The organism is Oricola nitratireducens (assembly GCF_014904745.1).
GTDB lineage: Bacteria > Pseudomonadota > Alphaproteobacteria > Rhizobiales > Rhizobiaceae > Oricola > Oricola nitratireducens.
Map to the genome: position 1 here is coordinate 1 of NZ_JACZCS010000050.1, position 54,760 is coordinate 54,760.

General features: G+C 61.4%; 67 protein-coding genes (1 of these 67 cut by a window edge). 56 read left to right on the plus strand and 11 right to left on the minus strand.

What is annotated here, in order from left to right; genetic code table 11:
- The first annotated feature begins 71 nt into the window (after positions 1-71).
- The 33 genes from rpsJ (at position 72) to IG169_RS20680 (ending at position 19,785) form a co-directional block, all read left to right on the plus strand.
- The gene (gene rpsJ, locus IG169_RS20520; RefSeq protein WP_072606015.1) at positions 72-380 is read left to right on the plus strand and encodes a 30S ribosomal protein S10; all 309 of its coding nucleotides are present in this window, start codon (positions 72-74) and stop codon (positions 378-380) included.
- 28 nt (positions 381-408) lie between these two features.
- Positions 409-1,119: a 50S ribosomal protein L3 gene (gene rplC / locus IG169_RS20525; protein WP_193178137.1), complete on the plus strand. Its 711-nt coding sequence runs from the start codon at positions 409-411 to the stop codon at positions 1,117-1,119.
- Entirely contained in the window at positions 1,119-1,739 is a 621-nt protein-coding gene (gene rplD, locus IG169_RS20530) for a 50S ribosomal protein L4 (RefSeq protein WP_193178473.1), read from the plus strand. Before rplC ends, rplD begins: the two co-directional genes overlap by 1 nt.
- Positions 1,736-2,029: a 50S ribosomal protein L23 gene (locus IG169_RS20535; protein ID WP_193178138.1), complete on the plus strand. Its 294-nt coding sequence runs from the start codon at positions 1,736-1,738 to the stop codon at positions 2,027-2,029. Before rplD ends, IG169_RS20535 begins: the two co-directional genes overlap by 4 nt.
- Positions 2,030-2,054: 25 nt before the next feature.
- Complete coding sequence (gene rplB / locus IG169_RS20540; protein ID WP_193178139.1) at positions 2,055-2,888, plus strand: 50S ribosomal protein L2; 834 nt, start codon at positions 2,055-2,057, stop codon at positions 2,886-2,888.
- Positions 2,889-2,906: 18 nt separating this feature from the next.
- A complete protein-coding gene (gene rpsS / locus IG169_RS20545) occupies positions 2,907-3,185 on the plus strand; it encodes a 30S ribosomal protein S19 (protein ID WP_131569940.1) in 279 nt (92 codons plus the stop codon).
- A gap of 2 nt (positions 3,186-3,187) precedes the next feature.
- Entirely contained in the window at positions 3,188-3,577 is a 390-nt protein-coding gene (gene rplV, locus IG169_RS20550; protein ID WP_193178140.1) for a 50S ribosomal protein L22, read from the plus strand.
- The gene (rpsC, locus tag IG169_RS20555; RefSeq protein ID WP_193178141.1) at positions 3,577-4,281 is read left to right on the plus strand and encodes a 30S ribosomal protein S3; all 705 of its coding nucleotides are present in this window, start codon (positions 3,577-3,579) and stop codon (positions 4,279-4,281) included. The genes rplV and rpsC overlap by 1 nt, the downstream gene beginning before the upstream one ends.
- Positions 4,282-4,306: 25 nt before the next feature.
- Positions 4,307-4,720 carry a 50S ribosomal protein L16 gene (gene rplP, locus IG169_RS20560; RefSeq protein ID WP_193178142.1) on the plus strand — a complete coding sequence of 138 codons (414 nt, stop codon included), beginning with the start codon at positions 4,307-4,309 and terminating at the stop codon, positions 4,718-4,720.
- A gap of 11 nt (positions 4,721-4,731) precedes the next feature.
- Positions 4,732-4,929 (plus strand): 50S ribosomal protein L29, encoded by a 198-nt coding sequence (gene rpmC / locus IG169_RS20565; RefSeq protein ID WP_193178143.1) that lies wholly within the window; start codon positions 4,732-4,734, stop codon positions 4,927-4,929.
- A 2-nt stretch (positions 4,930-4,931) separates the two neighbouring features.
- Positions 4,932-5,174, plus strand: coding sequence for a 30S ribosomal protein S17 (gene rpsQ, locus IG169_RS20570; protein WP_193178144.1), 243 nt, complete (start codon positions 4,932-4,934; stop codon positions 5,172-5,174).
- A gap of 66 nt (positions 5,175-5,240) precedes the next feature.
- Positions 5,241-5,609: a 50S ribosomal protein L14 gene (gene rplN, locus IG169_RS20575; RefSeq protein WP_193178145.1), complete on the plus strand. Its 369-nt coding sequence runs from the start codon at positions 5,241-5,243 to the stop codon at positions 5,607-5,609.
- 11 nt (positions 5,610-5,620) lie between these two features.
- Positions 5,621-5,932: a 50S ribosomal protein L24 gene (rplX, locus tag IG169_RS20580; protein ID WP_193178146.1), complete on the plus strand. Its 312-nt coding sequence runs from the start codon at positions 5,621-5,623 to the stop codon at positions 5,930-5,932.
- A complete protein-coding gene (gene rplE / locus IG169_RS20585) occupies positions 5,925-6,482 on the plus strand; it encodes a 50S ribosomal protein L5 (protein ID WP_193178147.1) in 558 nt (185 codons plus the stop codon). Before rplX ends, rplE begins: the two co-directional genes overlap by 8 nt.
- Before the next feature lie 28 nt (positions 6,483-6,510).
- Positions 6,511-6,816: a 30S ribosomal protein S14 gene (gene rpsN, locus IG169_RS20590; protein WP_193178148.1), complete on the plus strand. Its 306-nt coding sequence runs from the start codon at positions 6,511-6,513 to the stop codon at positions 6,814-6,816.
- 12 nt (positions 6,817-6,828) lie between these two features.
- A complete protein-coding gene (rpsH, locus tag IG169_RS20595) occupies positions 6,829-7,227 on the plus strand; it encodes a 30S ribosomal protein S8 (RefSeq protein ID WP_193178149.1) in 399 nt (132 codons plus the stop codon).
- Positions 7,228-7,270: 43 nt separating this feature from the next.
- On the plus strand, positions 7,271-7,804 hold the full coding sequence (gene rplF / locus IG169_RS20600) for a 50S ribosomal protein L6 (RefSeq protein ID WP_193178150.1): 534 nt from the start codon (positions 7,271-7,273) through the stop codon (positions 7,802-7,804).
- 12 nt (positions 7,805-7,816) lie between these two features.
- Positions 7,817-8,179, plus strand: coding sequence for a 50S ribosomal protein L18 (gene rplR / locus IG169_RS20605; RefSeq protein WP_193178151.1), 363 nt, complete (start codon positions 7,817-7,819; stop codon positions 8,177-8,179).
- Between the two features lie 42 nt (positions 8,180-8,221).
- Positions 8,222-8,791 (plus strand): 30S ribosomal protein S5, encoded by a 570-nt coding sequence (gene rpsE, locus IG169_RS20610; protein WP_193178152.1) that lies wholly within the window; start codon positions 8,222-8,224, stop codon positions 8,789-8,791.
- A gap of 63 nt (positions 8,792-8,854) precedes the next feature.
- Complete coding sequence (rpmD, locus tag IG169_RS20615) at positions 8,855-9,055, plus strand: 50S ribosomal protein L30 (RefSeq protein ID WP_193178153.1); 201 nt, start codon at positions 8,855-8,857, stop codon at positions 9,053-9,055.
- 17 nt (positions 9,056-9,072) lie between these two features.
- On the plus strand, positions 9,073-9,549 hold the full coding sequence (gene rplO / locus IG169_RS20620) for a 50S ribosomal protein L15 (protein ID WP_193178154.1): 477 nt from the start codon (positions 9,073-9,075) through the stop codon (positions 9,547-9,549).
- Between the two features lie 159 nt (positions 9,550-9,708).
- The gene (secY, locus tag IG169_RS20625) at positions 9,709-11,049 is read left to right on the plus strand and encodes a preprotein translocase subunit SecY (RefSeq protein ID WP_193178155.1); all 1,341 of its coding nucleotides are present in this window, start codon (positions 9,709-9,711) and stop codon (positions 11,047-11,049) included.
- The gene (locus tag IG169_RS20630; RefSeq protein WP_193178156.1) at positions 11,046-11,696 is read left to right on the plus strand and encodes an adenylate kinase; all 651 of its coding nucleotides are present in this window, start codon (positions 11,046-11,048) and stop codon (positions 11,694-11,696) included. Before secY ends, IG169_RS20630 begins: the two co-directional genes overlap by 4 nt.
- 223 nt (positions 11,697-11,919) lie before the next feature.
- Positions 11,920-12,288: a 30S ribosomal protein S13 gene (rpsM, locus tag IG169_RS20635; protein WP_193178474.1), complete on the plus strand. Its 369-nt coding sequence runs from the start codon at positions 11,920-11,922 to the stop codon at positions 12,286-12,288.
- A 94-nt stretch (positions 12,289-12,382) separates the two neighbouring features.
- Positions 12,383-12,772, plus strand: a complete 390-nt coding sequence (rpsK, locus tag IG169_RS20640; protein WP_193178157.1) for a 30S ribosomal protein S11 — start codon at positions 12,383-12,385, stop codon at positions 12,770-12,772.
- Positions 12,773-12,863: 91 nt separating this feature from the next.
- Entirely contained in the window at positions 12,864-13,874 is a 1,011-nt protein-coding gene (locus IG169_RS20645; RefSeq protein WP_193178158.1) for a DNA-directed RNA polymerase subunit alpha, read from the plus strand.
- A 37-nt stretch (positions 13,875-13,911) separates the two neighbouring features.
- Complete coding sequence (gene rplQ, locus IG169_RS20650) at positions 13,912-14,340, plus strand: 50S ribosomal protein L17 (protein ID WP_193178159.1); 429 nt, start codon at positions 13,912-13,914, stop codon at positions 14,338-14,340.
- 97 nt (positions 14,341-14,437) lie between these two features.
- Entirely contained in the window at positions 14,438-15,955 is a 1,518-nt protein-coding gene (locus IG169_RS20655; protein ID WP_193178160.1) for a DegQ family serine endoprotease, read from the plus strand.
- Between the two features lie 7 nt (positions 15,956-15,962).
- A complete protein-coding gene (locus IG169_RS20660; protein ID WP_193178161.1) occupies positions 15,963-17,285 on the plus strand; it encodes a replication-associated recombination protein A in 1,323 nt (440 codons plus the stop codon).
- Between the two features lie 118 nt (positions 17,286-17,403).
- Positions 17,404-17,958, plus strand: coding sequence for a flavodoxin domain-containing protein (locus IG169_RS20665; RefSeq protein ID WP_193178162.1), 555 nt, complete (start codon positions 17,404-17,406; stop codon positions 17,956-17,958).
- 53 nt (positions 17,959-18,011) lie between these two features.
- Positions 18,012-18,389, plus strand: a complete 378-nt coding sequence (crcB, locus tag IG169_RS20670; protein WP_193178163.1) for a fluoride efflux transporter CrcB — start codon at positions 18,012-18,014, stop codon at positions 18,387-18,389.
- Positions 18,390-18,410: 21 nt separating this feature from the next.
- Entirely contained in the window at positions 18,411-19,400 is a 990-nt protein-coding gene (locus IG169_RS20675; protein WP_193178164.1) for an RluA family pseudouridine synthase, read from the plus strand.
- Between the two features lie 4 nt (positions 19,401-19,404).
- Positions 19,405-19,785: a GFA family protein gene (locus tag IG169_RS20680; protein ID WP_193178165.1), complete on the plus strand. Its 381-nt coding sequence runs from the start codon at positions 19,405-19,407 to the stop codon at positions 19,783-19,785.
- Here IG169_RS20680 and IG169_RS20685 read toward each other — a convergent pair.
- The 4 genes from IG169_RS20685 to IG169_RS20700 all read right to left on the minus strand — a co-directional run bounded on the left by IG169_RS20685 (position 19,780) and on the right by IG169_RS20700 (position 23,994).
- A complete protein-coding gene (locus IG169_RS20685) occupies positions 19,780-21,354 on the minus strand; it encodes an MBL fold metallo-hydrolase RNA specificity domain-containing protein (RefSeq protein ID WP_193178166.1) in 1,575 nt (524 codons plus the stop codon). The two genes, IG169_RS20680 and IG169_RS20685, sit on opposite strands and share 6 nt — an antisense overlap.
- 95 nt (positions 21,355-21,449) lie before the next feature.
- Positions 21,450-21,878, minus strand: coding sequence for an FKBP-type peptidyl-prolyl cis-trans isomerase (locus tag IG169_RS20690; RefSeq protein WP_193178167.1), 429 nt, complete (start codon positions 21,876-21,878; stop codon positions 21,450-21,452).
- A 319-nt stretch (positions 21,879-22,197) separates the two neighbouring features.
- A complete protein-coding gene (gene glnA / locus IG169_RS20695; protein ID WP_193178168.1) occupies positions 22,198-23,604 on the minus strand; it encodes a type I glutamate--ammonia ligase in 1,407 nt (468 codons plus the stop codon).
- 51 nt (positions 23,605-23,655) lie between these two features.
- Positions 23,656-23,994, minus strand: coding sequence for a P-II family nitrogen regulator (locus tag IG169_RS20700; protein ID WP_175276099.1), 339 nt, complete (start codon positions 23,992-23,994; stop codon positions 23,656-23,658).
- 269 nt (positions 23,995-24,263) lie between these two features.
- Here IG169_RS20700 and IG169_RS20705 point away from each other — a divergent pair, with 269 nt between their 5' ends.
- Complete coding sequence (locus IG169_RS20705) at positions 24,264-25,736, plus strand: NAD(P)H-hydrate dehydratase (RefSeq protein ID WP_246717487.1); 1,473 nt, start codon at positions 24,264-24,266, stop codon at positions 25,734-25,736.
- Here IG169_RS20705 and IG169_RS20710 read toward each other — a convergent pair whose 3' ends face one another.
- Positions 25,737-26,567 (minus strand): helix-turn-helix domain-containing protein, encoded by an 831-nt coding sequence (locus IG169_RS20710; RefSeq protein ID WP_193178170.1) that lies wholly within the window; start codon positions 26,565-26,567, stop codon positions 25,737-25,739. It abuts the gene before it with no gap.
- Positions 26,568-26,674: 107 nt separating this feature from the next.
- On the opposite strand from IG169_RS20710, the gene IG169_RS20715 reads away from it, so the two are divergent.
- Positions 26,675-27,901 carry an MFS transporter gene (locus tag IG169_RS20715; protein ID WP_343225687.1) on the plus strand — a complete coding sequence of 409 codons (1,227 nt, stop codon included), beginning with the start codon at positions 26,675-26,677 and terminating at the stop codon, positions 27,899-27,901.
- Positions 27,902-27,908: 7 nt separating this feature from the next.
- Here the strand turns inward: IG169_RS20715 and IG169_RS20720 are convergent, their stop codons facing one another.
- From IG169_RS20720 to uvrA, 3 genes are all read right to left on the minus strand, one after another.
- Complete coding sequence (locus tag IG169_RS20720; protein ID WP_193178172.1) at positions 27,909-28,712, minus strand: DUF72 domain-containing protein; 804 nt, start codon at positions 28,710-28,712, stop codon at positions 27,909-27,911.
- 86 nt (positions 28,713-28,798) lie between these two features.
- Positions 28,799-29,287: an Hsp20/alpha crystallin family protein gene (locus IG169_RS20725; RefSeq protein ID WP_193178173.1), complete on the minus strand. Its 489-nt coding sequence runs from the start codon at positions 29,285-29,287 to the stop codon at positions 28,799-28,801.
- 115 nt (positions 29,288-29,402) lie between these two features.
- Positions 29,403-32,321 (minus strand): excinuclease ABC subunit UvrA, encoded by a 2,919-nt coding sequence (gene uvrA, locus IG169_RS20730; RefSeq protein WP_193178174.1) that lies wholly within the window; start codon positions 32,319-32,321, stop codon positions 29,403-29,405.
- Between the two features lie 260 nt (positions 32,322-32,581).
- On the opposite strand from uvrA, the gene ssb reads away from it, so the two are divergent.
- Together ssb and IG169_RS20740 are read left to right on the plus strand one after the other, a co-directional pair.
- A complete protein-coding gene (ssb, locus tag IG169_RS20735) occupies positions 32,582-33,088 on the plus strand; it encodes a single-stranded DNA-binding protein (RefSeq protein WP_193178175.1) in 507 nt (168 codons plus the stop codon).
- A 14-nt stretch (positions 33,089-33,102) separates the two neighbouring features.
- Positions 33,103-33,519 (plus strand): hypothetical protein, encoded by a 417-nt coding sequence (locus tag IG169_RS20740; RefSeq protein ID WP_193178176.1) that lies wholly within the window; start codon positions 33,103-33,105, stop codon positions 33,517-33,519.
- Positions 33,520-33,556: 37 nt separating this feature from the next.
- Here the strand turns inward: IG169_RS20740 and IG169_RS20745 are convergent, their stop codons facing one another.
- Entirely contained in the window at positions 33,557-34,708 is a 1,152-nt protein-coding gene (locus tag IG169_RS20745; protein WP_193178177.1) for an acyltransferase family protein, read from the minus strand.
- Between the two features lie 247 nt (positions 34,709-34,955).
- Positions 34,956-35,582, minus strand: coding sequence for a MarC family protein (locus IG169_RS20750; RefSeq protein WP_193178178.1), 627 nt, complete (start codon positions 35,580-35,582; stop codon positions 34,956-34,958).
- 165 nt (positions 35,583-35,747) lie between these two features.
- On the opposite strand from IG169_RS20750, the gene gyrA reads away from it, so the two are divergent.
- The 8 genes from gyrA to tgt all read left to right on the plus strand — a co-directional run bounded on the left by gyrA (position 35,748) and on the right by tgt (position 43,807).
- Positions 35,748-38,528, plus strand: coding sequence for a DNA gyrase subunit A (gyrA, locus tag IG169_RS20755; protein ID WP_193178179.1), 2,781 nt, complete (start codon positions 35,748-35,750; stop codon positions 38,526-38,528).
- Positions 38,529-38,590: 62 nt separating this feature from the next.
- Positions 38,591-39,220, plus strand: coding sequence for a LysE family translocator (locus IG169_RS20760; protein ID WP_210326129.1), 630 nt, complete (start codon positions 38,591-38,593; stop codon positions 39,218-39,220).
- A 218-nt stretch (positions 39,221-39,438) separates the two neighbouring features.
- A complete protein-coding gene (locus tag IG169_RS20765) occupies positions 39,439-39,858 on the plus strand; it encodes a hypothetical protein (protein WP_193178180.1) in 420 nt (139 codons plus the stop codon).
- A gap of 57 nt (positions 39,859-39,915) precedes the next feature.
- Positions 39,916-40,410, plus strand: coding sequence for a pantetheine-phosphate adenylyltransferase (gene coaD, locus IG169_RS20770; protein ID WP_193178181.1), 495 nt, complete (start codon positions 39,916-39,918; stop codon positions 40,408-40,410).
- 26 nt (positions 40,411-40,436) lie between these two features.
- Positions 40,437-41,036: a peptidylprolyl isomerase gene (locus IG169_RS20775; RefSeq protein ID WP_193178182.1), complete on the plus strand. Its 600-nt coding sequence runs from the start codon at positions 40,437-40,439 to the stop codon at positions 41,034-41,036.
- Positions 41,037-41,072: 36 nt separating this feature from the next.
- Entirely contained in the window at positions 41,073-41,579 is a 507-nt protein-coding gene (locus IG169_RS20780; RefSeq protein WP_193178183.1) for a peptidylprolyl isomerase, read from the plus strand.
- Positions 41,580-41,606: 27 nt separating this feature from the next.
- Positions 41,607-42,680, plus strand: a complete 1,074-nt coding sequence (gene queA, locus IG169_RS20785) for a tRNA preQ1(34) S-adenosylmethionine ribosyltransferase-isomerase QueA (protein ID WP_193178184.1) — start codon at positions 41,607-41,609, stop codon at positions 42,678-42,680.
- Positions 42,677-43,807, plus strand: a complete 1,131-nt coding sequence (gene tgt / locus IG169_RS20790; protein WP_193178185.1) for a tRNA guanosine(34) transglycosylase Tgt — start codon at positions 42,677-42,679, stop codon at positions 43,805-43,807. The genes queA and tgt overlap by 4 nt, the downstream gene beginning before the upstream one ends.
- A gap of 7 nt (positions 43,808-43,814) precedes the next feature.
- Here the strand turns inward: tgt and IG169_RS20795 are convergent, their stop codons facing one another.
- A complete protein-coding gene (locus tag IG169_RS20795) occupies positions 43,815-44,240 on the minus strand; it encodes a DUF4864 domain-containing protein (protein WP_193178186.1) in 426 nt (141 codons plus the stop codon).
- A gap of 96 nt (positions 44,241-44,336) precedes the next feature.
- Here IG169_RS20795 and IG169_RS20800 point away from each other — a divergent pair, with 96 nt between their 5' ends.
- The 11 genes from IG169_RS20800 to IG169_RS20850 all read left to right on the plus strand — a co-directional run.
- Positions 44,337-45,248 carry a VOC family protein gene (locus tag IG169_RS20800; RefSeq protein WP_193178187.1) on the plus strand — a complete coding sequence of 304 codons (912 nt, stop codon included), beginning with the start codon at positions 44,337-44,339 and terminating at the stop codon, positions 45,246-45,248.
- Positions 45,245-46,075 carry a 3-deoxy-8-phosphooctulonate synthase gene (kdsA, locus tag IG169_RS20805; RefSeq protein ID WP_193178188.1) on the plus strand — a complete coding sequence of 277 codons (831 nt, stop codon included), beginning with the start codon at positions 45,245-45,247 and terminating at the stop codon, positions 46,073-46,075. Before IG169_RS20800 ends, kdsA begins: the two co-directional genes overlap by 4 nt.
- Before the next feature lie 290 nt (positions 46,076-46,365).
- Positions 46,366-47,640, plus strand: coding sequence for a phosphopyruvate hydratase (eno, locus tag IG169_RS20810; RefSeq protein ID WP_193178189.1), 1,275 nt, complete (start codon positions 46,366-46,368; stop codon positions 47,638-47,640).
- Between the two features lie 109 nt (positions 47,641-47,749).
- Positions 47,750-48,058, plus strand: a complete 309-nt coding sequence (locus IG169_RS20815) for an FtsB family cell division protein (RefSeq protein ID WP_193178190.1) — start codon at positions 47,750-47,752, stop codon at positions 48,056-48,058.
- Between the two features lie 148 nt (positions 48,059-48,206).
- A complete protein-coding gene (gene pdhA, locus IG169_RS20820; protein ID WP_193178191.1) occupies positions 48,207-49,247 on the plus strand; it encodes a pyruvate dehydrogenase (acetyl-transferring) E1 component subunit alpha in 1,041 nt (346 codons plus the stop codon).
- A gap of 12 nt (positions 49,248-49,259) precedes the next feature.
- On the plus strand, positions 49,260-50,639 hold the full coding sequence (locus tag IG169_RS20825; protein ID WP_193178192.1) for a pyruvate dehydrogenase complex E1 component subunit beta: 1,380 nt from the start codon (positions 49,260-49,262) through the stop codon (positions 50,637-50,639).
- Between the two features lie 12 nt (positions 50,640-50,651).
- Positions 50,652-52,019 carry a pyruvate dehydrogenase complex dihydrolipoamide acetyltransferase gene (locus tag IG169_RS20830; protein ID WP_193178193.1) on the plus strand — a complete coding sequence of 456 codons (1,368 nt, stop codon included), beginning with the start codon at positions 50,652-50,654 and terminating at the stop codon, positions 52,017-52,019.
- Between the two features lie 13 nt (positions 52,020-52,032).
- Entirely contained in the window at positions 52,033-52,674 is a 642-nt protein-coding gene (locus IG169_RS20835; RefSeq protein WP_193178194.1) for an SGNH/GDSL hydrolase family protein, read from the plus strand.
- A 77-nt stretch (positions 52,675-52,751) separates the two neighbouring features.
- The gene (locus tag IG169_RS20840) at positions 52,752-53,015 is read left to right on the plus strand and encodes an HP1242/YdcH family protein (RefSeq protein ID WP_193178195.1); all 264 of its coding nucleotides are present in this window, start codon (positions 52,752-52,754) and stop codon (positions 53,013-53,015) included.
- A 90-nt stretch (positions 53,016-53,105) separates the two neighbouring features.
- Entirely contained in the window at positions 53,106-54,551 is a 1,446-nt protein-coding gene (gene lpdA, locus IG169_RS20845; protein WP_193178196.1) for a dihydrolipoyl dehydrogenase, read from the plus strand.
- Between the two features lie 10 nt (positions 54,552-54,561).
- Positions 54,562-54,760, plus strand: partial view of a hypothetical protein gene (locus tag IG169_RS20850; RefSeq protein WP_193178505.1) — the 5' portion only. 65 nt of this gene lie beyond the right edge of the window; 199 of the gene's 264 nt are visible here — the first part of the coding sequence; its start codon is at positions 54,562-54,564; its stop codon lies beyond the right edge, outside the window.

Consider the following 54,760-nt stretch of genomic DNA (forward strand, 5'->3'; position numbering starts at 1 on the left):
GGCGAAGAAAAGAGTTTGAGGGAGCGCGGCAGAAGCTGCCGCGCTTTGCCTCTTGAATAAGGAAAAGTCGTATGAACGGCCAGAACATCCGCATTCGCCTGAAGGCGTTCGACCACCGGGTCCTCGATGCATCGACGCGCGAAATCGTGTCGACGGCAAAGCGGACCGGGGCGAGCGTACGCGGGCCGGTGCCGCTGCCGACACGGATCGAGAAATTCACCGTGAACCGGTCGCCGCACATCGATAAGAAAAGCCGCGAGCAGTTCGAGATGCGCACACACAAGCGTCTCTTGGATATCGTCGATCCGACTCCGCAGACCGTGGACGCGCTGATGAAGCTCGATCTCGCGGCCGGCGTTGATGTCGAGATCAAGCTCTGAGCAGGCCGGATTGGGGAAGGATGAACCAATGCGTTCAGGAGTAATCGCACAGAAGCTGGGCATGACCCGCGTCTACAACGACAACGGCGAGCAGTTGCCGGTGACCGTTCTTCGCATGGAGAACTGCCAGGTCGTGGCCCAGCGCACTGAAGACAAGAACGGCTACACGGCAGTGCAGCTCGGTTCCGGCTTTGCGAAGGTGAAGAACACCTCCAAGGCTATGCGTGGCCATTTCGCCAAGGCATCGGTCGAGCCGAAGCGCAAGCTGGCCGAGTTCCGCGTGTCGCCCGACAACATGATCGACGTTGGCGCCGAGCTGACTGCCGAGCATTTCGTGGCGGGCCAGAAGGTCGACGTGACCGGCACCACGCAGGGCAAGGGCTTCCAGGGTGTCATCAAGCGCCACAATTTCGGTGGTGGCCGCGCGACCCACGGTAACTCCGTCTCACACCGTTCGCACGGTTCGACGGGCATGTGCCAGGACCCGGGCAAGGTCTTCAAGGGCAAGAAAATGGCCGGCCATATGGGCGCGACCCGCGTCACGGCGCAGAACCTTGAAGTCGTATCGACCGATGCGGAACGTGGCCTGATCCTCGTGAAAGGCGCCGTTCCTGGTTCGAAGGGCGCATGGATCCTAGTGCGCGACGCGGTCAAGGTCAGCCTGCCGAAGGACGCGCCGAAGCCGGCCGCACTGCGGGCAGCTGCTGAAGCAGCACCCAGCGCTGAAGGGGCAGAATGATGGATATCAAAGTGACCACGCTTGCCGGCAAGTCGGCCGGTTCGCTCTCGCTCTCTGATACGGTGTTCGGCCTTGAGCCGCGTGCGGATCTCATCCAGCGCGTCGTGCTTTGGCAGCTCGCCAAGAAGCAGCAGGGTACGCATCAGTCGAAGGGGCGCGCTGATATCGCACGCACCGGCGCCAAGATGTACAAGCAGAAGGGTACGGGCCGCGCACGCCATTCATCGGCTCGCGCGCCGCAGTTTCGCGGCGGCGGCAAGGCCCACGGCCCGGTTGCACGCAGCCATGAGACAGCCATTCCCAAGAAGGTCCGCGCACTTGGTCTGCGTCATGCACTTTCGGCCAAGGCGAAGTCGTCCGACCTTATCATCGTCGACGATCTGAAGGCGACGGACGCCAAGACGAAGACGCTTCTCAGCCAGTTCTCGGGTCTCGGCCTGGAGAATGCACTGGTGATCGGCGGCGCGGAAATCGACGGCAACTTCAAGAACGCTGCCGCCAATATCCCGCATGTCGACGTGCTGCCGGTTCAGGGTATCAACGTCTACGACATTCTGCGCCGCAACAAGCTGGTCCTTTCCAAGGCAGCGGTCGAAGCCCTCGAGGAGCGGTTCAAATGACGGACATTCGCCACTACGACGTGATCGTCTCTCCGGTGATCACCGAGAAATCGACCTTCGTGTCGGAAAACAACCAGGTCATCTTCAACGTGGCCCGCGACGCTTCCAAGCCGGAAATCAAGGCTGCGGTCGAAGCGCTGTTCGGCGTCAAGGTGAAGGCGGTCAACACAATGCTCCGCAAGGGCAAGGTGAAGCGGTTCCGCGGCATCGTTGGCAAGCAGAGCGACGTGAAAAAGGCGGTCGTGACCCTTGTTGATGGCCAGTCCATCGACATCGCGACCGGGCTCTAACCGGTCGGCCGAGAGGTAATTTGTTATGGCATTGAAAACATTTAAACCAACGTCTCCCGGCCAGCGCCAGCTGGTGACGGTTGATCGTTCAGGCCTGCACAAGGGCGGTCCGGTCAAAGCGTTGACGGAAGGTCTGTCGAAGTCGGGCGGACGCAACAACCATGGCCGCCAGACGTCGCGCAACGTTGGCGGCGGGCACAAGCGTACCTACCGCATCATCGACTTCAAGCGTTCCAAGCGGGACGTCGAAGCCACGGTGGAGCGTATCGAGTACGATCCGAACCGCACCGCTTTCATCGCGCTGCTGAAGTATGATGACGGCGAACTGTCGTACATTCTGGCACCGCAGCGCCTGCAGGCGGGCGATCGCGTGGTGTCGAGCGAGTATGCCGACGTCAAGCCGGGCAACGCGATGGAACTCGGCCGCATGCCGGTCGGCACCATCGTGCACAATGTCGAGATGAAGCCGGGCAAGGGCGGCCAGATCGCCCGTTCGGCAGGCACCTACGCACAGCTCGTCGGCCGTGACCAGGGGATGGCGATCCTTCGCCTGAACTCGGGTGAACAACGGCTCGTTTCCGGCAAGTGCATCGCCACGGTCGGCGCCGTTTCCAACCCGGATCACGGCAACATCAACCTTGGCAAGGCCGGCCGGTCGCGCTGGCTCGGACGTCGTCCGCATGTTCGCGGTGTCGTCATGAACCCGGTCGACCACCCGCATGGCGGCGGCGAAGGCCGGACGTCTGGCGGCCGGCACCCGGTGACGCCTTGGGGCAAGCCGACCAAGGGCAAGAAAACGCGTTCGAACAAGTCTACCGACAAGTTCATCATGCGCTCGCGCCATCAGCGCAAGAAATAATCGAGAGAGGAAAAGCCTATGGCTCGTTCAGTTTGGAAAGGCCCGTTCATCGACGGCTATCTTCTCAAGAAGGCTGACAAGGCCCGTGAGAGCGGTCGTCATGACGTTATCAAGATCTGGAGCCGGCGCTCCACTATCATGCCGCAGTTCGTCGGACTTACCTTCGGCGTCTACAACGGCACCAAGCATATCCCCGTTTCCGTCAACGAGGACATGGTTGGCCACAAGTTTGGTGAATTCGCTCCGACGCGGACCTATTACGGTCACGGCGCGGACAAGAAGGCAAAGAGGAAGTAACCATGGGCAAGCCCAAGGCTCCACGCCGGCTGGCGGACAATGAGGCGCGTGCTGTAACGCGCACGATCCGCGTCAGCCCGCAGAAGCTCAACCTGGTTGCGGCCATGATCCGCGGCAAGAAGGTCGACTCGGCGCTCGCTGACCTGACCTTCTCGCGCAAGCGTATCGCGTCGACCGTGAAGAAGACGCTGGAATCGGCGATCGCCAATGCCGAAAACAACCATGATCTCGATGTGGATGCACTGGTTGTTGCCGAGGCCTATGTCGGCAAGTCGATCGTCATGAAGCGCTTCCACGCCCGCGGTCGCGGCCGTGCAAGCCGTATCGAGAAACCGTTCGCTCATCTCACCATTGTCGTGCGTGAGAAAGAGGAAGCAGGGGAGGCCGCATAATGGGTCAGAAGATTAATCCGATCGGCCTTCGCCTCGGCATCAACCGCACCTGGGATTCACGCTGGTATGCCAATACCGGTGAGTATGGCCAGCTGCTGCACGAGGATCTGAAGATCCGCGAATACCTTATGAACGAGCTGAAGCAGGCTGCCGTTTCGAAGATCGTTATCGAGCGTCCGCACAAGAAGTGCCGTGTGACGATCCATTCGGCGCGTCCGGGCATCATCATCGGCAAGAAGGGCGCGGATATCGAAAAGTTGCGCCGCAAGTTGTCGGAATTCACCTCGGCCGAAACGCATCTCAACATCGTTGAAGTGCGCAAGCCGGAAATTGATGCCAACCTGGTCGCCCAGTCGATCGCCCAGCAGCTGGAGCGCCGCGTGGCGTTCCGCCGCGCCATGAAGCGCGCCGTCCAGTCGGCGATGCGTCTCGGCGCCGAAGGCATCCGCATCAACTGTGCCGGCCGTCTTGGCGGTGCCGAAATCGCGCGTACCGAATGGTATCGCGAAGGACGCGTTCCGCTGCACACGCTGCGCGCCGATGTCGACTACGGCACAGCCGAAGCCGAAACGGCTTACGGCATCTGCGGAATCAAGGTCTGGATCTTCAAGGGAGAAATCCTTGAGCACGATCCGATGGCTTCCGAGCGCCGGGCAACCGAAAATGACAGCCAGGGCACTGGCCGCCGCCGCGATCACGCGTAAGCGGACAGGATTGGAGTAGAAACCGATGTTGCAACCTAAACGGACAAAGTACCGCAAACAGTTCAAGGGCAAAATCCATGGCATTGCCAAGGGTGGCACGGCTCTGAACTTCGGTGAATATGGCCTGAAGGCGCTGGAACCGAACCGAGTGAATGCGCGCGAGATTGAAGCGGCACGCCGCGCGATCACCCGTCACATGAAGCGCGCCGGCCGCGTGTGGATCCGCATCTTCCCGGATGTGCCGGTCACCTCGAAACCGACCGAAGTGCGCATGGGTAAGGGCAAGGGCTCCGTCGACTATTGGGCGGCCAAGGTGAAGCCCGGCCGCGTGATGTTCGAAATCGACGGCGTGTCCGAGGACATCGCACGCGAAGCGTTGCGCCTCGGCGCAGCCAAGCTCTCGGTGCGGACGCGCTTTATCCAGCGTATCGCCGAGTAGGAGTGAAGCTTATGAAAGCCGAAGACGTAAAGGCCATGAGCGCCGACCAGCTCGCCGATGAACTGGCCAAGCTCAAAAAAGAACAGTTCAACCTGCGCTTCCAGAAGGCGACGGGTCAGCTGGAAAAAACCTCGCGTGTACGTGAAGTGCGCCGCGACATCGCCCGTATCAAGACGATCGCCGCTCAAAGCGCGGCCAAAGGAAAGTAACGATGCCAAAACGCGTTCTACAGGGCACCGTCGTGAGCGACAAGAATGACAAGACCGTGGTGGTCAAGGTCGAGCGCCGTTTCACGCACCCGCTGTTCAAAAAGACCGTGCGCCGTTCCAAGAAGTACAAGGCGCATGACGAAAGCAACCAGTTCAAGATCGGTGATACCGTTTTCATCCAGGAAAGCGCGCCGATTTCAAAGGACAAGTGCTGGGTGGTCGTAACCGACCAGCCTGCGTCCTGAACCTAAACCGCAATACATGCGGCTTCCGCGGAAGCCAGCTGGACACAATATAAAAGGCAGCCAGTCATGATTCAGATGCAAACAAACCTCGATGTCGCCGACAATTCCGGCGCCCGTCGTGTTCAGTGCATCAAGGTGCTGGGCGGCTCGAAGCGCAAGTATGCTTCCGTAGGTGACGTGATCGTTGTCTCGGTGAAGGAAGCTATCCCGCGCGGCCGCGTCAAAAAGGGCGACGTCATGAAAGCCGTCGTCGTGCGCACCGCAGCCGATATCCGCCGCGCCGATGGCAGTGTCATCCGTTTCGACAAGAACGCGGCAGTGATCGTCGACAACAAGAAAGAGCCGGTCGGCACCCGTATCTTCGGGCCTGTGCCGCGTGAACTCCGCGCCAAGGCACACATGAAGATCATCTCGCTGGCGCCGGAAGTGCTTTAAGGAGAGACACGATGCAAAAGATCCGCAAAGGCGACGAAGTCGTCGTGCTCACCGGCAAGGACAAGGGCCGCAAGGGTACCGTCGTGCAGGTGATGCCGAAGGACAACCGTGCTGTTGTCGCCGGCATCAATGTCGTGAAGCGCCACCAGCGCCAGACGGCCAACCAGGAAGGCGGCATCATCTCGAAAGAGGCGCCGATCGACCTTTCGAACGTGGCGTTGCTGGACCCGAAAGACTCGAAGCCGACCCGTGTCGGTTTCCGCATGGAAGGCGAACGCAAGGTCCGCTTTGCCAAACGTTCCGGAGAAGTGATCGATGGCTGACGCAAAATACGAGCCGCGGCTCAAGAAGCACTATAACGACACCGTTCGTAAAGAGATGCTCGAGCAGTTCGGCTACAAAAACGAGATGGAAATTCCCCGCGTCACGAAGATTGTCGTGAACATGGGGATTGGCGAAGCGACGGCAGATTCCAAGAAGCCGGCGTCTGCTGCCGAGGACCTCGCGCTCATTACCGGGCAGAAGGCCATTATTACGCATGCCCGCAATTCGATTGCCGGCTTCAAGGTGCGTGAAGGCATGCCAATCGGCACCAAGGTAACGCTGCGCGCCGACCGCATGTACGAGTTCATGGATCGCCTGGTCAACATCGCGCTGCCGCGCGTTCGCGACTTCCGCGGCCTGAACCCGAAAAGCTTCGATGGCCGTGGCAACTTCGCCATGGGCCTGAAGGAGCACATCGTGTTCCCCGAGATCAACTACGACAAGGTCGACCAGATCTGGGGAATGGACGTCATCGTTTGCACGACGGCGAAATCGGACGACGAAGCCCGGGCTCTGCTCAAGGCTTTCAACTTCCCGTTCCGCCAGTAACGGCAAGCGTTAAAAGGAAGAATTACGCATGGCTAAAGTCAGCGCAGTCGAAAAGAACAACCGCCGTCGCAAGCTGGCGGATCAGTACGCCGCAAAGCGCGCCGCACTTAAGGCGATCGTCATGGATCGGTCCAATCCGATTGAAGAGCGCTTCAAGGCGACGCTCAAGCTTGCGGAACTGCCGCGCAACTCCGCGAAGGTGCGCGTGCGCAACCGTTGCGAAGTGTCGGGCCGCCCGCGCGCCTACTATCGCAAACTCAAGATGTCGCGCATCGCGCTTCGCGAACTTGGTTCGCTCGGCCGCGTTCCCGGCATCGTGAAGTCCAGCTGGTAAGGGGAAACAAAGATGTCCATGTCAGATCCTCTTGGCGATATGCTGACGCGTATCCGCAACGGCATGCACCGTTCGAAGGACCGTATTTCGACGCCGGCTTCCAAGCTGCGCGGTCGCGTTCTGGATGTGCTGAAAAACGAAGGCTATATCCGCGGCTACTCGCAGGTCGAGTATTCCTCGGGCAAGTCCGAGTACGAGATCGAGCTGAAGTATTTCGACGGCACGCCGGTCATCCGTAGCATCGAGCGCGTCTCGAAGCCGGGCCGCCGCGTCTATGTCGGCGTGAAGTCGATCCCGCATGTCGCAAACGGCCTCGGCATTTCGATCCTCTCGACGCCGCAGGGTGTGATGGCGGATCACGAGGCACGTGAAAAGAACGTTGGTGGAGAGCTTCTTTGCCGCATCTTCTGATGCGGCAGGCGAGCATGAACCCAGTAAACGGACAGGTTGAAAAATGTCGCGTATTGGTAAAAAGCCGGTAGCTATCCCGGACGGTGTCACGGCCACCGTCGACGGTCAGACCGTGACCGCGAAAGGCCCGAAGGGCGAACTGAAATACGTCGTCAATGACGAGGTTCTGGTTGCAATGGAAGACGGCGCCGTCAGCGTCGAGCCGCGCGACCAGTCCAAGGACGCGCGCTCCAAGTGGGGCATGTCGCGGTCGATGATCCAGAACATCGTCGACGGTGTGAAAGAAGGCTTCGAGCGCAAGCTCGAAATCAACGGCGTCGGCTATCGTGCGGCGATGCAGGGCAAGAACATCCAGCTCTCGCTTGGGTTCAGTCACGAAGTCGTCTACCAGGTGCCCGAGGGTGTCACAGCGGCTACTCCGAAGCCGACCGAAATCGTGCTCACGGGCATCGACAAGCAGCAGCTTGGCCAGGTCGCGTCGGAGATCCGCAAGTACCGGTCTCCCGAGCCCTACAAGGGCAAAGGCGTGAAATATGCGGAAGAGACGATCATCCGCAAAGAAGGCAAGAAGAAGTAAGGATAGCGCGCCATGGCAAAGACCAAAGAATCGACCACGCGCCGTGCGCAGCGCGTTCGCCGTCAGATCAAGAAGGTGGCCAATGGCCGCCCGCGTCTGTCGGTGCACCGTTCTTCCAAGAACATCTATGCGCAGGTTATCGACGATGCTGCCGGCCACACGGTTGCCGCGGCGTCGACTCTCGAGACCGATCTTAAGGGCGGACTGAAGACCGGCGCCGACATTGCTGCAGCTGCAGCGGTCGGAAAGCTGGTTGCAGAACGCGCCGTAAAGGCCGGTATCAAGGACGTCGTATTCGATCGCGGCGCCTACATCTTTCATGGCCGGGTCAAAGCGCTTGCCGATGCGGCACGCGAAGCCGGCCTGAATTTCTAATCTCAACCCGAGTGCTTCCGGAAAAGAACGAAGGAAAAGGATATGGCACAGCAAGATCGTGGAGGTCGCGGACGCGACCGTGGACCACGCGACGAGGCTGAGAGCGAGTTCGTAGACAAGCTCGTTCACATCAACCGAGTGGCAAAAGTTGTGAAGGGCGGTCGCCGTTTCGGTTTTGCCGCGCTCGTCGTCGTCGGCGACCAGAAGGGCCGCGTTGGTTTCGGCCACGGCAAGGCGCGCGAAGTGCCGGAAGCCATCCGCAAGGCGACCGAGGCCGCCAAGCGCGACATGATTTTCGTGCCGCTGCGCTCCGGCCGGACGCTGCATCATGACGTCGAAGGACGCCACGGCGCAGGCAAGGTTCTGCTGCGTGCTGCTTCCGCCGGTACCGGGATCATCGCCGGTGGCCCGATGCGCGCCGTGTTCGAGACGCTCGGCGTCCAGGACGTCGTCGCCAAGTCGCTCGGCACCTCGAACCCGTACAACATGGTTCGTGCGACCTTCGATGCGCTGAAAAGCCAGATGCATCCCAAGGACATCGCCGCACAGCGCGGGCTCAAATACTCCACGCTGCAGGCGCGCCGCCGCGATCTGATCGGCGCCGAAGAATAGACTGATCGAGCTCCTGTCGCCTTTCGACCGGAAGGGCAGGGGTCATTGGAAGGAAACTGACTGATGGCTGACAAGAAGAAGGGCGCTACGATCACTGTCGAACAGATCGGCAGCCCGATCCGCCGGCCGGCTGAACAGGAAAAAACCCTGATCGGTCTTGGCCTCAACAAGATGCATCGCCGCCGCACCCTGGAAGACACTCCGGCCGTGCGTGGCATGATCCGCAAAGTCCAGCACCTCGTCCGCGTTGTGGACGAGGCCTGATAGCGGGGAGAAGAACAATGAATCTGAACGAACTGCGCGATAACGAAGGCGCGCGCCCGTCTCGCAAACGCGTCGGCCGTGGTATCGGTTCCGGCAAGGGCAAGACAGGCGGCCGCGGCGTAAAGGGCCAGAAGTCCCGTTCCGGCGTGGCTATCAAGGGCTACGAGGGCGGCCAGATGCCGATCTATCGGCGTCTCCCGAAACGCGGCTTCAACAACATCTTCGCCAAGGACTTCAACATCGTGTCGCTGGCCCGCGTGCAGGCGGCAATCGATGCTGGCAAGCTCGACGGCAAGAAGACGGTCGATGCCGAGGCACTTGCTGCTGCCGGCGTCATCCGCCGCATAAAGGACGGTGTACGCGTGCTCGCCGACGGCGACCTGAAAGCCAAGGTCAAATTCGAGGTTGCGGGCGCATCGAAGTCGGCGGTCGAGAAGATCGAAAAGGCCGGCGGTTCCATCACGGTGCTCGCAGCCAAGGCAGCTGCCGAGTAATTCCTTGCAAGGGCGGCGGAGCGATCTGCCGCCCTTTCATCACGCTTTTCTTTACTTGCGTCTCTCCGGCATGGCGCTTATCTCCGCACTGAAGTGCGTTGGCCCGGCCGGGCGCAAGCCGGCTGATCGAAGGCCCCCGCCGAACCGGAGAATTCCTCAATGGCATCCGCAGCAGAACAGCTTGCAGCAAATCTGAACTTCGGCGCATTCGCGAAGGCCGAAGAACTCAAGAAACGGATATGGTTCACGCTCGGCGCGTTGCTTGTCTACCGCCTCGGGACCTATATCCCGCTGCCCGGGCTGGACATGAACGCCTTTGCCAACGCGTTTGCCAGCCAGTCGCGCGGTATCCTGGGCATGTTCAACATGTTCTCCGGCGGTGCGGTCAAGCGCATGGCAATCTTCGCGCTCGGCATCATGCCCTATATTTCCGCCTCGATTGCGATTCAGCTGATGACGTCGGTGATACCGGCGCTTGAACAGCTGAAGAAGGAAGGCGAGCAGGGGCGCAAAGTCATCAACCAGTATACGCGTTACGGTACCGTTCTTCTCGCCACGCTGCAGGCCTACGGCATTGCGGTCGGGCTTGAGAGCGCGAACGGGATCGTTGCGGATCCGGGCTGGTTCTTCCGTATTTCTACCGTGGTCACGCTTGTCGGCGGCACGATGTTCCTGATGTGGCTCGGCGAGCAGATCACCGCGCGCGGTATCGGCAACGGCATCTCGCTGATCATCTTCTCCGGCATTGTCGCCGGACTTCCGACGGCGATCGCCGGCACGCTCGAACTTGGCCGTACCGGGGCGATCAAATCCGGGGTGATCATCGCGATCATCGTCGTCGCCATCGCGGTTATCGCGGCGATCGTGTTCGTCGAAAGGGCGCAGCGGCGGCTGTTGATCCAGTATCCGAAGCGCCAGGTCGGTAACAGGATGTTCCAGGGCGACACGTCGCACTTGCCGTTGAAGCTGAACACGGCCGGCGTCATCCCGCCGATCTTCGCTTCGTCGCTGCTGCTGTTGCCGGCAACGCTGGCGGGTTTCTCGAATTCGACGACCTTGCCGGGATGGGCGACAACGATCCTTGCCGCCCTCGGTCACGGTCAGCCGCTCTACATGCTCTTCTATGGCGGCATGATCGTGTTCTTCGCCTTCTTCTACACGGCGATCGTCTTCAATCCGGAGGACACGGCCGACAATCTGAAGAAGCATTCCGGCTTCATTCCGGGAATCCGTCCGGGGCAACGCACGGCCGAGTACATTGATTACGTGCTGACCCGGATCACGGTCATCGGTGCCATTTATCTGGTGCTGGTCTGCATGTTACCCGAATTTCTAATAGCGTCGACCGGCGTGCCGTTCTATCTCGGTGGTACGTCGCTGCTCATTGTCGTGAGCGTGACCCTTGATACTGTCGCGCAAATACAGGGCCATCTGATCGCCCATCAGTATGAAGGCCTGATCAAGAAATCGAAACTGCGCGGGGGGAAACGCGGACGATGAGACTTATCCTTCTTGGACCGCCGGGAGCAGGCAAGGGAACACAGGCACAGCGCTTGGTCGAGAAATACTCGATCCCCCAGCTCTCGACGGGGGACATGTTGCGCGCCGCCGTCAAGGCTGGCACGGAGGTCGGCCAGCGCGCCGAAGCGGTCATGAATGCGGGCAAGCTCGTCTCCGACGATATCGTCAACGCGATCGTTTCGGAACGCATTGACGAGGCAGACTGTGTGAATGGCTTCATTCTCGACGGCTATCCGCGCACGCTGGTGCAGGCCGACGCCGTGGAGGCGATGCTGAAAGGCAAGGGGATCGCGCTCGACGTGGTGATCGAACTGCAGGTCAACGACGAAGTGCTCGTCGACCGGATTTCCGGTCGCTACAGCTGCGCCAGCTGCGGCACGGTCTATCACGATACGTCGAAGAAGCCAGCCAAGGACGGCGTGTGCGACAAGTGCGGGTCAACCGAATTCAAGCGTCGTTCCGACGATCAGCCGGACAAGGTGTGGACGCGGCTGCAGGCCTATTACAAGGAAACCTCGCCGCTTATCGGCTATTATTACGCCAAGGGCCTCCTGAAGAACGTGGACGGATTGCAGTCCATCGACGACGTAGCTGCGGACATCGATCGCGTGTTGGAAAAGCTCTGATCGAAGAGCTCGGATGGCTTCGGCAGTATTTACCCGAAAAAGACCTTTCACGCGGTTGACACATACCGGACTCGGGACTATAGCGGCGCATCTTCCTTGAAAGAATGGTTGAATGTGCCTTCGTGGCGCGATGCCGCTCGGACGGGAAACCCGCATGGGCCGGCCTCCACCGGACGCGGGTCACCAAGAACCGCCGGACAAACCGGCATACATGGAGAACAAAATGGCACGTATTGCCGGTGTTAACATACCGACAGGCAAGCGCGTAGTGATCGCGCTTCAGTACATTCACGGTATTGGCGCGAAATTCGCGCAGGAAATCGTCGAGAAAAACAACATTCCCGCAGAGCGTCGCGTTCACGAACTGACCGATGCCGAAGTGATGGGAATTCGCGAAACCATCGACCGCGACTACCAGGTCGAGGGCGATCTTCGTCGCGAAGTTTCGATGAACATCAAGCGCCTGATGGACCTCGGCTGCTACCGCGGTCTGCGTCATCGCCGCAACCTTCCGGTCCGCGGCCAGCGCACGCACACCAATGCGCGTACCCGCAAGGGTCCGGCGAAGGCCATTGCAGGCAAGAAAAAGTAATTAAGCAAACGGTGCCGCGCCCTTGGCGCGGCTTTCGTTCGCTCCCAGGTGTAGCCGCTGGAACTACGGCGGTGCAGAGATCGAAAGGAATACCATGGCTAAGGATGCCGGCCGCGTTCGCCGCCGCGAGCGTAAGAACATTTCGTCGGGCGTTGCCCACGTCAATTCGACGTTCAACAACACGATGATCACCATTACCGACGCACAGGGCAACACGATTGCCTGGTCGTCGGCAGGCATGCAGGGCTTCAAGGGCTCGCGCAAATCGACGCCGTTCGCCGCACAGGTTGCTGCCGAAGACTGCGCCAAGAAGGCCCAGGAACACGGTATGCGCTCGCTCGAAGTCGAGGTCTGTGGCCCCGGTTCGGGCCGTGAATCGGCACTGCGCGCACTGCAGGCTGCCGGCTTTACGATCACCTCGATCCGTGACGTCACACCGATCCCGCACAACGGGTGCCGGCCGCGCAAGAAACGCCGCGTCTAACATGCTTTGAGGGCGTCGCCGATCCTGCGTCGCCCGGTTTCAGGTCTATTGCCACGATTGGATGGTGGCAAGGAAGCTGAGGGAAACTGCCGTGATACACAAGAACTGGCAAGAACTGATCAAGCCGAAGAAGGTCGAGTTCAAGAGCGGAGGCACCAACAAGGTGAACCTCGTCGCCGAACCGCTCGAGCGTGGTTTTGGTCTGACACTCGGAAACGCGCTGCGCCGCGTGCTGCTGTCGTCGCTTCGCGGCGCGGCTGTCACTGCCGTGCAGATCGATGGCGTCCTGCATGAATTCTCCTCGATTGCGGGTGTGCGCGAAGATGTCACCGACATCGTGTTGAACATCAAGGAAATCGCCATCCGGATGGAAGGCGACGGACCGAAGCGCATGGTCGTGCGGAAGCAGGGCCCGGGTGTCGTCACCGCCGGCGACATCCAAACTGTGGGCGATGTCGAAATCCTGAACCCGGATCACGTGATCTGCACCCTCGACGAGGGTTCCGAGATCCGCATGGAATTCACCGTCGACAACGGCAAGGGTTATGTGCCGGCCGACCGCAACCGCGCCGAAGACGCGCCGATCGGCCTGATCCCGGTCGACAGCCTGTATTCGCCAGTGCGCAAGGTCTCCTACAAGGTCGAGAACACCCGCGAGGGACAGGTTCTCGACTACGACAAGCTCACCATGACGATCGAGACCAACGGCGCGGTCACCGGTGAAGATGCCGTGGCCTTTGCCGCACGCATCCTGCAGGACCAGCTCGGCGTGTTCGTCAACTTCGAAGAGCCGCAGAAGGAAGTCCAGGAAGAACAGGTCCAGGAACTGGCCTTCAACCCGGCGCTTCTCAAGAAGGTCGACGAACTCGAATTGTCGGTGCGTTCGGCCAACTGCCTGAAGAACGACAACATCGTCTATATCGGCGACCTGATCCAGAAGACGGAAGGCGAAATGCTGCGGACCCCGAATTTCGGCCGCAAGTCGCTTAACGAAATCAAGGAAGTTCTGGCGTCCATGGGCCTCCATCTCGGCATGGAAGTTCCCGCATGGCCGCCGGAGAATATCGAAGACCTCGCAAAGCGTTACGAGGATCACTACTGATCGCCGGCGAGCCGGCTAACACTCAAGGAGAAGGCTCATGCGCCACGGAAAATCGGGCCGCAAGCTGAACCGCACTGCCAGCCACCGTAAGGCGATGTTTGCCAACATGGCAGCTTCGCTGATCGAGCATGAGCAGATTGTGACGACGCTGCCCAAAGCCAAGGAAATACGCCCGATCGTCGAGAAGCTTGTGACTCTCGGCAAGCGGGGCGACCTGCACGCACGCCGCCAGGCCATCTCGGCTATTCGCGACGAAGCACAGGTTCGCAAGCTGTTCGACACGATCGCGACGCGCTATGCCGACCGCAATGGCGGCTACCTGCGCATCATGAAGGCGGGTTTCCGCCACGGCGACAGCGCACCGATGGCCGTAATCGAATTCGTCGACCGCGACGTTGACGCGAGAGGTGCGGGCGACCGCGCGCGCGTCGAAGCAGAAGAACAAGCTGCCGAAGAAGCAGCTTAAGTCAGGTCCATCAGGACGACCTGAAAAGGGGCCTTTTAAGGCCCCTTTTTTTCGTTATGGTGCAGCCGAATCCCAGACCTTCCAAGGAGAATGGTTCATGTCTTTTTCCCGGATTTCACGCGTTTTTGTTTTGGCCCTTGTCCTGTTTGGAGCGGCCATACCGGCAGGGTTCGCGCAAGATACCGGGAAGTCGCCAGCAAGCCTTCTCGAGGACCTCTTCGGCGGCAAGGGCAAAATCAGGAACGACGGCGACAGTCCAGGAAATGCGGTAGAACAGGACGGTCGGCGGGTGCCGGTCAGCCGGGGCGAAATGCAGCTGTCGTTTGCGCCTCTCGTCAAGGCGACGGCGCCGGCAGTCGTCAATGTCTATGCGGCGCGTATCGTCCAACAGCGCCAGTCGCCCTTTTCCGGGGATCCCTTCTTTGAATATTTCTTCGGTCCCGGTTTTGGCGGCCAGTCGCGGCCGCGCATGGAGCAATCGCTTGGCTCGGGTGTAATCGTTGACCCTTCCGGCCTGATCGTCACGAACAACCACGTGATCGGCAATGCGGACGAGATCAAGGTCGCGCTGTCGGATGGCGAAGAATTCGAGAGCAAAGTCGTTCTTCGCGACGAGCGGTCCGATCTCGCCGTGCTGCGTATCAACGCGAAACGCGATCTCAAATATCTGAAGCTTGAGGATTCCGACGCGGTAGAGACCGGCGATCTCGTGCTGGCGATCGGCAATCCGTTCGGCGTCGGCCAGACCGTGACGTCGGGGATTGTTTCCGCCGTCGCGCGCAGCCGCATCGGTGTTTCCGATTTCGGGTTCTTCATCCAGACGGATGCAGCCATCAACCCGGGCAACTCCGGCGGTGCGCTGCTCTCGATGTCGGGACGGCTGATCGGCATCAATTCGGCGATCTTTTCGCGCTCGGGCGGATCGAACGGAATCGGTTTCGCCATTCCGTCGAACATGGTCCGGGCGGTGATCGACCAGGCACGCGGCGGGGCCGATGCTTTCGAACGGCCCTATCTCGGCGCGACTTTCGATCCGGTCACGCCGGCGATCGCGGAAAGCCTCGGCATGCAGCGTCCGACTGGCGCTATCGTCAAGGATGTCGAACCGGGAAGCCCGGCCGAAAAGGCCGGAATTCGTCCCGGCGACGTCGTGATGAGCATCGACGGGCATGCGATCGAACATCCGGATGCGCTCGACTACCGGCTGGAGACCGCCGGGCCGGGCAAGAAGGTCACGCTTGCGATGCTGTCGCGGGGCCGCAAGGTCGCGGTCGATATCCTGCTGCAACAGGCGCCCGAGACCGTTCCCGCGCATGAATCGACCATCAGCGGATCGAACCCGCTTTCGGGAGCGAAGGTCGCCAATATTTCACCGCGCGTTCTCAACCGGCTGAATGTCCATTTTCGTGGAGACGGCGTCATCATCACCGAAATCGAGCGCGGCTCGCCGGCCATGCGCGTGGGCTTCCTTCCGGGCGACGTGCTGATACGGATCAATGGCCAGGATATCGGCAAGGTGGATGACGTGAAGGCCGTCGCCGAATCCGGCGGCAGATCCTGGAGTTTCGTCATTAACCGTGGCGGCCGCGTCATTCAACAATATTTCCGGGGCTAGGTCATATATGGCTGACCTGTTCGGAGAGCGCGGTTCAGCGCAGCCCGACACCGCGCACAGGCCGCTTGCGGACAGGCTTCGCCCCAGCCGGTTGGAGGATGTCGTCGGCCAGGATCACCTGACCGGAGCCGACGGGGCGCTGACGCGCATGATCGCGTCGGGCAGCCTCGGCAATGTGATCTTCTGGGGACCGCCGGGTACCGGCAAGACGACGATCGCCCGTCTTCTGGCCGGGGCGGCGGATCTGCATTTCGAGCAGATATCGGCTATCTTCAGCGGTGTTGCGGATCTGAAGAAGGTTTTCGAATCGGCACGGATGCGACTGCAGAACGGCAAGCAGACGCTTCTGTTCGTCGACGAGATCCACCGGTTCAACCGGGCTCAGCAGGATTCCTTTCTACCCGTTGTCGAGGACGGGACGATCCTGCTGGTCGGCGCTACCACCGAAAATCCGTCTTTCGAACTCAATGCGGCGTTGCTGTCACGGGCCCGGGTGCTGACGCTAAAGCGTCTGGAGGCGGAGCATCTGGAAATACTTCTCGAACGCGCCGAGAAACTTACCGGTCAAAAACTTCCGCTGACGGACGAGGCAAGGGGACTTTTAGCTGTGATGGCCGACGGCGACGGACGCGCCGTGCTGACGCTGGCGGAAGAAGTCTACCGCTCCACCAAGGCCGGCGAAACGCTCGACGCAGAAGGCCTTCGGAGCGTCGTGCAGCGCCGCGCACCGCTCTACGACAAGAGCCAGGACGGTCACTACAATCTCATCTCGGCACTGCACAAGGCGGTTCGCGGGTCGGATCCCGATGCCGCCCTCTATTATCTCTGCCGGATGTTCGACGCGGGCGAGGACCCGCTCTATCTTGGGCGCCGGCTCGTGCGCATGGCGAGCGAGGATATCGGGCTCGCTGATCCGCAGGCACTGACAATCGCTCTCGCCGCAAAGGATGCTTACGATTATCTGGGTTCGCCGGAAGGCGAACTGGCGCTTGCGCAAGCCTGCATCTATCTGGCGACCGCTCCGAAATCCAATGCGGCCTACACCGCCTACAAATCGGCCATGCGCGCGGCGAAGGAATTCGGTTCGCTGCTGCCGCCCAAACGCATCCTCAACGCGCCGACCAAGCTGATGTCGCAGGAAGGATACGGCACCGGCTATCGCTATGACCATGACGAACCGGACGCGTTTTCCGGACAGGACTATTTTCCCGAAGCCATGGGGCGCAAACGTTTCTATGATCCAGTCGAAAGAGGGTTCGAGCGCGATCTCCGAAAGCGGCTCGAATATTGGGCCAATTTGCGCCGTGAAAGACAAAACGAGAGTGATTGAATCGTTCTTGGAAACACTTGGCAACCATCACCGGAAAGAATTAGCCGACAGACGAAATTGACCGGTATCAAGGCGGCACCGGCCGCAAGATTGCACTTTGCGCCGAACGGAGGACGACATGCGCATTCTCATTGCTTACGCCACCATCGAAGGCCAAACCCGCAAGATTGTCCAGCACATGCGGTCGTTGCTGGAGGATGACGGCCATTCCATCCAGCTGGCGGATGCAATCAGCGGCGATGACGTTCCAAAGGCGGATGATTTCGACGCGGTGATCATCGCGGCTCCGGTTCATGTCGGCGCATTTCCGGCGCCGTTGCGCCGTTTCGTCAAGGCGCACGCCGAGACGCTGATGGCAAGGCCCGGGGCCTTCGTTTCGGTGTCGCTGTCCGCGGCATCCTCGGACAAGTCAGAGGTGGAGGAGATCGCCGATATCGTCGAGAAGTTCAGCAAGGAAACCGGCTGGTGGCCCGTATCCATACATCACGCGGCTGGCGCGCTGAAATACACGGAGTACGATTTCTTCCGGCGCTGGATGCTGAAACGCATCGCGGAGAAGGAAGGCGGGCCTGTCGATACGAGCCTCGACCACGAATTCACCGACTGGGTGGCACTCGACGCCTTCGTTCGCACCTTCGTCAAAGAGGCGCCGGGCGTCGCCGGAAAAATCTGACGATCCTCAATCCGGGGCTTTCGAACCGCGGAGGCATGGAGTAGGAGGACTCCATGTCTCATATCCTCCTTGTAGCCCTTGGCGGCGGCCTTGGCGCGTCAGCCCGTTATCTCACCAACCTCGCTGCATTGCGGGTCGCTGGCCCGCATTTTCCGTGGGGGACGATCCTGGTCAACATCATCGGCTCCTTCGCCATGGGCGTCCTGATCGAGACGCTGACCCGGCGTACCGGCACGAGCATGGAGGTGCGCAGCTTTCTTGCCACCGGGTTTCTCGGCGGGTTCACCACGTTCTCGGCATTCTCGCTTGATTTCGCCCTGATGTGGGAGCGCGGCGATCAATGGATCGGCGCCTTGTATCTGAGTGCCAGTGTGGTGCTGTCCATCCTCGCGCTTTTCGCCGGACTCTCCCTGGTGCGAGCGATATCCTGAAAAACCAACCGGGTGTCGAAGATGGCAAGCGTTGAGCAAATCAATGTGGACAGCGACGAAGCGGGCATGCGTGTCGATCGCTGGTTCAAGGCGCATTATCCGGACCTCGCATTCGGCGCGTTGCAGAAACTGCTCCGGACCGGCCAGGTACGCGTCGACGGCGGCCGGGTGAAGGCCGACACGCGGCTCGAACCGGGACAGACCGTTCGCGTACCGCCGATGGCCGCGGAAACGGCGGCTGCCAGGGGACCGGTAACGGCAAAGACGATCCGCAACGATTCCGATGACAACGCGCTCAAGCGCATGATTCTGTTTGAAGACAAGAAGGTGCTGGTGTTCAACAAACCGGCTGGCCTCGCGGTCCAGGGCGGGTCGGGCATCGTGCGCCATATCGACGGCATGCTGGAAGCGTTCCGAAACGCCAAGGGCGAGAAGCCGCGGCTCGTGCATCGTATTGACAGGGATACGTCGGGCATTCTTGTCGTTGCGCGGACGCGCGGCGCGGCGCAGAAGCTGACGACGTCATTTCGCGAGCGCGACACAAAGAAAACCTACTGGGCGCTGGTCAAGGGCGTACCGAAAAAGCGCGAGGGACGAATTTCGACCTGGCTGGTCAAGGAACAAACGCCGGATGGCGACAGGATGCGCATCGCCAAACACGGCGAACCGGGCGCGGACCACGCGGTGACGGATTACCGCGTCGTGGAATCGGCGGGGCAGCGCATGTCGTGGCTGGAGATGGAACCGGTCACTGGGCGGACGCACCAATTGCGCGTTCATGCCGCCTATATGGATTGCCCGATCGTCGGCGATCCGAAATATTTCGAAGACGATTCGAACTGGGAGTTCCCGGGCGGTATCCAGAAAAAGCTGCACCTGCATGCGCGCCGGATCATCATTCCGCATCCGGACGGCGGCGTGATCAACGTGACGGCGCCGCTGCCGCCGCATATGGTCCAGAGCTGGAACCTGCTCGGCTTCAAGGAGACCAACGCGGACATGGAGGACTGAAGAGATGCCGATCCTGAATGGAAGCTGTCATTGCGGGGCAGTCGAATTCACCGTCGAGACGGAAGAAGACGGTCTGCAGAATCTGCGCCGCTGCAATTGTTCGCTGTGCCGTCGCAAGGGCACGCTGATGGCCAGCGTCCCGGAGGACAAGCTCATTGTCACCAAGGGCGAAGACACGCTCACGCTCTATCAATGGAACCTGAAGATCGCGAAACATTATTTCTGTTCGGTGTGCGGGATCTATCCGTTCCACCGGCCGCGCAGCGCGCCGGACACATACGGGTTCAATGTGGGCTGCATCGAGGGCGTCGATCCCTATTCCTTCACGGATGTACCGGTGCGGGACGGGGCTTCGCTCAGCCTTGCCGGCGATCCCGCGTCATAGGGCGCGCCGCAACGCCGCGATGATCTTGCGGCGTTCTTCATCATTGCCGGCGTCCTGCAGGCGCTGCGTCAGCGCGACGATCAAGGCGGCGTAATCATTGTTCCAGTCGGAGAGCAGTTCCGTGCGCGGAACACGCTCGGGCAGGCGTCCCTTCGATTTCGCGTCGCCGGCAACGAGTTCGAAAGCCTCGTCCATTTGCGGCAGGACGATCTTCTCGGGATCGAGGCCGCGCGTCGCGAGCAGGCGGGCCATTTCCTCGCGAGCGTCATCGTCACCGTGATTGAGGAACAGGTGGCCCGCGATCGGACTGCGTTCCATTACCCAGTCCAGCAGTTCGCCCTGGTCGGCATGGGCCGAATAGTTGCCCAGTTGCCGGATCTCCGCCTTGACGAGAAATTCCTTGCCGTGAATGCGCACGACCGGCTCACCGCTGGTGATGTAATATCCCAGCGTGCCGGGCGCCTGGTAACCGACGAAGAGGATCGTGGCGTTGGAGCGCCAAATGTTGTTCTTGATGTGATGCTGAATGCGGCCGGCATCGGCCATTCCGCTTGCGGAAATGATGATCGCGCCGCCGGTTATACGGTTGATTGCCTTGCTTTCCTCGACATCCTGGACGAGGCGGAAACGCGGATCGCGGAAGAGGGCGGCTTCATCGAGTTCGACATCGTCGAGGGTGCCCGCATGCTTGATGAACACCTCGGTAACGGCCTTGGCGAGCGGCGAATCGAGAAACACCGTTGTTTCCGGAAGCTCGCCTTTGGCAAGGAGGACACCGATATCGTGCAACAGTTCCTGGCTGCGCTCGACGGCGAAGGCGGGGATTACGACATTGCCGCCGGCCGAAAGACCGCGTACCAGTTCCTTGCGCAACAATTCGCGCCGCGCCTCCAGCGTGTAGTCGTCGCGTTCGCGGTCACCATAAGTGCTTTCGCAAACGACGTAATCAAAGCCCTGTTCCGCGTCCGGTTCGGGATGGAAGACCTTTTCCTCCGGACCGATGTCGCCCGAGAACAACAACCGCATCGTGTTGCCGTCGGCCGCGTCGGGGATCTTCATTTCCGCCGACGCGGAACCCAGTATGTGGCCGGCGTTCCAATAGCGCACATGAATGCCGGGCGCCGGCTCGAACCACTCGCCGTAATCGTGGGTGCGTAACAGTTCCAGCGTCGCGCGGGCATGTTCCTCGGTATAGATCGGCTCGATCGGATCCTCGCCCTTGCGCTGCCGCTTGCGATTTTGGCGTTCGGTGTTCGAGTTCTGGATCTTTGCCGAATCGAGCAGCATGAAACCGAGGAGGTCGGCCGTGGGCGCCGTGCAGTAGATCGGCCCCTTGAATCCGTACCGCACCAGTTTGGGTAAAAGCCCGGAATGGTCGATATGGGCGTGGGTAAGGATCAGAAAGTCGGCCGCAGGGTCGAACGGGAAAGGCTTGTCGTTAAGCGCGCGGATCGTCTTGTTGCCCTGGAACATGCCGCAATCGACAAGAAACCGCGCCCCGGTGGCCTGAAGCATCGAGCAGGAGCCGGTCACGGTTCCTGCCGCGCCATAGAAGGAAAGCGTCGCCATGCCTGTCTCCCGGATTTATCGCTGCAGCTTGTGTTGCAAATCGGATTGCCGGGGGCAAGGGGCGCGGAGAGTTAACCCGCACCCGGATCTTCGCGTCAGCTGACGGCGACGAGCTCGACGTCGAAGACGAGGTCCTTGCCGGCGAGCGGATGGTTCGCGTCAAGGGTCACCGTGTCGTCGTCGGCTGCAACGACAGTGAGGTAAATCACATTGCCGTCCTGCGCGGAGGCCTGCAGCTGGGCGCCAGGCTGCGCATCGACTTCCGGCGGAAGCGACGCGCGTTCGACCACATGCACGCCTTCCGGATGGTGCGGGCCGTAAGCTTCGTCGGCAATGATCGTGATGGTCTTCGTCTCGCCGACAGCCATGCCGCGCATGGCCTTGTCGAGACCGGGAATGACCTGGCCGGCGCCAAGTTGGAATTGCAATGGATCGCGGCCGTCCGAGGAGTCGAACACGGTGCCGTCGGAGAGTTTGCCAGTATAGTGGATGTGCACGGTAGCTCCGTGCTCTGCTTCAGTCATAACATGCCTTTCGGGGGATTTGGTTCTGGACCGCGCCGTCTTGCAGATCCAATGGTCGTCCGCATGCGCTGCCGGCATACGGGATTTGCATCAGCATACAAGCGCGACGGAGTCTGTAAACCCGTGTGGATTGAAAGCGGGCCAACTTGTGCAAAGCGGTAAAGCGCGGCGCGCGAGCGGGCAGGGACTCGTTTTCTTCACGGCGCGCCGGGAGTTAGCGTCGGTGCAACTCGCGAGCATTTGGCTCACAGGATGTGCCAAAAGAAAACCGGCGGCGCGATGCGCCGCCGGCTGGTTTACCCGTCCCTGCGATTGATGATCAGCAGGAGTAATACATGTCGTATTCGACCGGGTGCGGCGTGTGCTCGTAGCGGATGTTTTCTTCTTCCTTGAGCTCGAGATATGCCTCGATCTGGTCGTCGTCGAAGACGCCGCCTGCCTTGAGGAAGTCGTTGTCTTCGCGAACAGCCGCGATCGCTTCACGCAGCGAGCCGCAGACGGTCGGGATCTCGGCCAGTTCTTCCGCCGGAAGGTCGTAAAGATCCTTGTCCATCGGGTCGCCCGGATGGATCTTGTTCTTTACGCCGTCGAGGCCGGCCATCAGCATGGCGGCGAACGAGAGGTAGGGGTTGGCGGTCGGATCCGGGAAGCGGATTTCGACGCGTTTGCCCTTCGGCGAGTTCGAGAACGGAATGCGGCAGGATGCCGAGCGATTGCGTGCCGAGTAGGCGAGCAGAACCGGTGCTTCGAAACCCGGAACGAGACGCTTGTAGGAGTTCGTCGACGGGTTGGTGAAGGCGTTCAGCGCCTTGGCGTGCTTGATGATGCCGCCGATGTAATAGAGGCAGGTCTCGGACAGGCCGGCATAACCGTCGCCGGCCATCAGCGGCTTGCCGTCGCCCCAGATCGACTGGTGGACGTGCATGCCGGTGCCGTTATCGCCATAGACCGGCTTCGGCATGAAGGTCACCGACTTGCCGTAGGCATGAGCGACGTTGTGGCAGACATATTTGTAGAGCTGCACTTCGTCGGCCTTGAAGGTCAGCGTGTTGAACAGCATCGACAGTTCGTGCTGCGCAGCGGCTACTTCGTGGTGGTGCTTCTCGATCTTCACGCCCATTTCGCCGAGGACCGTCAGCATCTCGGAGCGGATGTCCTGAGCCGAGTCGACCGGGTTGACCGGGAAGTAGCCGCCCTTGACGCGCGGACGATGGCCGAGGTTGCCGGTCTCGTAGTCGGCATCGGTATTGGTCGGCAGTTCGACCGAATCCACCTGGAAGCCGGTTTTGTACATGTCGGTCGAGAACTTGACGTCGTCGAAGAGGAAGAACTCCGGCTCCGGGCCGAAATAGGCGGTATCACCGAAGCCGCCGGACTTCACATAGGCTTCGGCTTTCTTCGCGGTCATGCGCGGATCACGGTTGTAGCCTTCGCCGGTCATCGGGTCGAGAATGTCGCAGAAGATCGCCATGGTGGACTGCGCGTAGAACGGGTCCATGTGGGCGGTCTCGGTGTCGGGCATCAGGACCATGTCCGACTCGTTAATCGCCTTCCAGCCGGCAATCGAAGAACCATCGAACATCACGCCGTCGGCGAACATGTCTTCGTCGACAACGGAGGTTTCCATCGTGACATGCTGCATCTTGCCGCGCGGGTCGGTAAAGCGCAGGTCGACGAACTTGACCTCGTTGTCCTTGATGTTCTTCAAAATGTCATTTGCACTCATTTTTCTTCCCTTTGGTTGAACTGCAAATTGTTGGGGAAACGGTAGGAGGGATCAGATCGCGTCCGCGCCGGTCTCGCCGGTACGAATTCGAACGACTTCCTCGATATTGGAAACGAAGATTTTTCCGTCGCCGATCCTGCCGGTTTGCGCCGCATTGCGGATCGCTTCCATGGCAGCTTCGACGGTTTCGTCGGCAACGACGACTTCGACTTTCACCTTGGGCAGGAAGTCGACGACATATTCCGCACCGCGATAGAGCTCGGTGTGCCCTTTCTGGCGTCCGAATCCCTTTGCTTCCGTGACGGTAATGCCCTGGAGGCCAACCTCCTGCAGCGCTTCCTTCACTTCGTCGAGTTTAAACGGTTTTATGATCGCTTCGATCTTTTTCATGTACAGGCAAGCCTCCACGGTAAAGTCTGGCCCTACACAAGCAGATGGCGTGCCAGTTTTGAAGTGCGCCGTTTTGCCGTAGACAACCGCGCAATCGCCGAACAATCTACACGCGAATTGCACCGCAATTAGGTTCTGGCGATGAAATAGAGCGCTTAATATGGCGCGAATTTAGGCAGGATGCCTAAAACATATGCACGATGACGGGGGTATGTTTGAAAAGCGAGAGTGACGGGCACCGACAAAATACTCTTCTGACATGCGCGGAGATGGGACGGGCTGACGCATGGACGATGGACCATGCCTATGCATCAGGCATGGAGCTCATGGAAAATGCAGGCGCGGCTGTCGCGCGGGTCGTGCTGGAACGGTTCGGCGGTTCGCGCCGCGCACTCGTGCTCTGCGGCCCCGGCAACAATGGCGGCGACGGATATATTGCTGGCCGCATTCTGCATGAAGCGGGAATGGCGGTCTCGCTGTTCGCATTCGGCGAGCCGCGGCCGGGTTCCGATGCCGGCATTGCTCGATGGCGCTGTCCGATGGCAATTCAATCTCCCGCTGATTTCGAGCCAAGCGGAGACGACGTCGTCATTGACGCTGTCTTCGGCGCCGGACTGACACGCGGTTTGCCGGAAAATGTGAGAGCGGTATTCGCCAGGATGCGGTCATCCGGGAGCCGGGTCGTGGCCGTCGATTTGCCGAGCGGTGTCAATGGCGACAGTGGCGCCGATTTGGGAGGCGCGCCTGCCGTGGACGCGACGGTGACCTTCTTTCGCAAGAAACCGGGGCACGCGCTCTATCCCGGCCGCGCGCTGTGCGGCGATCTTGTCGTTGCCGACATCGGCGTGCGCGCCGAAGTTTTCGGAACCGATGCCCCGAAGGTGTTCGAGAATGGTCCTGAGCTTTGGGCGCTCCAGCTGCCGCATGCGCGAGCGGAATGGCACAAGTATGCGCGCGGCCATGCGGCGGTCTATTCCGGTGGGCGGCATGCGACCGGCGCCTCCCGACTCGCGGCGCTGGCGGCGCAGCGCGCGGGGGCCGGCGCGGTGACGATCCTTGGCGCTCCTGATGCGCTCGACATTCACGCCGCGCACGTGACCTCGATCATGCTGCGTCCTTGCGGGCCGGACGATGCCTATGACCGGCTCTGCGAGCTCAAGGGGTGCCGGGCTTGCATATTGGGGCCGGGATTCGGCGATCTTGCCGCGGCTCGGATGATCGCGACCTCGCTACTCGATCAGGCGACAATGACGGGATTGCGCCTCGTGCTCGATGCGGACGGAATCACGGCCTTCGCGCAGAATCACGATGCGTTGTTCGAGGCAGCCAAGGCGGCGGGAGAGCCCGCGCTGGTCCTGACGCCGCATGAAGGCGAGTTCGGCCGGCTGTTTCCGGATCTGGCGGGAGACGCGAGCCTTTCCAAACTCGACAAGGCGCGTATGGCTGCGGTCCGCGCGAATGCCGTCGTGCTCTACAAAGGGCCCGATACTGTGATTGCCGCTCCGGATGGGCGCGCGGCCATCAACACGAATGCGACGCCCGCACTGGCGACGGCGGGGTCCGGCGATGTGCTGGCCGGGTTGATTGGCGGATTGCTGGCGCAGGGCGTGCCGGTTTGGCAAGCGGCCTGCGCGGCAGCCTGGATCCATGGCGAGGCGGGCCGGGCGGCCGGGCCGCTGTCAATTGCCGAGGACCTTGTGGGCGGTGTCGCACCCGCCTTGCTGGCCGCAGCGGCCGGATAGTCACGGCGCGGGCTGGCGCTTGAGATAGGTCCTGGGCGGCGCGCCCATCATGCGCCGGAACATCGTCGTGAAGGCCGCCGTGCTCTCGTAGCCGAGATCGAGCGCGACACGTGTCACGCTATGGCCTGCCGAAAGCCGCGGAAGCGCGGCCATCAGACAGGCCTGTTGACGCCATGTCGACAGGGGCAGGCCGGTCTGCCGCCGGAAGAAGCGCGTGAATGTGCGGCGGCTCATGCCGAGCGTTTCCGCCCAGCGGTCGATGGCCGCGCTCGAAGACGGCGCTTCGATGAAGTCGTGGCACAGGGAGGCGAGCCGTGCATCGGCCGGGAAGGGGAGGCCGAGCGGACGTTCCGGCAGACGCGGAATTTCGTGCATCAGGGCGCCCATGATGAAGATTGTGCGCGGATCGGCCCGGTTTTCGATCGAGAACTCGCTTGCCGCCTCGATCAGGCTGCGCATCAGCGGGGTGAGCGCCGTGACATGCAGATGGCCGGGAAGACCGGGCAGCGCGTCCGGTATGACATAGACCGACCGCATCTCGACTTCGCCGAGGATGTCGACCGCGTGCACGGTGCCGGCGGGCAGCCAGAGCGCGTGCTCGGGCGGCACCATCCAGCGTCCGGCGCTGGTCGTCACCGTCACGATGCCCGTCATGGCATAGAGCAGCTGCGAGCGCGTATGGCTGTGGTCGGCGACGTGGTCGTGGTCCGCGTAGCGGGTCGGGCGAACCAGCACCGTGTCGTTGCTGTTTTCGAGCGTAGCCCACCATTCGCTCTGGAAGCGTTCGATCTCGTGCAGCCTTGCCGGCGAAACGGTCTTCGTTTGGCCCACTCTCGAAAGAAATGGACCAAATCACGAAAGACGGCGCATCTCAAGGCGGATATGGAAAACTTGGACAGGCGCGACGGGAACCGCGCCAGCCTGAGGAGAGACCTGAAGTGAACGCAAATCCGTCCCTCGGCCGCACCGACACGAACAAGGCCGTCTTTACCGTCGTTTTCGCGTTGAGCCTGTGCCATTTGCTCAACGACATGATGCAATCGATGCTGGCGGCCATCTATCCGATGCTGAAGACCAATTACGGCCTGACATTCGGCCAGATAGGTTTCCTGACTTTCGCCTTCCAGGTAACGGCTTCGCTCTTGCAGCCGCTGATCGGCGCCTACGCTGACAAGCGGCCGCTTACCTATTCGCTTCCCGTGGGCATGGCTTTCTCGCTCATCGGCCTTTTCGCGCTGGCCTTTGCCGGTCACTACGCCTTCCTGATCCTCGGGGCCTGCCTGATCGGCGTCGGATCGTCCGTCTTTCATCCCGAATCCTCGCGTGTCGCCCGCCTTGCCTCCGGGGGGCGCCACGGCACTGCCCAGTCGGTCTTCCAGGTGGGCGGCAATATCGGCCAGGCGTCCGGGCCGCTACTTGCCGCCTTCATCGTCGTGCAGTCGGGACAGACGAGCGTCGCATGGTTCTCGCTCGCCGCTCTTCTCGGCATCATCGTGCTGTCGCGCGTGAGCGCTTGGTACGGCGCGCATCGCAGGGCTTCGGCGCGCAAGGGGACCGTGGACCGGACATCGCCGTTTCCGGCGAAAACCGTGAGGCGCACGCTCCTCGTCCTCGTGATGCTGATGTTCTCGAAATTCGTCTACATGGCGAGCATGTCGAGCTATTTCATCTTCTTCCTGATGCATCGCTTCGGCATCGGCGTGCAGGTCGCCCAGATCCACCTCTTCCTTTTCATGGGTGCGGTGGCGTTCGGCACCCTGATCGGTGGCCCGCTCGCGGACCGTATCGGCACCAAGCGGGTGATCTGGGTGTCGATACTCGGCATCCTGCCCTTCACGCTGGCGCTGCCCTATGCGAGCCTCGCCTGGACGACGGTCCTGTCGATGATTATCGGCGTCACGCTCGCCTCCGCCTTTCCGTCGATCATCGTCTTCGCCCAGGAAATCCTGCCGGGCCGCGTCGGCATGGTTGCCGGCCTGTTTTTCGGCCTCGCCTTCGGCATGGGCGGCATTGCGGCCGCGGTGCTCGGCCAACTCGCCGACATTTACGGGATCGACTGGGTCTACTCGGTCTGCTCGTTCCTGCCGGCGATCGGACTTCTTGCGGTCTTTCTGCCTGACATCCGCCGGATGCAGGCGCCGGAGACGGCTCCCGCCGGAGCCTGAGCCCGGATCAGCCGGCGCGTTTCAGGAAATCCTGCGCGGCATGCGGCGCGCGAATCTTACCCTCGTGGATGAAGAAGACGAACACGTCGCGCGGCTTCTTCTCCGGTTTGCGTTCCGGCGCGGCGAGCGGCAGATCATCGGGCACGCCGCCTTCCGCCCAGATCAGGGCGCGCTTTGCCCATTGGTCCATCTGGTCTTCCGGATAGGCGGTGGGAATGGTGTCCTCGCCCTTCTGCAAGCGCGCATAGACGAAATCGGCGGTCACGTCGGCGATGGCCGGATAGGTGAAATGGTCGGCGTAGACGATCGCCGCGCCGTACCGGGCCGCAAGCGAAGCGAATTCCGGGACGGCGAAGCTGTCATGGCGCACCTCGAGCGCATGGCGCAATCGAACGCCGCCATCCTCCTTCGGCAACAGTTTCAGAAAAGCCTCGAAATCGGCGGGATCGAACTTTTTGGTCGGTGCGAACTGCCAGAGGATCGGGCCCAACTTGTCGCCGAGGCCGGAAAGGCGTTGAGCGAAGAATTTCTTCAGCGAGTCGCCCGCATCGGCGAGGATCTTGCGGTTGGTGACGAAGCGGTTGCCCTTGATGGCAAAGACGAAACCGTCCGGCGCATCGGCGCCCCATTTCGCGATGGTCTCGGGTTTCTGGCTGCCGTAATAGGTGGCGTTCACCTCGATCGTGGTGACATGGCGGCTGGCATATTCGAGCTGGCGCCGTTTCGGCAGGTCGTCCGGATAGAAGACGCCTTCCCAGGGTTGGAAGTTCCAGCCGCCCATGCCCGCTCGTATGATTCCGCGTTTGCTCATGCCACATGGTTGAACAAACGGAAAATGAGGGCAACCCGATTTCGAAGAGCCGGCCGGTGTCTCCAGCCGGCTCCTGCCATCTGTTGTTATTTTCCGATGTCTATCTTGCGCGACGGCGATTTGGCTTCCGCCTTTTTCGGCATTACGACTTTCAAAACGCCCTTGTCGAACTTGGCGCTGATCTTGTCCGCGTCGACGCGGTCGGGTACGGGCATCGACCGCTGGAAGGACCCGTAGCTGCGTTCGGTGACGTGGACATTGTCTTTTTCCTCGTCGCGCTCGTGCTTCTTCTCGCCCTTCAGCGTTATGACGCCTTCGCGCACGGTGAGGTCGACATCCTCCTCGGCGAGACCGGGGAGTTCGGCCGTCAGCGTGATCGCGTCATCGTTCTCGGTGACGTCGATCGCCGGATTGACGACGCCAGCGGGCAGGTTCGCCCAGGCTTTGCCCGGAGCCGGCCACCGGCGCTCGCCGCCGAAGAAGCTGCCGACAAGGTCATCCATCTCTTTGCGGAAATCGTCGAAAACCCCACCAGACCACATGGAAGGAACATTGCTTTTCTTGGATTCGGCCATGATTCACTCCTTTATGCTCCCGGCTCCTCCGGGAGTAGCCGGACCCTATTGCGGGTGGAGCGAAAAATCGTTGATCACCGTCAAATTCGGCCTGCGATGGATGAACGGCGTCGGATTATTCCGCCGCCTCGACCCGCTTCTGCGGGCGGCGTTCAAGCAGTTCGCGCAGGAACTGGCCGGTATAGGAGCGGGGCTCGTCGATCACCTGTTCGGGCGTGCCGGTCGCGACGATCTCGCCGCCGCCGTCGCCGCCTTCCGGACCCAGATCGATGATCCAGTCGGCCGTCTTGATGACTTCGAGATTGTGTTCGATGACGACGACCGTGTTGCCGGTGTCGACCAGTTCGTGCAGCACGTCGAGCAGCTTGGCGACGTCATGGAAATGCAGGCCGGTGGTCGGCTCGTCGAGGATGTAGAGCGTGCGGCCGGTCGCCCGGCGCGACAATTCCTTGGCAAGCTTGACGCGTTGCGCCTCGCCGCCGGACAGCGTCGTCGCCTGCTGGCCGATCTTGATATAGCCGAGGCCGACGCGTTTTAGCGTTTCCAGCTTGTCGCGCACAGCGGGAACGGCGGAGAAGAAGTCGACACCTTCCTCGACGGTCATTTCCAGCACGTCGGCAATCGATTTGCCCTTGAAGTGCACTTCCAGCGTCTCGCGGTTGTAGCGGTGCCCGTGGCAGACGTCGCAGGTGACGTAGACATCGGGCAGGAAGTGCATCTCGATCTTGATGACGCCGTCGCCCTGGCAGGCCTCGCAACGGCCGCCCTTGACGTTGAAGGAAAACCGGCCCGGCTGGTAGCCGCGCGCCTTGGCCTCGGGCAATTGCGCGAACCAGTCGCGAATGGGCGTGAAGGCGCCAGTATAGGTCGCCGGATTGGACCGCGGCGTGCGACCGATCGGCGACTGGTCGATGTCGATCACCTTGTCGAGGAGTTCGAGCCCGTCGATACGGTCGTATTCGGCGGGATTCTCGCGCGCGCCATTGATGCGCCGCGCGGCGGCCTTGTAGAGCGTCTCGATCAGGAAGGTCGACTTGCCGCCGCCGGAAACGCCGGTCACCGCGGTGAACAGGCCGAGCGGAATCTCCGCCGTCACGTCTTTCAGGTTGTTGCCGCGCGCGCCCGAAACCTTGATGGCGCGCTTCTTCTTCGGTTGGCGGCGCTCGGCGGGAATGGCAATGGCTTTCGCGCCAGTAAGGTACTGGCCGGTCAGCGAGGCCGAATCGGCCATGACGTCGTTCGGTGTGCCCGATGCGATGACACGCCCGCCATGAATGCCGGCCGCCGGACCAATGTCGACGACGTAGTCGGCGGTCAGGATCGCATCCTCGTCGTGCTCGACGACGATCACCGTATTGCCGAGATCGCGCAAATGCCGGAGCGTTTCGAGCAGGCGGGCATTGTCGCGCTGGTGCAGGCCGATGGAGGGCTCATCCAGAACGTAAAGCACGCCTGTCAGGCCCGAGCCGATCTGCGAGGCGAGACGGATGCGCTGGCTTTCACCGCCCGACAGGGTGCCGGAATTTCGCGAAAGCGTCAGGTAGTCGAGGCCGACATCGTTGAGAAACCGCAGCCGTTCGCGAATTTCCTTGAGGATGCGGTAGGCGATTTCCGCCTGTTTGTCCGAGAAGGTCTCCTCGACGCTATCGAACCATTTCACCGCATTGCGGATCGAGAATTCCGTGACTTCGGAGATGTGCTTGCCGCCGATCTTGACGGCGAGCGCCTCCGGCTTCAGGCGGTGGCCGTGGCAGACGGAACACGGCGTCGCCGACATGTAGCGCTCGATTTCCTCGCGCGCCCATGACGAATCCGTCTCCTTCCACCGGCGCTCAAGGTTCGGGATCACACCCTCGAAGGTTTTGGTGGTCTTGTAGGAGCGCAGGCCGTCGTCGTAGACGAAATCGATCTCGCGATCGCCGGTGCCGAGCAGGATCGCGTCCTGTGCTATTTCTGGCACGGACGACCATTTATCGGTGATCTTGAAGCCGTAGGCCTTGCCGAGCGCATCGAGTGTCTGACGGTAATAGGGCGAGGTGGATTTCGCCCAGGGCGCGATCGCCTCATGCAGCTTGGCTTCCCTTTCGGGCACGACGAGGTTGCGGTCGATCGTTTTCTGGACGCCGAGCCCGTCGCAGGACGGGCAGGCACCGAAGGGATTGTTGAACGAGAACAGGCGCGGTTCGATTTCCGGGATCGTGAAGCCGGAGACCGGGCATGCGAATTTTTCGGAAAACACCGTCCGTTCGTGGGTGTCGTTTTTCGACTTGTTGACCGCGTCGGCACCGGTATCCTCCGGCGGCAGGGGCTTGTCGGCGAATTCGGCGACTGCGAGGCCGTCGGCCAGGCGCAGGCAGGTCTCCAGGCTGTCGGCGAGACGGGCAGCGATATCGTCGCGAATGACGACACGGTCCACCACGACGTCGATATCGTGCTTGTATTTCTTGTCGAGGGCAGGGACGTCGGCGATCTCGTAGAAAGCGCCGTCGACCTTCACGCGCTGGAAGCCCTTTTTCATCAGCTCGGCGAACTCTTTGCGGTATTCGCCTTTGCGACCGCGCACGATCGGCGCGAGGATATAGAGGCGGGTGCCTTCATCCAGCGTCATCAGCCGGTCGACCATCTGGCTGACGGTCTGGCTTTCGATCGGCAGTCCCGTCGCGGGGGAAATCGGCACGCCGACGCGGGCGAACAGGAGGCGCATGTAGTCGTAGATCTCGGTAACGGTGCCAACCGTCGAGCGCGGATTGCGCGACGTCGTCTTCTGCTCGATCGAAATCGCCGGAGAGAGGCCGTCGATCTGGTCGACATCGGGCTTCTGCATCATCTCCAGGAACTGGCGCGCATAGGCCGACAGGCTTTCGACGTAGCGGCGCTGACCCTCGGCATAGATCGTGTCGAAGGCGAGCGACGATTTTCCCGATCCGGACATGCCGGTCATCACGATCAGCCGGTCACGCGGCAGATCGAGATCGACGTTCTTGAGGTTATGTTCGCGCGCACCGCGAATGGAGATGAATTTCTGATCACTCATGAAAGATGCCTATCGCGGCCGGCCCGCGTACTGCCCCTCATTTAAGCATGACTGACGGCTTGTCGAGAGAGGTTAGCCGATCTCTCCTGACTTTGCCCGACTCACAGCATGCATCTTGACAAAGTCATCGACGAAACCCTAGAACATTACAAGAACAAAAAAGACCCTGTGGACAGTGCAGGGCGGTGTGGAGCCTGCATGCGCGCTTGGATAGTGTGGGGTCCAATATTCAAAGCAAATCATGCAGGAGTGTTGGCGTCATGGCTGGCAGTGTGAACAAGGTTATTCTGGTCGGCAATCTGGGCGCCGATCCGGAAGTGCGGCGCATGAATTCGGGTGATGCGGTCGTCAATCTCTCGGTGGCGACTTCGGAAAGCTGGCGCGACAAGAATTCGGGCGAGCGCCGTGAGCGGACCGAATGGCACCGTGTCGTCATTTTCAACGAGAACCTCGCCAAGGTCGCCGAGAACTATCTCAAAAAGGGCGCCAAGGTTTACGTCGAGGGCCAGTTGCAGACGCGCAAATGGACCGACCAGAGCGGCCAGGACAAATACACGACGGAAATCGTGCTGCAGCGCTTCCGCGGCGATCTCCAGATGCTCGACAGCCGCGGCGAGGGCGAAGGCTCCTATGGCGGCGGCGGGGGCCGGCAGCAGGTGAGCGGGGGTTACGGCGGCGGCCAGGGCAATCAGGGCGGTCAGGGTGGCGGCGCGCCGTCCGGCAATGACGATTTCGTCCGCGACATGGACGACGAGATCCCGTTCTAGGGAGCGACTACGCGATGGCGCCGGCACGCAACGGATACGGGCGGGACGTATCGGCGCTGTCCATCGTCGTGGTCAGCGTCGCGGCGATCCTTGCAACGCTGACGCAGGTCTTTGCCGGCGAGGCCGATGTGGTTTCCGTAAATGCGCGCCAGCAGGGCGCAGGGACATGGCGGTTTGAGGTGACTGTCCGCCACGATGACGAAGGCTGGGACCACTATGCCGACCGCTGGATCGTCGCGGGTCGCGACGGCACCGTGTACGGCGAGCGGGTATTGCTGCATCCGCACGAGAACGAACAGCCCTTCACGCGGTCACAACCCGGCATTACCATTCCCGACACCGTCTCGACGGTCATCGTCAAGGCGCATGACAGCGTGCATGGATTTGGAGGCGCGGAAGTGACTATCGATCTCGACACGCTGCGCCAATGACCAAGTTGCGATCAACGCTTCGAACTCGTCCCGGCGGCTAGTCTTCGTTTCGTGTCCGCTGGAAGGCGTATCGCAGGGTGAATTGATCTATCGCCGTCCGGCATGCGTGATCGATGCGCCGCCGCATTCCCGGCTCGATATGGCGCGCGAAAAGCCAACTGATCAGAACGACGATCCCAATTCCGACAGACGGCGAGAAGAAACGGCCCAAACCTATCTGAAACAAGATGCCAATGATGAAGGCCCCCGAAATCTGATGGACAAGATATAACGGGTAGGTCATCAGCCCCAGTTGCCGTGCTATTTTCCTGTAGAACAGGGAGGGAGTTCGCAGGCGTTCCATCGGAATTGCACAGCCGATGACCGCGACTGCCGCCAGCCAGACGGAAATCGGAAGGATGGCGTTCTGGCCAAATTGGGTAACGCCTGCCGATGACAGGGAAAATGTGTGCAAGGCGGCCACGGAATCCAGTACGGCAAGATACAGGAAGATCGATCGCTCAAACCTGTTTCCCAAAACATATATTTCATGGAATATCATTCCGACGGCGAAGAATGATCCCGTCGTCAGAAGAAAGAACTTTGCCTTGTAGGATTCCGCGACTGCCTGAAGGATGCCTCCATCGGGCGCGCCGGGACCGTATTGCTGATAGAGGACGGCAATCCAGAACATGGTCGATAGAACCGTATAAAAGCGGACAATGCCGCCAATTCGCCTGTACACGTTAAAAAATATCGCGACGGCGATCACCGCGTAAAACAGCGCCTCGACCGTCAGAGTCCATATCGCGCCATCGATCCACGGTCCGCGCGGAAACAGTATGATTGACCGGAACCAACTGGCGATCGACTTGGAAGCGGGTACAGAGGACTCAGTCAGGATGACGATCAGCGCCAGTGCGGAAAACACGATGAGCGCGGGATAGATTCGTGAAAAGCGGCCAATCGCAAATTCCGAAGCCGATTTGTCGCTTGCCGACATCGCGATCACAAATCCGGAAATAACGAAGAAGACATAGACACCAACCCATCCCCACCACGTGTAGCTGACCAGTCCCGGATAGTTGAGCCAGTATCCGGCAATCTCGCCGATGCCGCCGATGGTTTCTTCTGTGCTCGCATAGAAAAAGTAATGATAAGCCACCACGCTCAACGCGGCCAGCAGTCGGAGAACATCCAAAATAACCACGGATTTCTGCGCGCCGGGGGGTGACAATCTAGGGGAATTGGAACTCACACGTCTGCCTTGATGGTTTTCTCAACCGATCAGACATCCGAAATCATGGGTTGTGTAAAGGCGGGAAAACGGCGTTGTCTTCTCGCGCGCGATAAGCCGATCGGACGAGGCGAGGAAGCTCCTCCGCTGTTTGACTGATCTTTACCGGCTCTTCCCTGTGCCGAAACGAACGAGGCGATCGGTTTCGTTGCGTATGCGATCAGGCTGCGATCAGCGCCTTGACGCCGTCGGCGACGAATTGCACGGCAAGCGCCGACAGGATGACGCCGAGCAGTCTCGTCAAAACCGTCCGTCCGGTGGCGCCGAGCAGTCCCTCGACGCGTTCGGCCAGCAGATAGACGCCGTAGGTCAATATGACGATCGCCAGGATGATGCCGATCAGGGCGGCGCGGTCGAGCGCGCTGGAGAATTCGCCCGAAAGCAGAATGGTGGCTGAAATGGCACCGGGGCCGGCCATTAGAGGAATGGCGAGCGGAAAGACGGAAACGCCGTGAATTTCATCCTGGGTAATGGCCCGCTTGGCGGTGTTTTCGTGCCGCTCCTGCCGGCGTTCGAAGACCATTTCGAAGGCAATCCAGAAAAGCAGCAGGCCGCCGGCGACGCGGAAGGCGGGAAGCGTGATGCCAAATAGCGACAGGACCACCGTTCCGGCCAGTGCGAACAGGATGAAAATACCGAAAGCGATGATGCTGGCGCGGAGCGCGACCTGGCGGCGCTCCGCCCGGTTCATGCCGGTCGTCACGGCGAGAAACAGCGGCGCGAGGCCGACCGGATCGATGGTGACGATCAGCGTCACGACCGCTTGTACGAGAAGATCGACGTTCATGTTTCTGCCTAACAGCTGGCTATGGTGCCCGGCAAGAGCGTCGATACGTCAACAAGGCGAGAAATCTGCGCTAAAACATTGGAAAAACTAGTGCGTTCGTTCGCTTTTTCGCGACCGTTCCGCTAATCTCCGGGCAATGATTCTGAACAACAAAGCAAGACTTCATTGAGCGACGAAACACCAATCGACGGTTCGGGCGAAAACGACGGCATCGAACCGGTCTCCATTCTTGAGGAAATGCAGCGGTCCTATCTCGATTACGCGATGAGCGTGATCGTGAGCCGGGCGCTGCCCGATGTCCGTGACGGACTGAAACCGGTCCACCGCCGCATCCTTTACGCGATGCACGAGGGCGGGTTCCACTGGAACCGCAAATACGTCAAATCGTCCCGCATCGTCGGCGACGTCATGGGTAAATATCACCCGCATGGCGACGCGGCAATCTACGACGCCATGGTGCGCATGGCGCAGGACTGGTCGTTGCGGGTGCCGCTTGTCGACGGTCAGGGCAATTTCGGCTCGATCGACGGCGATCCGCCGGCTGCGATGCGTTATACGGAGTCGCGGCTCGAGAAGGTCGCGCACGAGTTGCTGGAGGATATCGACAAGGACACAGTCGATTTCCAGGACAACTACGATGCTTCGGAAAGCGAGCCTGTTGTTCTGCCGGCGCGGTTTCCCAACCTTCTGGTCAATGGTTCCGGCGGCATTGCCGTGGGCATGGCGACCAATATCCCGCCGCACAATCTTTCCGAGGTCGTCGATGGCTGTATCGCGCTGATCGACGATCCCGCGATCACGTTGCCGCAGATCATGGAAATCATTCCCGGTCCGGATTTTCCGACCGGCGGCCTGGTGCTGGGCCGGTCCGGCATCCGGTCGGCCTACGAGACCGGCCGCGGCTCGATTGTCATGCGCGGCCGCGCCACTATCGAGCCACGCAGCGGCGATCGCGAATCCATCGTGATTACCGAGGTCCCTTACCAGGTCAACAAAGCCAGCATGATCGAGAAGATGGCCGAGCTGGTGCGCGACAAGCGTATCGAAGGCATTTCCGACATTCGTGACGAGTCCGACCGGCAAGGCTACCGGGTCGTGGTCGAATTGAAGCGCGATGTCGTCGCCGATGTCGTGCTGAACCAGCTCTACCGGTATACGCCGTTGCAGACATCGTTCGGCGCCAACATGGTGGCGCTGAATGGCGGCAAGCCCGAACAGATGAACCTGCTCGACATGCTGCGCGCCTTCGTCGCGTTTCGCGAAGTCGTCATAAGCCGTCGTACCAAATACCTGCTGCGAAAGGCACGGGACCGCGCGCATATCCTCGTCGGCCTCGCTATCGCTGTCGCGAATATTGACGAGGTGATTCACCTGATCCGCAACGCGCCGGACCCGGCGACGGCGCGCGAGCAGTTGATGACGCGCCGCTGGCCGGCAAAGGATGTTGCGCCGCTGATCCAGTTGATCGACGACCCGCGTCACGGCATCGATCCCGAAGACAACACCTATATGCTGTCCGAGGAACAGGCGCGAGCGATCCTCGACCTGCGCCTGCAGCGCCTGACGGCGCTCGGCCGCGACGAGATCGCCGACGAGTTGAACACGATCGGCGCGGAAATCCGCGACTATCTCGACATCCTGTCGTCGCGGGCGCGTGTTCAGCAGATCGTCAAGGACGAGCTGATCGCGGTACGTGACGAATTCGGAACGCCGCGGCGCACCGAGCTCGCCGAAGGCGGCCCGGACATGGACGACGAGGACCTGATCGCGCGTGAGGACATGGTCGTCACCTTCAGCCACCAGGGCTATATCAAGCGCGTTCCGCTGCAGACCTACCGCGCCCAGCGGCGAGGGGGCAAAGGGCGGTCCGGCATGGCGACCAAGGAGGAGGATTTCGTTACCCGTCTCTTCGTCGCCAATACGCATACGCCGATCCTGTTCTTCTCTTCGCGCGGCATCGTCTACAAGGAGAAGGTGTGGCGCCTGCCGATCGGTACGCCGCAGTCGCGCGGTAAGTTCCTGCGCAACATGCTGCCGCTGCAGGAAGACGAACGCATCACGACCATCATGCCGCTGCCCGAGGACGAGGACAGCTGGGGCGAACTGGACGTGATATTCGCGACGACGAATGGCACGGTCCGGCGCAACAAGCTGTCGGATTTCGTCCAGGTGAACCGCAACGGCAAGATCGCAATGAAACTGGAGGAAGACGGCGCCGAGATCCTGAATGTCGCGACCTGCTCCGAGAATGACGACGTACTGCTGACGACGTCGCTCGGCCAGTGCATCCGCTTCCCGGTCACCGATATCCGCGTCTTTGCCGGGCGCAATTCGGTCGGCGTGCGCGGCATTTCTCTCGGCGATGACGACAGCGTCATCTCGATGTCAATTCTCGGCCACAGCGATGCAACGCCGGCACAGCGAAACGCCTATCTGAAACAGGCCTCCGCGCTGCGCCGCCAGTCCGATGAGGATGAGGTCGAGGACGTTGCGCTGACCAATGAGGAAGCCGAGTCCGAGGAAGGCGCATTTGTCCTCTCCGAGGAACAATTCGCTGAAATGGCGGCGGCGGAAGAATTCGTGCTGACCGTCAGCGAATACGGTTCCGGCAAGCGCTCGTCTTCCTACGATTTCCGGGTGTCCGGACGAGGCGGCAAGGGCATTCGCGCCACCGACACGTCCAAGACAAGCGAGATCGGCACGCTGGTCGCCGCGTTCCCGGTCGATGACGCCGATCAGATCATGCTTGTCACGAATTCCGGCAAGGTGATCCGCGTTCCCGTCAACGGCATTCGTTTCGCCTCGCGCGCGACGAAGGGCGTGAAGATCTTCACAACCGCCGAAGGCGAACGGGTGGTGTCGGTCGAGCGCATCCGCGAGCCGGAGGATAACGGCGAAGAAGAAGGCACCGAAGAGCCCAATACGGAACAGCCCGATACCGAGTGACTCGGGTCCGGTGTTGTGGCTAAGTCGTCTGACGCGGTCACAACAACCGGAGGGCGAATACCTTGATCGATATCCAAGCCTGGCTGGCGTTCGCGATCGCCAGCTTCCTGATCGTCATCGTGCCTGGTCCGACCGTGACGGTCGTCATTGCGAATTCACTGCGGGCCGGAAGCCGGGCAGGGCTGCTCAATGTCGCCGGGACGCAGCTCGGTGTCATGATGATGATCGCGATTCTCGCTGTCGGCTTGAAGACGGTCGTCGCGGTTGTCGGAGAAGCCTTCCTGTTCCTGAAGGTCGCGGGTGCGCTCTACCTGATATGGCTGGGGATCAAGATGTGGCGTTCCGACGGAACGCTCGGCAGCGCCGACTCCGCGGTCAAGGTCCGCTCGCCCTGGGGCTATGTCTGGCAGGGTTTCGTGGTGATCTGGTCGAACCCGAAGGCGCTGTTCCTGTTCGGAGCGTTTATTCCGCAGTTCGTGTCGTCTTCGGGAAATCCGGCGATGCAAACGGTCGTGCTCGGCATGACGTTCGTCGTCGTGGCAACGATCTGCGACAGTGTTTATGCCTTTGCCGCGGGGCGGACGGGCGGTTGGCTCAACCGGCGCAACATACGTCTGGTCGAACGTATTTCCGGCTCATGCCTGATCGGCGGCGGTTTGTGGATGCTGGCTGCCAGACGCTCGGTCCAGTAGGCGACGATTTACCGGTCAGGACTACTTGGCGTCGCGGTTCGGCAGCAGGGCCGGGACGGCGAAAGCGGCGGTTACGATCATCATGGACAGTGCGAAGATGGCGATCATGGTTGTGTCTCCTTTGTTGAGACCGATAGAACCGCAAATGCGTCCGGGCCGATGTGCATTCCGTCACAGTGCCGCGCACGGGTTTCGAAACAGGATCGGGGGAGACCGGCATGCCAGCCACCCGACAGGGACTTAACGCAGCGGCCGCGCTATTGGTTGCATGCGCCATTATGGAGACCACGCCGGCGTACGCTTCCGACCAGATCCTTTGCAATGCTACCGACGGATCGGGGGCGTCGATCGAGATATCGATTGGCCATCTACCGGTGCTTTCCGTTATCGGCGCGACTGTCACTGACGGGTCCGGAACCTGGTCCACTAGCGCGACCGGTGATCAGCATCCGATGGTGTTCGGGCAGGGCTTCTCCGGCGGAAACCGGATCCTCGTCGACTTCACCGATCCGAAAATCGCGCGTATCGTCGTGTCGCTGCGTCTGTTCGAGGCCGCGGCCGACGAGGGCTACGCCGAAGCGGGGATACTGTCCTTCGAGGACAGGACGGTATTCCCGGTTCAGTGCGACAATGGCTAAGGCGCCGGGTCTCCGCCATCTTTCGCGCCGGACGAATCTGGGCTACAGGCTTCGGCCATGAACGAGCACATAGCAATCTACGGCGGATCCTTCGATCCCATCACAAACGGGCACCTCGACGTTTTGCGGGGCACTTTAGCGATCTTCGACAAGGTCATTGTCGCGATCGGCACGCATCCGGGGAAAAAGGGACTTTTCGACTTCGACGAACGCGTCGCGTTGATACGGCAAGTCATTGAAGAGGAGGGCCTGTCCGCCGGGAGCGTTGAGATTGTCTCCTTCGATGGGCTTTTGGTGGATTCGGCGCGCGAACACGGCGCCAAGGCGCTTGTGCGCGGCCTCAGGGACGGTACCGATCTCGATTACGAGATGCAGATGGCGGGCATGAACGAGATGATGGCGCCGGAACTGCAGACGGTATTTCTGCCGGCCAGTCCTTCGGTTCGCACGATTACCGCCACATTGGTACGCCAAATCGCATCGATGGGTGGCGATACGAGCCCGTTCGTGCCGACGTCCGTGCATACGGCGCTGCGCGCGAAATTCGACTAAGCTCCAGTTTTACCGAGGATATTTCCATGCATCTGACGAAACGCGTCTTTCTTACCGCTTGCGCGGCAATCATTGGTCTTGCGCTGTCCCTGCCGGGCGCCTTTGCCCAGGACAGCGATCCCGAGAACACGATGATTATCACGCTCAAGGATGGCGACGTGGCAATCCGCCTGCGTCCCGATCTTGCGCCCAAGCATGTCGCGCAGATCAAGACGTTGGTCCGCAACGGCGAATATGACAACGTCGCGTTTCACCGCGTGATACCCGGCTTCATGGCGCAGACCGGCGACGTGCAGTACGGCGACATGGAAGACGGCTTCCAGCCGCGCCGCGCCGGCACCGGCGGCTCCGATCTGCCCAACCTTCCGGCGGAGTTCTCGTCGGAGCCCTATGTGCGCGGCACCGTCGGCATGGCGCGGGCGCAGGATCCCAATTCCGCCAATTCGCAGTTCTTCATCATGTTCGCCGACGGCGATTTCCTGAACGGCCAGTACACGGTGGTCGGGCAGGTGGTGAGCGGCATGGAATATGTCGACAACATCAAGAAGGGCACGCAGGCCAATAATGGCGCGGTGACCGATCCCGATCGCATGATCAAGGTTGTCATTGCGGCCGACAAACAATAACTCCCCTGCATATTCAAGAATTGGAAAGGCGCCGTGATGGCTTACAAGGACCCGGAAAACACCATTGTCATGGAAACGACCACAGGAACGGTCGTCATCGAATTGCGCCCCGACCTGGCGCCGGATCATGTCGCGCGGATCAAGGAACTGGCGCGGGCCGGCGAATATGACGGCGTGGTCTTCCACCGCGTGATCGACGGTTTCATGGCGCAGACCGGCGACGTTCGGTTCGGCAACAAGAATTCTGACAATTACGACCCGTCGCGTGCCGGAATGGGTGGATCGTCAAAGCCGGATTTGAAGGCAGAATTCAATGACGCGAACCATGCGCGTGGCGTCTGTTCGATGGCCCGGTCGCAGAACCCGAACTCCGCGAATTCTCAGTTCTTCATCGTCTTCGAGGACGCCTCATTCCTCGACAAGCAATATACCGTCTGGGGTCAGGTCATTGAGGGCATGGAAAACGTCGACAAGATCGAGCGCGGCGAACCCGTGCGCGATCCCGATTCCATCGTGTCGATGAAGGTCGCGGCCGACCTCTAGGTTCGGATCTGCCGGCGAGCGAAACCCATGCGCGTTGACGCCTTCGATTTCGACTTGCCGGAAGACCGGATCGCGATCCGGCCGGCATCGCCGCGCGACAGCGCGCGGATGCTGGTGGTCAGGCCGGATGACGGCCTGACCGATTCCCACGTTTTTGACCTGCCGGGTTTCCTCCGGGCAGGCGACGTGCTCGTTTTCAACGACACCAAGGTGATCCCGGCGCAGCTGGAAGGGGTACGGGTCCGCGCGGACGGCGCGCGGGCGCAAATCGGCGCGACGCTGCACATGCGCACGGCGCCGAACCGATGGAAGGCCTTTGTTCGCGGCGCGAAGAAACTGAAGCCGGGCGATGTCGTCGATTTCGGGGCGAACGGGCATGACCTGAAGGCCGATGTCGCGGCCAAGGGCAACGAAGGCGAAGTGGACCTGCAGTTCGACCGGGGAGGCGGCGACCTCGATGCCGCGCTGGCGCTGGTCGGCCATGTGCCGCTGCCGCCCTATATCGCGACCAAGCGGCCAGAAGACGAGCGCGACCGTCGGGATTACCAGACGATCTATGCGCGCGAGAAAGGTGCGGTCGCCGCGCCGACAGCCGGCTTGCACTTCACCGAGCGCCTGTTCGAAACACTCGACGCTGCCGGTATTCACCGTGCTTTCGTCACGCTGCATGTCGGGGCGGGGACATTCCTGCCGGTCAAGGCGGAGGATACGACAGAGCACCGCATGCATGAGGAAATCGGCCATGTCAGCACGGAGACGGCCGCATTTCTCAACGATACGCGCGCGAAGGGCGGGCGCATCGTGGCTGTGGGTACGACCTCGCTGCGGCTTCTGGAAAGCGCCGCGAGCGCGGATGGAGCGGTGCAGGCGTGGTCGGGCGCAACCGACATCTTCATCACGCCAGGCTACCGCTTCAAAGCGGTGGATCTGCTGATGACCAATTTCCACCTGCCGCGTTCGACCCTGTTCATGCTGGTCTCGGCCTTCAGCGGGCTGGAAACGATGCGGACCGCCTATCGCCATGCGATCGATAGCCGCTACCGTTTCTATTCCTATGGCGACGCTTGCCTGCTGTTCCCGCAGACTGAAGGACGATCATGACCACCCCGTTTTCCTTCGAGCTTCTCGCAACCGACGGCGCGGCGCGGCGCGGGGTCGTACATACCGCGCGCGGCAACATCCGCACGCCGGCCTTCATGCCGGTGGGCACGGTCGGCACCGTCAAGGCGATGTATCTCGACCAGGTCCGCGATTGCGGCGCCGATATCATCCTCGGCAACACCTATCACCTGATGCTGCGGCCGGGCGCCGAACGTGTCGCACGGCTTGGTGGCCTGCATGAATTCATCCGTTGGCCCTATCCGATCCTGACTGATTCCGGCGGTTTCCAGGTGATGTCGCTGTCTGCCCTGCGGAAGATGAGCGAGAACGGGGTGACGTTCCAGTCGCATATCGACGGCCAGCGCTACGAGATGAGCCCTGAACGGTCGATAGAGATCCAGGGGCTGCTCGGTTCGGACATCCAGATGCAGCTCGACGAATGCGTCGCGCTGCCGGCCGATCAGGATACGATCACGAAGGCGATGGAGCTGTCGCTGCGCTGGGCCGAACGCTGCAAGACCGCCTTCGGCGACCAGCCGGAGCGAGCGATGTTCGGAATCGTACAGGGCGGGGATAACGAGACCCTGCGCGCGGCGTCGGCGACCGCACTCGCTGACCTCGACCTCAAGGGCTATGCGGTCGGCGGGTTGGCGGTCGGCGAACCGCAGGACGTCATGCTGGCGATGCTGGACGCGACCTGTCCGCTGCTGCCGGCGGACAAGCCGCGCTACCTGATGGGCGTCGGCACGCCGCAGGACATCATACGATCGGTGGCGCATGGCATTGACATGTTCGATTGCGTGATGCCGACCCGCTCCGGGCGGCACGGGCTGGCGTTCACGCGGCGGGGCCGGATCAACCTGAAAAATGCGCGCCATGCCGAGGATCACCGGCCCCTCGACGAGGAATCCTCATGCCCGGCGGCACGCGACTATTCGCGCGCCTATCTGCATCACCTCATGCGCGCCAACGAAATGCTGGGCGCGATGCTGTTGTCATGGAACAACATCCATTATTACCAACAGCTCATGCAGGGCATCCGCGATGCGATCGAGGCCGGGCGGTATGCGGAGTTCTGCGCCGAGACGGAAGCGGAATGGGAGCGCGGCGACATCGCACCGCTCTGACTGCCCGTCACGTCATCCCGGCCGCACCCTCGCGCAGGCTGACGCCGTCGACTTTCCACGATCCGTCGGATTGGCGCTCCATGTAATAGGCCGCGGTATAGTCGGCGCCGTCCGGCCCGCGGATCAGTACTTCCCAGACGAGACGTCCGTCCGCCAGAGGCTCGACGCGGCCGAAGGCATAGTTACCCGGCCGCAGAACGGGCAGATAGCCGTTGCGGACCATCGACATGAAGCTTTCCAGCGTCGGAAAAATACGTTTGATGTCGGGCGAGGCATAGGAATAGGCCCGCGCGAAATCCCCTGACAGGAACGCTTCCAACTGCCGGGTGACAACGTCCTGCGCCTGGCGTTCCGTCGCATTCTGTGCCGCCGCGGCGCCGGTTGACGATATCAGCGCGGCCACTGCGAGGGAGACTGCTGTTTTCTTGAACATCGCCACCTCCTGTTACTCCGCCCGGAGATAGGACATCGTCGCCAGACGGCAATGAGCGCTTGAACGGCCCCGCCAAATGGTGCACATCTCCGCGCCATGTCGAAGCCGATAAAACAACCGCGCAAGGCGCGCGCCATCGACCACGCCGTGCTGCCCGTGGAAAGCCTGGAGGCGGCGCGGGAGCGCTGGACCGCGCTTGGCTTTACCGTCGCTGCCGACGCACGGCATCCGTTCGGGACAGAGAACGCCTGCGTCTATTTTGCAGACGGCACCTTCCTCGAGCCGCTTGCGGTCGCGCAGCGCGAGGACTGCGAGGCGACGGCACGCAAGGGCAATGTCTTTACCGCGCGCGACCAGGCGTTCCGGTTCCGCAATGGTGAGGACGGGTTTTCGGCGCTGGCATTCGCGACGCATGACGCCCGGCGCGATCACAAGGCTTTCCGCAAGACGGGATTTTCCGCCGGCAAGAAACTGGCTTTCTCGCGCAAGTTCACCGGCGCAGACGGCAAGAAGGACAAGGCGGCCTTCCTGCTCGCATTCGCCTCCGATCTGCGATCGCCCGACGTGCTGTTCTTTACATGCGAGCGGGTTGCCGTGCCGAAAGTGGACCGGTCCGGCCTTCAGGCGCATGACAACGGCGCCACGGGAATTATCGAGGTGGTCCTGTCGGAGCCGAATCCGACGGATTTCCAGTACCTTATGCAAGAAGTGGTGAACAATCGCGACGACGAGGCGCATTCCTTCGGTCTCGAAATCGCGGCTTCAAACGGTTCCGTCAACGTGATGACGCCGGAAGGGCTTTCGGTGCATTTCGGCGTCGAGCGCAAGAGCGCCGAGCGGGGACTGCGTCTCGAAGGCATGATCCTGTCGGTTCCGTCGATCGAGGCACTCATCGCGCGTCTTGCCGCGGCTTCCGTCGGTTTTCGCGAATTGCATGGCAGGGTGATCGTCGACGCCGCGCCCGGTCAGGGCTGTTTCCTTGCCTTCCAGGAGCAGGTTTCCAAATGAACGCCAATACGACCGTGGCGGCGGGACAAGTCCGCTTCGCCAACGACGCGCCGCTTTCGCTCATCGCGGGACCTTGCCAGATGGAAAGCCGGGGGCATGCCTTCGACATGGCGGGCGCCCTGAAAGAAATCTGCGACAAGGCCGGCATCGGGCTCGTCTACAAATCCTCCTTCGACAAAGCCAACCGCACATCTCTGTCGGGCAAGCGCGGCCTCGGGCTGGACAAGTCATTACCCGTCTTTGCCGATCTCAAGGCCGAATTCGGCCTGCCTGTCCTGACCGATGTCCACACCGAAGCGCAATGTGCCGAGGTCGCCGAAGTCGTCGATATACTGCAGATCCCGGCATTTCTCTGCCGCCAGACCGACCTGCTTCTTGCAGCTGCGCACACGGGGCGCGTCGTCAATATCAAGAAGGGCCAGTTCCTGGCGCCTTGGGACATGAAGAACGTGCTCGCCAAGGTGGTCGGCGGCGGCAATCCGAATGTTCTGCTGACCGAACGCGGCGCGTCGTTTGGCTACAACACGCTCGTCTCCGACATGCGCGCGCTGCCGATCATGGCGGAAACCGGCGCGCCCGTGATCTTCGACGCGACCCATTCGGTTCAGCAGCCGGGCGGGCAGGGCGGTTCCACGGGCGGGGACCGCCGTTTCGTCGAGACGCTGGCGCGCGCCGCCGTCGCAGTCGGCGTGGCGGGTGTCTTCGTGGAAACCCATCAAGACCCGGATAACGCGCCATCCGACGGCCCCAACATGGTGCCATTGGCTGAGATGCCGCGCCTCATCGACACGTTGATGCAATTCGACAAGGTTGCGAAGTCGCGCTGATCAGCCGTTTTGCAGAATGATGACGCTTTTGCTGTCGGGTGTGGAAGAAGGCTGATTGCACGACGTCAGCAGGCCGAAAGCAATCATGGCGAATGTCAAAATGCCGGCTAATTGTGTCACAGGTGCATCCTCCCAGAGGCTTCACCCCAACTCCCGGACGTTATCCTGAATGGCGATTCGGGCAACTTGATGCCGTCGTAAATGAATTTATGCGGCAGGGCTGTTTCACTTTGTGATCCGCTCGGCTAATGCAACGCCGTAGAATTTTCCATTCAACAGGGATCATTGCCATGAGCGCTATCGTAGACATCATCGGCCGTCAGATTTTTGACAGCCGGGGCAATCCGACCGTGGAAGTCGACGTCATCCTCGAGGACGGCACGCTTGGGCGCGCCGCCGTTCCGTCCGGCGCCTCGACCGGCGCACACGAAGCTGTCGAGTTGCGTGACGGCGGCGAGCGGTACAAGGGCAAGGGCGTCACCAAGGCCGTGGACGCGGTCAATGGGCCGATCTTCGACGCCATCGGCGGCATGGACGCGACGCAGCAGGCCAAGATCGACGCGGCGATGATCGAACTCGACGGCACGCCCAACAAGAGCCGTCTCGGTGCGAACGCGATTCTCGGGGTGTCCCTCGCCGTGGCCAAGGCGGCCGCCACCTATTCGGGCATGCCGCTTTACCGCTATGTCGGGGGCACCAATGCGCACATCCTGCCGGTTCCGATGATGAACATCATCAATGGCGGCGCGCATGCCGACAATCCCATCGACATCCAGGAATTCATGATCATGCCCGTCGGCGCTGAAAGCATCGCCGATGCCGTGCGGATGGGGACGGAAATTTTCCACACCCTGAAATCGGCGTTGCACAAGGCCGGGCACAACACCAGCGTGGGCGACGAAGGCGGTTTCGCACCGAACCTGCGCTCCACTACCGAAGCGCTGGATTTCATCATGTCCGCGGTCTCGGCCGCAGGCTATACGCCGGGCGACGACGTCCGTCTGGCGCTCGATTGCGCGGCGTCCGAATATTACAAGGACGGCAAGTACGAGATGGCAGGTGAGGGCAAGTCGCTGACCGCCGAGGAAAATGCCGCCTATCTGGCGAAGCTCGTCGCTGATTATCCGATCATATCCGTCGAGGACGGGATGCACGAGGACGACTGGGCGGGCTGGAAGATCATGACGGAGCAGCTTGGCGACAAGTGCCAGCTCGTCGGCGACGATTTGTTCGTGACCAACACGGCGCGCCTGCGCGACGGCATCAAGATGGGCGTGGCGAACTCCATCCTCGTCAAGGTGAACCAGATCGGCTCGCTGACCGAGACGCTGGACGCCGTGGAAACCGCCCACAAAGCGGCCTATACAGCGGTGATGTCGCACCGTTCGGGCGAGACCGAGGATGCGACGATCGCCGACCTGGCGGTGGCAACGAATTGCGGGCAGATCAAGACCGGTTCGCTGGCACGGTCCGACCGGCTTGCCAAATACAACCAGCTCATCCGCATCGAGGAAGAACTGGGGCCGCAGGCGCGTTACGCCGGCACCTCTATTTTGCGCGGCTAGGTTTCCGGGCGGAAAAATTACGCCCGACAAGCCTGTTGCTGTGTGCCGCCGTTTAGGCGCGCTTAACCAAAAGCCCCTAATGTCGAAAATTCGATTTAGGGGCTTTTTCATGTGGACCCGCCACCGCCGTCGCTCTCCGTTACGTCATATAATCCTGCCGGTCTTTGCCGCCGGCGTGATGGCCTATTTCGTCCATCACGCACTCACCGGCACGCTCGGACTTGCGTCGAAAGAGGAGTATGAAGGGCGCATAGCTACGCTGCAGTCGGAACTGAACAGCCTCGAAAAGCAGCGCGCCCGGCTGGATAAGAAAACGGCGATGTTGCGCGACGGTTCGCTGGAGCGCGACATGATCGACGAACAGGCCCGTCGATCGCTCGGCGTGACCCGTGCCAACGAAATCGTGATCCTGAACTGAAAACAGCATTAACCGAAATCCAGTTAATTCTGGTTTTTCGACGTGATTATAAGCGTTTATGGCATGACTGCCATTCCGTTTTTGGCATTGCCAACGCGCAGGAGTACGCTACCCTATTCCCTAACATATAACGCTAGGGAGTGACAGCATGGCGACGCGTGCCAAGAAGGCCTCCGCCTCATCGGCGAAGGCGAAATCTTCCACATCTCTGACAGCCCCGCCCCCCGCCGATTTCAACAAGGACGAAGAGCTCTACGCCTATCGCGAGATGCTGCTCATTCGCCGCTTCGAGGAAAAGGCGGGTCAGCTTTACGGCATGGGCTTCATCGGCGGCTTTTGCCACCTCTATATCGGGCAGGAAGCGGTCGTCACCGGCATGCAGATGGCTGCCAAGGATGGCGACCAGGTGATCACCGGCTACCGCGATCACGGACACATGCTAGCCACCGGCATGGAGTCGCGCGGCGTGATGGCCGAACTGACCGGCCGGCATGGGGGCTACTCCAAGGGCAAGGGCGGCTCCATGCACATGTTCTCCAAGGAGAAGAACTTCTATGGCGGGCACGGTATCGTCGGCGCCCAGGTCTCGCTTGGAACCGGACTCGCATTCGCCAACAAATACCGTGACAACGGTGCGGTCGCTTGCGCATATTTCGGAGACGGAGCGGCCAACCAGGGCCAGGTCTACGAAAGCTTCAACATGGCGGCGCTGTGGAAACTGCCGATCATCTATGTGATCGAGAACAACCGTTACGCGATGGGAACCTCCGTCAGCCGTGCGTCTGCCCAGACCGATTTTTCGCAGCGTGGCGCGTCCTTCTCCATTCCGGGCTTTCAGGCCGACGGGATGGACGTGCGCGCGGTCAAGGCCGCGGCAGACTATGCGCTCGACTATTGCCGCTCCGGCAACGGCCCGGTGATCCTGGAGATGCAGACCTATCGCTATCGCGGCCATTCCATGTCGGACCCGGCGAAATACCGCTCCAAGGACGAAGTGCAGAAGATGCGCTCCGAGCACGATCCGATCGAGCAAATCAAGAAGCGCATCCTCGACGAGGGCCATGCCGACGAGGCCGGCCTGAAAGCAATCGACAAGGAGGTGCGCGAAATCGTCTCCGATGCGGCCGACTTCGCCCAGAGCACGCCCGAGCCGGATCCGTCCGAGCTTTACACCGACATCCTGCTTTAAGGGGACCGCACCATGCCAATCGATATTCTGATGCCCGCGCTCTCCCCGACGATGGAGGAGGGCAATCTTGCCAAATGGCTGAAAAAGGAAGGCGACAGCGTCGCATCGGGCGACGTGATCGCCGAGATCGAAACCGATAAGGCGACCATGGAGGTCGAAGCCGTCGATGAAGGCGTCATCGGCAAGATCCTCGTCGCCGAGGGCGCCGAGGGCGTGAAGGTCAACACGCCGATCGCGGTACTGCTGCAGGACGGCGAAAGCGCCGACGACATCGGCAGGGCGGCCGCGCCAGCACCCACGCCGGCACCTGACGCAAAATATGAATCGGCGCCCGCCGCAGCGCCGGTTCCCGCCGCGCCCTCCGAACCTGCAGTCGCTTCGGACCCGGACATCCCGGCGGGAACCGAAATGGTCCCGACGACTGTCCGCGAAGCGCTGCGCGACGCCATGGCCGAAGAAATGCGCCAGGACGAAGCCGTCTTCGTCATGGGCGAGGAGGTCGCGGAATACCAGGGCGCCTACAAGATAACCCAGGGACTGCTCGACGAATTCGGTCCGCGCCGCGTGGTCGACACACCGATCACCGAGCATGGTTTTGCCGGCGTGGGCGTCGGTGCGGCGATGAGCGGCTTGCGCCCGATCGTCGAATTCATGACGTTCAACTTCGCCATGCAGGCGATGGACCAGATCATCAATTCGGCGGCCAAGACGCTCTACATGTCGGGCGGCCAGATGGGCGCGCCGATGGTGTTCCGCGGCCCGAATGGCGCGGCAGCGCGCGTTGCCGCGCAGCACAGCCAGGACTACGCGGCGTGGTACAGCCACGTTCCCGGCCTGAAAGTCATCCAGCCTTACACGGCGGCGGATGCCAAGGGACTGCTCAAGGCCGCGATCCGCGACCCCAACCCGGTGATCTTTCTCGAAAACGAGATCCTCTACGGCCAGACCTTCGACGTGCCGAAGCTCGACGATTTCGTCCTGCCGATCGGCAAGGCGCGGATTCACCGGCCTGGCAACGATTGCACGATCGTCTCCTTCGGCATCGGCATGACCTACGCCGTCAAGGCGGCGGAGGAGCTTGCCGGAGCGGGGATCGATTGCGAGGTGATCGACCTGCGTACGATGCGGCCGATGGACCTGCCGACAGTAGTTGCCAGCGTCAAGAAGACCGGACGGCTCGTCACTGTGGAGGAAGGCTTCCCGCAGTGCTCGATCGGCGATTTCATCGCCAACCAGGTGCAGCGCCAGGCCTTCGACTATCTCGATGCGCCGGTGATCACGATCACGGGCAAGGACGTGCCGATGCCATATGCCGCCAATCTCGAGAAACTGGCGCTTCCGAATGTCGGCGAAGTGGTCGATGCGGTCAAAGCCGTCACCTACGCGGGTTAAGGGGAGAGTACCATGCCGATCAACATTACAATGCCCGCCCTTTCGCCGACAATGGAAGAGGGCAATCTCGCCAAGTGGCTGGTCAAGGAAGGCGATACCGTCGCTTCCGGAGACGTGATCGCCGAGATCGAGACCGACAAGGCGACGATGGAAGTCGAAGCCGTGGACGAGGGAACGGTGGCGAAAATCGTCGTGCCCGCGGGCACCGATGGCGTAAAGGTCAACGCGGTCATCGCGATCCTTGCCGGCGAAGGCGAGGACGTGAGCGAAGCGGCCGCTTCCGGCGGCGCGGCGCCGGCCAAGTCCGAAACCACGGCGGAATCCAAGGCCGAGACGCCCGCGCCATCGAAGGAAGAACCGAAACCTGCGCCAGCGCCGCTGAAGGCCGCGCTGACGCCGACCGTACCGGATGACGTCAAGGCCGGCCCCGCGCCGACAAAGGACGGCGAAAGGGTTTTCGCTTCGCCGCTGGCGCGCCGGATCGCCAAGGCGGAAGGCATCGACATCACGGCGGTTGGCGGCAGTGGTCCGCACGGACGGATCGTCAAGCGAGATGTCGAGGCGGCGATCGCCGGCGGCGCGAAGGCGCCTGCGGCAGCCGAGAAGGCGCCGGCAGCGGCGCCTGCGGCCATGCCGGCCGGTCCGTCGACAGAAGCCGTGCTCAAGCTGTTCGAGGAAGGCTCCTACGAACTCGTCAAGCACGACAACATGCGGAAGACGATCGCCAAGCGGCTGCAGGAATCGAAACAGACGATTCCGCATTTCTATGTTTCGATCGATTGCGAACTGGACGCGCTTTTGAAACTGCGCAGCGAACTGAACTCCGCGGCGCCGCGCAAGGACGACCGCGCAGCCTACAAGCTGTCGGTCAACGACATGGTGATCAAGGCTCTGGCGCTCGCGTTGCGCGACGTGCCGGATGCAAATGTCTCCTGGACCGACGAGGCAATGGTCAAGCACAAGCACGCCGACGTCGGCGTCGCGGTCTCCATCCCCGGCGGGCTGATCACGCCGATCATCCGGCAGGCGGAAATGAAGCCGCTTTCGGTGATTTCCAACGAGATGAAGGATCTCGGCAAGCGCGCCAAGGAACGCAAGCTGCAGCCGCAGGAATACCAGGGCGGCACGACTTCGGTCTCCAACATGGGCATGATGGGCGTGAAGAACTTCGCTGCGGTCATCAATCCGCCGCATGCGACGATCCTCGCGGTCGGGGCCGGCGAACAGCGCCCGGTGGTCAAGGACGGCGCTTTGGCGATCGCGCAGGTGATGACCGTGACGCTGTCGACCGACCACCGCTGCGTCGACGGCGCGCTCGGGGCGGAGCTCCTCGGGGCCTTCAAGGGCTATATCGAAAACCCGATGAGCATGCTGGTGTAGGATCGGCCACGCCATGAAAACCGTGCTCGCCTTCGGCGATTCCCTGACTTGGGGTTTCGATCCCACCGGACCCCGGCGCCATGCGCCGGGGAATCGCTGGCCGGTGGCGCTCGCCGATGCGCTCGGCGGCCGTGTTGACGTGATCGCCGAGGGGCTGAACGGACGCACGACCGCCTTCGACGACCATCTGGGTGATTGTGACAGGAACGGCGCACGGGTTTTGCCGACTCTGCTGGCAACGCACAAGCCGCTCGATCTGGTTATAATCATGCTTGGCACCAACGACCTGAAACCGGCAGTGCACGGCCAGGCCATTGCGGCAAAGCAGGGGATGGCGAAGCTCGTATCGCTGGTGCGCAATCACGACTGGGCGCTCGACGGGGCGACGAATCCCGGAATCCTGCTGATGGCGCCGCCGCCCCTTTGTGAAACCGCCAACCCGGATTTCGCTGCCATGTTCGCCGGGAAGATCGAGGAATCGCACATGCTGGCGTCGATGTATGCCGATCTCGCCGACGATCTGGAGTGCGGATTCTTCGATGCCGCGACAGTCGCGAGGACGACGCCGCTCGACGGAATTCACCTCGACGCGGCCAACACAAAATCCATCGGCAAGGCGCTCGCGCCGGTCGTCTCGCTGATGCTCGGACTTTAATTTGATACGGATCAAGGAGGGACTGGTCTCAGGGCTTAGGGTCAGGTACACGACGTAAAAAAACCGGAGGTATCCCGATGTCCCATGTCCCGCACGAACTGGCCGAAGAATTCCCGGATCTGGCCGCCGAAATTCACCATTTGCGTGAAACGGATGGCCACTTTCACCGGATCTCGAATGAGTATCACGAGTTGAACCGGGCCATTCATCGCGCCGAGACCGATATTGAGCCATGTGACGACTTTCGCATGGAAGAAATGCGGAAACAGCGCATGGCGCTGAAAGATGAAATCTACGGGATGCTGGTCAAGCCCGAACCCGCCGCTGAGGATCTCGAATAGCGGCATCGGCAGGCTTCCACTCCCGCTAATCAGGGCCGCATCCGCGCATGGCGCGGCAAGCGGCAGGAAACGCAAGGAGTGGAAGCGCCCATGTCGAACGCATACGACGTCATCATCATCGGATCGGGACCGGGCGGCTATGTCGCGGCAATCCGGTCCGCGCAGCTCGGGCTCAGGACGGCCATCGTCGAACGCGAGCATCTGGGCGGCATCTGCCTCAACTGGGGATGCATTCCCACCAAGGCGCTGTTGCGCTCGGCCGAGGTCATGGACTTCGCCACCCACGCCAAGAATTACGGCCTCAAGATCGACGGCAGCATCAGCGCTGACGTGAAGGCGGTGGTCGATCGTTCGCGCGGCGTGTCGCAGCGGCTGAACGGCGGTGTCGGCTTCCTGATGAAAAAGAACAAGATCGACGTCATCTGGGGCGAGGCGAAGCTTGCCGGCAAGGGCAAGATCACCGTCGGCAAGACGTCGAAAAAGCCAATGGAACCGCAGCCCCCGGCGCCCAAGGGCACCAAGGGCGAGGGCGAATACACTGCCAAGCACATCATTGTCGCGACCGGCGCGCGCCCGCGCGCGCTGCCCGGCATCGAGCCCGACGGCAAACTGATCTGGACCTATTTCGAGGCCATGGTGCCCCAAGAGATGCCGAAGAAGCTCGTTGTCATGGGCTCCGGCGCGATCGGCATCGAATTCGCGAGCTTTTACAATTCCATGGGCGTCGACGTGACTGTCGTCGAACTGATGCCGCAGGTCATGCCGGTGGAAGACGCCGAGATCTCCGGCATTGCGCGCAAGCAGCTGGAAAAACACGGCCTCAAGATTATCACCGATGCCAAGGTGACCAAGGTCGACAAGAAGGCGAACTCCGTCGTCGCCCATGTCGAAACCAAGGACGGAAAGACGCAGTCCATCGAGGCGGACCGTCTGATCTCCGCCGTCGGCGTGCAAGGCAATATCGAAAATCTCGGCCTGGAAGCGCTCGGCGTGAAGACCGACCGCGGCTGCGTCGTCATCGACGGCTACGGACGGACCAATATCGAGGGCATCTATGCAATCGGCGATGTCGCCGGCCCGCCGATGCTCGCCCACAAGGCCGAGCACGAAGGCGTCATCTGCGTCGAGAAGATCGCCGGCGTGCCGGGCGTTCATGCCATGAACAAGTCCATGATCCCGGGTTGCACCTATTGCCATCCGCAGGTCGCCTCCGTCGGCCTGACCGAAGCGAAGGCCAAGGAGGCCGGCCACGATATCCGCGTCGGCCGCTTCCAGTTCGTCGCGAACGGCAAGGCGATCGCGCTTGGCGAGGACCAGGGCCTGATCAAGACGATCTTCGACAAGAAGACCGGCCAGTTGTTGGGCGCGCATATGGTGGGCGCGGAGGTCACTGAACTCATCCAGGGGTTCGTCGTGGCAATGAACCTGGAGACGACAGAGGAAGAACTGATGCACACGGTTTTCCCGCATCCGACCCTGTCGGAAATGATGAAGGAGAGCGTTCTCGACGCCTACGGGCGCGTATTGAACGCGTAAGGCGAAGGTAATGCCGCTTGCCCGCAACGAAACCTACTGGCAAGCGGTCGGCCGACGCGTGTTCAAGCTCAGCGTTGCCGCCTTCGCGATCCTCGGGCTCCTTGCGGGGATCGCGGCGGCGCGCAACGGGACCGGGGTGCCGATCGGGCCGTTCGTTTTTGCCGGATGGTCCGCGGTGTGGGCGGTCACGCTCATGATGGCGGCGGCCG

Bases quoted from the DNA above. Each gene is read 5' to 3' on its own strand.
- rpsE (WP_193178152.1), top strand. From the start codon at position 8,222: ATGGCACAGCAAGATCGTGGAGGTCGCGGACGCGACCGTGGACCACGC.
- rplC (WP_193178137.1), top strand. From the start codon at position 409: ATGCGTTCAGGAGTAATCGCACAGAAGCTGGGCATGACCCGCGTCTAC.
- ssb (WP_193178175.1), top strand. From the start codon at position 32,582: ATGGCTGGCAGTGTGAACAAGGTTATTCTGGTCGGCAATCTGGGCGCC.
- IG169_RS20765 (WP_193178180.1), top strand. From the start codon at position 39,439: ATGCCAGCCACCCGACAGGGACTTAACGCAGCGGCCGCGCTATTGGTT.
- rplE (WP_193178147.1), top strand. From the start codon at position 5,925: ATGGCTGACGCAAAATACGAGCCGCGGCTCAAGAAGCACTATAACGAC.
- rplR (WP_193178151.1), top strand. From the start codon at position 7,817: ATGGCAAAGACCAAAGAATCGACCACGCGCCGTGCGCAGCGCGTTCGC.
- lpdA (WP_193178196.1), top strand. From the start codon at position 53,106: ATGTCGAACGCATACGACGTCATCATCATCGGATCGGGACCGGGCGGC.
- crcB (WP_193178163.1), top strand. From the start codon at position 18,012: ATGTCTCATATCCTCCTTGTAGCCCTTGGCGGCGGCCTTGGCGCGTCA.
- IG169_RS20825 (WP_193178192.1), top strand. From the start codon at position 49,260: ATGCCAATCGATATTCTGATGCCCGCGCTCTCCCCGACGATGGAGGAG.
- IG169_RS20660 (WP_193178161.1), top strand. From the start codon at position 15,963: ATGGCTGACCTGTTCGGAGAGCGCGGTTCAGCGCAGCCCGACACCGCG.
- rplF (WP_193178150.1), top strand. From the start codon at position 7,271: ATGTCGCGTATTGGTAAAAAGCCGGTAGCTATCCCGGACGGTGTCACG.
- IG169_RS20675 (WP_193178164.1), top strand. From the start codon at position 18,411: ATGGCAAGCGTTGAGCAAATCAATGTGGACAGCGACGAAGCGGGCATG.
- tgt (WP_193178185.1), top strand. From the start codon at position 42,677: ATGACCACCCCGTTTTCCTTCGAGCTTCTCGCAACCGACGGCGCGGCG.
- eno (WP_193178189.1), top strand. From the start codon at position 46,366: ATGAGCGCTATCGTAGACATCATCGGCCGTCAGATTTTTGACAGCCGG.
- kdsA (WP_193178188.1), top strand. From the start codon at position 45,245: ATGAACGCCAATACGACCGTGGCGGCGGGACAAGTCCGCTTCGCCAAC.
- rplO (WP_193178154.1), top strand. From the start codon at position 9,073: ATGAATCTGAACGAACTGCGCGATAACGAAGGCGCGCGCCCGTCTCGC.
- secY (WP_193178155.1), top strand. From the start codon at position 9,709: ATGGCATCCGCAGCAGAACAGCTTGCAGCAAATCTGAACTTCGGCGCA.
- rpmC (WP_193178143.1), top strand. From the start codon at position 4,732: ATGAAAGCCGAAGACGTAAAGGCCATGAGCGCCGACCAGCTCGCCGAT.
- rpsM (WP_193178474.1), top strand. From the start codon at position 11,920: ATGGCACGTATTGCCGGTGTTAACATACCGACAGGCAAGCGCGTAGTG.
- IG169_RS20720 (WP_193178172.1), bottom strand. From the start codon at position 28,712: ATGAGCAAACGCGGAATCATACGAGCGGGCATGGGCGGCTGGAACTTC.
- rpmD (WP_193178153.1), top strand. From the start codon at position 8,855: ATGGCTGACAAGAAGAAGGGCGCTACGATCACTGTCGAACAGATCGGC.
- IG169_RS20725 (WP_193178173.1), bottom strand. From the start codon at position 29,287: ATGGCCGAATCCAAGAAAAGCAATGTTCCTTCCATGTGGTCTGGTGGG.
- rplP (WP_193178142.1), top strand. From the start codon at position 4,307: ATGTTGCAACCTAAACGGACAAAGTACCGCAAACAGTTCAAGGGCAAA.
- rpsK (WP_193178157.1), top strand. From the start codon at position 12,383: ATGGCTAAGGATGCCGGCCGCGTTCGCCGCCGCGAGCGTAAGAACATT.
- glnA (WP_193178168.1), bottom strand. From the start codon at position 23,604: ATGAGTGCAAATGACATTTTGAAGAACATCAAGGACAACGAGGTCAAG.
- rplV (WP_193178140.1), top strand. From the start codon at position 3,188: ATGGGCAAGCCCAAGGCTCCACGCCGGCTGGCGGACAATGAGGCGCGT.
- rplD (WP_193178473.1), top strand. From the start codon at position 1,119: ATGGATATCAAAGTGACCACGCTTGCCGGCAAGTCGGCCGGTTCGCTC.
- rpsH (WP_193178149.1), top strand. From the start codon at position 6,829: ATGTCCATGTCAGATCCTCTTGGCGATATGCTGACGCGTATCCGCAAC.
- rpsS (WP_131569940.1), top strand. From the start codon at position 2,907: ATGGCTCGTTCAGTTTGGAAAGGCCCGTTCATCGACGGCTATCTTCTC.
- IG169_RS20780 (WP_193178183.1), top strand. From the start codon at position 41,073: ATGGCTTACAAGGACCCGGAAAACACCATTGTCATGGAAACGACCACA.
- queA (WP_193178184.1), top strand. From the start codon at position 41,607: ATGCGCGTTGACGCCTTCGATTTCGACTTGCCGGAAGACCGGATCGCG.
- uvrA (WP_193178174.1), bottom strand. From the start codon at position 32,321: ATGAGTGATCAGAAATTCATCTCCATTCGCGGTGCGCGCGAACATAAC.
- IG169_RS20630 (WP_193178156.1), top strand. From the start codon at position 11,046: ATGAGACTTATCCTTCTTGGACCGCCGGGAGCAGGCAAGGGAACACAG.
- coaD (WP_193178181.1), top strand. From the start codon at position 39,916: ATGAACGAGCACATAGCAATCTACGGCGGATCCTTCGATCCCATCACA.
- rpsN (WP_193178148.1), top strand. From the start codon at position 6,511: ATGGCTAAAGTCAGCGCAGTCGAAAAGAACAACCGCCGTCGCAAGCTG.
- IG169_RS20815 (WP_193178190.1), top strand. From the start codon at position 47,750: ATGTGGACCCGCCACCGCCGTCGCTCTCCGTTACGTCATATAATCCTG.
- IG169_RS20795 (WP_193178186.1), bottom strand. From the start codon at position 44,240: ATGTTCAAGAAAACAGCAGTCTCCCTCGCAGTGGCCGCGCTGATATCG.
- IG169_RS20775 (WP_193178182.1), top strand. From the start codon at position 40,437: ATGCATCTGACGAAACGCGTCTTTCTTACCGCTTGCGCGGCAATCATT.
- IG169_RS20655 (WP_193178160.1), top strand. From the start codon at position 14,438: ATGTCTTTTTCCCGGATTTCACGCGTTTTTGTTTTGGCCCTTGTCCTG.
- IG169_RS20750 (WP_193178178.1), bottom strand. From the start codon at position 35,582: ATGAACGTCGATCTTCTCGTACAAGCGGTCGTGACGCTGATCGTCACC.
- rplQ (WP_193178159.1), top strand. From the start codon at position 13,912: ATGCGCCACGGAAAATCGGGCCGCAAGCTGAACCGCACTGCCAGCCAC.
- IG169_RS20680 (WP_193178165.1), top strand. From the start codon at position 19,405: ATGCCGATCCTGAATGGAAGCTGTCATTGCGGGGCAGTCGAATTCACC.
- rplX (WP_193178146.1), top strand. From the start codon at position 5,621: ATGCAAAAGATCCGCAAAGGCGACGAAGTCGTCGTGCTCACCGGCAAG.
- IG169_RS20740 (WP_193178176.1), top strand. From the start codon at position 33,103: ATGGCGCCGGCACGCAACGGATACGGGCGGGACGTATCGGCGCTGTCC.
- IG169_RS20835 (WP_193178194.1), top strand. From the start codon at position 52,033: ATGAAAACCGTGCTCGCCTTCGGCGATTCCCTGACTTGGGGTTTCGAT.
- IG169_RS20665 (WP_193178162.1), top strand. From the start codon at position 17,404: ATGCGCATTCTCATTGCTTACGCCACCATCGAAGGCCAAACCCGCAAG.
- rplN (WP_193178145.1), top strand. From the start codon at position 5,241: ATGATTCAGATGCAAACAAACCTCGATGTCGCCGACAATTCCGGCGCC.
- rpsC (WP_193178141.1), top strand. From the start codon at position 3,577: ATGGGTCAGAAGATTAATCCGATCGGCCTTCGCCTCGGCATCAACCGC.
- IG169_RS20685 (WP_193178166.1), bottom strand. From the start codon at position 21,354: ATGGCGACGCTTTCCTTCTATGGCGCGGCAGGAACCGTGACCGGCTCC.
- rplB (WP_193178139.1), top strand. From the start codon at position 2,055: ATGGCATTGAAAACATTTAAACCAACGTCTCCCGGCCAGCGCCAGCTG.
- IG169_RS20705 (WP_246717487.1), top strand. From the start codon at position 24,264: ATGGGACGGGCTGACGCATGGACGATGGACCATGCCTATGCATCAGGC.
- IG169_RS20535 (WP_193178138.1), top strand. From the start codon at position 1,736: ATGACGGACATTCGCCACTACGACGTGATCGTCTCTCCGGTGATCACC.
- pdhA (WP_193178191.1), top strand. From the start codon at position 48,207: ATGGCGACGCGTGCCAAGAAGGCCTCCGCCTCATCGGCGAAGGCGAAA.
- rpsJ (WP_072606015.1), top strand. From the start codon at position 72: ATGAACGGCCAGAACATCCGCATTCGCCTGAAGGCGTTCGACCACCGG.
- IG169_RS20690 (WP_193178167.1), bottom strand. From the start codon at position 21,878: ATGACTGAAGCAGAGCACGGAGCTACCGTGCACATCCACTATACTGGC.
- IG169_RS20830 (WP_193178193.1), top strand. From the start codon at position 50,652: ATGCCGATCAACATTACAATGCCCGCCCTTTCGCCGACAATGGAAGAG.
- IG169_RS20800 (WP_193178187.1), top strand. From the start codon at position 44,337: ATGTCGAAGCCGATAAAACAACCGCGCAAGGCGCGCGCCATCGACCAC.
- IG169_RS20840 (WP_193178195.1), top strand. From the start codon at position 52,752: ATGTCCCATGTCCCGCACGAACTGGCCGAAGAATTCCCGGATCTGGCC.
- IG169_RS20700 (WP_175276099.1), bottom strand. From the start codon at position 23,994: ATGAAAAAGATCGAAGCGATCATAAAACCGTTTAAACTCGACGAAGTG.
- rpsQ (WP_193178144.1), top strand. From the start codon at position 4,932: ATGCCAAAACGCGTTCTACAGGGCACCGTCGTGAGCGACAAGAATGAC.